Genomic DNA, 57,671 nt, shown 5'->3' on the forward strand with positions numbered 1-57,671 from the left:
GCGAAAGGGCTCCCACTTCCTCGCCTTCCTCGGCCTGGCCGCCGCCCTGACCTGCTACAAGAAACTCGCGAAACTCGCCACGTGAGACAATCTCTTAACATTCACGACCGGGCCCTCCGTACCCACCCCGGCGAAGCCGCCAGCCTCCGTGCGGTGGAGGAGCGGGCGGCGAGCGTCCGAGCCGCCGCGCCCACCTCCACGATGGGACCCCGTAAAGATCGCCTACGAGGTGGCGTGGGGCAGTGACGCGCCTCAGTCAGGCGTTTCAGCCAGCCTGTACAGGTGCGAAGCGGGTTTCCCGGATGCGCTGCAGTCACGCGCGAGGGACACTGGCAGGGCCCACGTCAGCCGTCTTCCCAAATCTCCCTCTGCCAGGATATGAATCGGGCCTCAGATCTGCACTTGCTTAATTTGTATCGCATTCTGCCGGAATCCGATTCAAGAAAGGCGAGAAAGATGGATTTGAAGCTTGAGGTAATAGTAGTGCCGGTTTCCGATGTCGACCAGGCCAAGAGTTTCTACGAGACGCTGGGATTCCGCTTGGACGTCGACAACACGTTCAGTGACGACTACCGGTTGGTGCACTTCACGCCGCCCGGCTCAGCGTGCTCCGTCATCTTCGGCAAGGGCATGACCTCCGCCGAGCCGGGCTCGGCCCAGGGCCTTTACCTCATTGTCCCGGACGTCGAGCAGGCGCGGGCGGAACTCGTCGGCCGCGGCATCAAGGTGAGCGAGGTGTTCCATGATGCCGGAGGGCTACTCCATCACGGCCATGAGGGCGGAGATGCCGTGCACAACGGCGCTGGCCAGGAGCGGCTCGCCGGCCCTAATCCCGACCGAACCTCCTATGCCTCCTACGCCACCTTCCGCGACCCGGACGGCAATGGTTGGCTGCTTCAGGAAATCACCCAACGCCAGCCAGGCCGGTGACTACGCCTTGCAACGGCTACCACAATAAGGCGCCCAGGGACCGCCCCACCGGTTACGGGACAACCTCCAGCGGTTAGGTGCCCAGGCCAGCGCCGTGCTGTGTTCCGCGCCGGGCGATCGCGAGGACGATGCCGCGAGCCCGGACCGTGTTTTCGCCGCGCCCATCCGACGCGGCCACGGACGGGGCCACGGACGGGAGGGACGGCATCGAGCAGTAGCAGTAGCAGGGGCTGGGTGACGTCGTTGCGGTTGCCGCTGATCTCCACCTCATTGTGGTAGCCGTTGTCAATTAGGCGATGACCGCTGGGCCCACTTCCGAACTGGGGACAGCCACTCAGCCGCAATGCCGCACGGTCGGCCCTGAAAGTCCCGTCGAGGCGCCGAAGAAGGGTTCGCAAGTGCGGCCTGCCAGCGCTAGCAGTTCCCCGTCAGGCAGGTCGTGGCCATATGCCCGCACCTTGATCAGCCCGCTCTCGTCCATATCATCACTCCTGACAGCCAGAATGCCCGGGAGCGGAGCCACCGCGGCGAACGTCTTCATTTCTCTGGGAGTGGATCGGGTGTGGTGCGAGGTGGGTTCGTTGAGCTCTCGGAACTCGTTCTCGGGCGGTGTGTCTCAGCGGTAGGTTGCTGTAAGGATCGTGGCAGGAATTGATGGTGCAACGCGGCGCTCGAAGCAGACAGAGAGCTACCCAGGGCGCTGAATCAAAGTGAATTCGCCCACCCACGGCCAGAGAACAAACCGGGCGTCTTGGCGTGGCGCCAGTCATTACCTCTGATGATCGCTCGACGTTGTGCCGAGCACGGCCTCCACAGCGACTTCCCCAGCCTCGGCGAGTGCCCTGACGAAGTCCTCCAGGTCGGCTCCGAGGGGCGTGTCGCAGTCCCAGACGGCCTCGTAGTCGATCTCGACGGGTATACCGGCCCGCAGGAGCGGGCGGCAACTGGCGTGCTGGTGGGCGACCTTGGAACGAGGCAGAAGCGCCGCTCCCAGGCCCATCGCCGCCCATTCGTCCACCGCTCGGAAGCTGGCGGCCTCGCCCGGGTATGTGCGCAGCGTCACGTCGTTGCTGCGGAAGAGCTCGGTGGTGAAGGTGGTCAGGCCGCAGGTGGAGGGGCCGAGGATGTAGGCGGCGTCGGCCACGGCCTCGAGTTCGACCGGGCTGTTGATCGTAGCCGCGGGGTCGATCACGACCACGGGTTCGCGGGCGATCACGCGGTGTCGCAGGGTGGGCATCCCGGGCACGGCCGGGACGAGCACGATGTCCAGTCGGCCCGCCTGCAGATCCTCGCTGAGGGGTTCGAGGTCGGCCTCGCGCAGGACGAGGTCGTGTGGACGCTTCAGGGTGCGCGCGGCATCGAAGGCGCGGGCGACGAGTTCTGCACCGATCAGGGGTGACACGCCCATGCGGATCGTGTCGGTGCCTGGACTGGCCAGCCGCTGAGCCTCGGCGGCAAGCGTGTCGAGGGAACCCAGAACGTGATCGATCAGGGGCAGGATGCGTGCGCCGTGTTCCGTGGGTTTGACCCCGCGCGGTGAGCGGTCGAAGAGCTTCACGCCGAGCTCGCCCTCCAGCCGTGCGACACCGTTCGAAAGGGCAGGCTGGGTCACCCCGTAAGCCCGTGCGGCGGCGCTGAAGGACTTCGTCCGGGAGACGGTCTGGGCGTAGCGCAACGACTCGATGTTCACGGGTCTCCTTCCCTTGCCATAATCACTGATTATATCCGCATTCCCGATGAACCTCTACCGGATCCGCTCGGGGCGGCCTACGGTCTAAGACATTCCCGGGTTGCCGGCCTGCCGGTCCGGGTTGGAACAGTCATTCATTCTTCGCGGTAGGCGCATATCGAGAACTGGGGCCTCTGTCCTATTCCCGGTAGGAGGAGACGTGTGATGCGCGCGACAATTCCGGAGCGTGTGCCTGGCCACGTTGGCAGTGTTCCGTTTCCTGCCGCCAGCTCGTGAAGAACCAAACTCAGGAGAACGTCAATGTCCAGGGACACCCTCGACTTCACCGGGCAGAAGATTGTCGTCATCGGCGGCACCAGTGGTATGGGGCTTGCTGTCGCCCGCCGTGTCCTCGAGGGCGGTGGAAGCGCCGTCGTCACCGGCCGGACCGAGCACAGCGCCGCAGAGGCGGCTGCGGACCTGGCCCAGTACGGCAAGGCCATTGGTCTGGCCGCCGACCTGTTCGACCCCTCTGCCGTGGACCGCCTGCGAGACACCCTGACCGAAGAACACGCCGACGCCACCCTCCTCGTCAACGCCGCCGGGATCTTCGAGCCGAAGTCCTTCCTGGAGCACACCGAGGGGGACTACGACCGCTACCAGGCCATCACCCGGGCCTTCTTCTTCGTGACCCAGACCGTCGCCAGCAACATCATCGCCCGCGGCAACAAGGGCGCCATCGTGAACATCGGAGGCATGCTCGCCCACCAGGCCATGGCCGCCACCCCCTCCTCCGCGTACTCCGTTGCCAAGGCCGGCCTGCACTCCCTCACCCAGCACCTGGCCATGGAGCTCGCCCCGTACGGCATCCGGGTCAATACCGTCGCCCCCGCCGTTGTCCGCACCCCGATCTACGAGGCGTTCATCCCCAAGGACGAAATCGACTCCGCACTCGACGCGCTCAACAGCTTCCACCCCCTTGGCCGCGTCGGAACCCCCGACGACGTCGCCCCCACGGTGGCGTTCCTCCTGTCCGACCAGGCCGACTGGGTCACCGGCGCCACCTGGGACGTCGACGGCGGCGTCAGGGCCGGACGCAACATCTACTGACCCGCCCTCTTCGTCCCCCCTTCCGCACAGGAGCCCGCAGCGTGTCCTACCACGAACACACCGACCACCAGTACGCCAAGCACATCCGCGCCGGCGCCCCCGAATCCTTCAAGGCGTTCATGGCCTGGGACAGCCAGGTACTTCGCGGCAGCAACAACGTCATCTCGCCCAAGCACACCGAGCTCATGGCGGTGGCCGTGGCACTGACCACCCAGTGCGCGTACTGCATCGAGGCGCACACCAAGGCCGCGCACGCCGCGGGTGCCACCCAGCAGGAACTGGCAGAGACGATCATGATCGCGGCGGCGCTACGCGCGGGCGGCAGCTACGCGCATGGCTTCATGGCCATGAAGTTCTTCGACCAGGCCGAGAACCCCACCCCTTGACCTGACGCGACGAGCCGCCGCCGGGAAGACCGTTCAGGCGTATTCGGCGGCGGCCGCCGCTCCGCAATGCACCCATTTCACATCTGCTCGCAAGGAGTTGATAGCGATGTCCGTCATCAACGAGATTGACGTCGATGCACTGCAGCGCAGCATCGACACACTGCGGAGTGATCCCCCGTCCGCCCGGGCCACTTTCGTGGTCAACGGTTCGTGGCAGGGCGGCTACCGGATCACCACGCACACGGGTGCCCTGACCCAGGGCGGCGAGCGCGACGAGACCCGTGTCGCGAAGTTCGATATGGCCACCGACGAACCTGTTGCGGCGCTGGGCACCGACACCGCGCCCTCGCCCGCCGAGTACGTGTTGCACGCACTCGCCGGCTGCTACGGCGTCACCATCACCACCCAGGCCGCCCTGCGAGGCATCAAGCTGAACGGGATCCGCCTGGAGGTCGAAGGCGACATCGACATGCGCGGGTTCTTGGGCATCGACGAGTCGGTCCGTCCAGGAATCCAGCAGATCCGCATCAATGTCCACCTTGACGCCCCCGACGCTGATCGTCAGCAGCTCGACAAGGTCATCGCTCTCGTCCAGAAGCGTTCGGCCATCCGAGACACCCTCGCCAATCCGGTCGACGTCATCACCATGCTCGCCTGAAACAGGGGCGCGCTCGCCCCATCCGACTCCGGACACGACGCTTCGCTGTATTTCGCGCTGCCCGTCGACCTGGCCGCCGACGCGATCCCGCCCAGCGGGGGCCCATCCCATAGCGGGCATCAGGCCCGCTGCGGGCGCGGTGCCGGTACGTGTGCCTGTGACCAGCACACGCGACACCGCGGGGACACGTCCTCTCCCTCGGGCCACTGGCCGAAGGATTGAGAATATGACCAGATGCCTGGACAAGTTGCGGGATGGCTTCTCCACCACAGTTGAGCTGCGTGATGACTAACCCACCGGCGGTGGGTCTCCGTATGCCGCGGTAGGAGGAGAGCCGTGCAGGCGCCAGCGCAGGGCCAGGTTCTCGGCGTACAGGTGCGCGGCGACGGTGGCCAGGGCGTCGAGCTGGCCCTGGAGTTCGCGCGCTTGGCCGCGGGCCTGGGTCAGCTGGGCGCGCAGGTTGTTGAGGGTCTCGTCACGGGCGCGTTCGCCGGGGGTGCGTCTGGTGGGGTGGGGGACGTGGGTGTTCCATTCAGCGAGAACGTCGGTGGCGCGGTGGACGGTGGCGTGGCTGACGCCGGCTTCGCGGGCGAGGTTTTCCTTGGTCAGGGCTCCGTCGGTGTGCTGGGGCTGTCCGGCCAGGAGGCGGGTCATGGCGGCGCGGAGTTTGGTTTCGGTGGTTGGGGAGACGGCCATTTACTGGTCCTGGGTGAGGGCAGTGGTGATGGTTTCGACGTCGTCGAGGCGGGCTTGGAGGGCTGCTCGACGGGCGGGTGGCAGGCGGCGGTCGCGTAGCTGCTGGGTGAGGTCGTGTTGTTCGGCCAGCCAGACGGGGGCGTGATCGGCGGTGACGGCGGAGTTGCGGCAGCGTGCGGGCTGGCATGCCCCGATGAGTGGCGCACTGCCCTCCTTCTCTGGGAGTTGCTTGGTGCATTCGGCCCATTCCGGCTGCCATAGGCAGTGGTTGAGGGTGCCGAAGTGCAGCTCGGGGAGTTCGGACCGGATGAGATCGGCAACTGTGCGCGGATCAGCGGCGAGTGCTTGGAGCCCTGCCGGTGGCTGCGGGTCTGCGGGGGCGGGGAGTTGAGCGGCGGCGCGGTCGAGGCCGGCGTGCAGGCGGGCCGCCGCGGGGCCGACGGCGATGGGGGAGCCGGTGGTGCGGGCGGTGAGCAGGCTGGTGAGTTTGGTGGCTGCGGCGGTGGCGAGTCGGTCGTCGAACTCGCGCATCCAGGCGCCGTCGGGGGCGGCGTAGGAGTGGGTGGTGGGGTTGGCCAGGATCCGGCGGGCGGCGTGTTTGAGCTGGATGCCGAGCGCGATCTCCCCGTCGGGCTCCTGAGCGCAGATGACGGACATGGTCTTGCGGAACTGGTGTGGTCGCACCCGCGCGTCGGGAATGGCGTCGAGGCCGGTGGTGTGGCGGTGGGCGTTGACGTGGGCGATGAAGGTGTCGATGACGTACGGGGCGCTGAGGCCGCGCCGGCCCGTTCCCCGGCCGCGGCCCGAGGTGCCGGGGGTGGCTAAGGTGGTGAACAGGTGGGTGGGGTGCTGTGACAGGCGTTCGAGGACGGTCAGGGCGGTGGCGACGGGCTGGATGATCCACCACTTCTCCTCGAGCGGTTCGGGCTCGTTCTTCAGCTTGTACGAGCGCAGGGCGGGGGTGCCGTAGTGGTGGGTGAGGGCTCCGCGGCGGATCTCCTGGATCTCGGAGTCGCGCATCATCGACAGCGCTGCCACGAAGCAGTACACGGCGCCTTGCAGGGCCCGTAGTTCTTCGCCGAGGTTGCGGTCGGTCAGCTGGGTGCGCCACGGGCCGTGGGTGCCGTCGGCACGTTGCACGACGGTGAAGTGCGGTGTGGGGTGGGGCAGGTCGGCGGCGCGGGCCTGTCCCGCCAGTACCTGGTACTGGCCCGCGTCAACGGCGGCCTGGGCGATTGCGCGGCGTCGGCGGGAGGCCGACGAACTCGGTGAGATGGTGCGCGGTCCGCCGGGGCCGTAGACGAGGGTGGCCAGAAGCGACCAGCGAGGGGTGCGGAGAACCCGGTCTCCTTGGGCGGTGGTGTGGATCGTCTCCTGTACGGGGATGAGGTGGCCGGGTTCGGCGAGCCATGTCTTAAGGGTGGCGTCGAGTTCGGTCTGCGTGCGCTGGGGCGTCCGGGTGGACGTGGCGTGGGGTTGACGGGTGACGGCGAGCATCTGCTCGGCCTGGCCGGGCGTGAGGGCGACGGTACGTCCGCGGGCGGCTTCGGTCAGGACGCGGCGACGGCGCGCGGTGGCGGACGGGCGCGAGGTGCCCAGAGCGTGCTCGTTGGTGCCGTGCGTGATCAGCAGGCTGATCACCGACCACATCGGGGTGCCCACCGGGCTGGTTCGGAATGCTGCGGCGTGCACGGGAATCCGGGTCGTCGGGTCGTCGAGCCAGGCGTCCAGCCGTTCGTCGATGCTCGGCCGCGCAGGTGACGGTCCGGCCGTGGCGGGGCGCGTGGGCCGGGCGAGAGCCTGGTCCCGGGCGGTGAGGATGTCGTCGGCGAAGGAGTCGATGTAGGTCCAGGCGGCCCGCAGCAGCGGCCACCATACGGCCGGTTCGACGGTCGGGGTCGGTGTGGTGCGGGCCGCGCCCACGACGACTGACCGTGCCGGGTCGACGACGAGTCCTCCACCAGTCAGCACGGGATGCAGGTCGTACAGGGCGGTGAGCATGGACCGGTAGGGGACCAGGGAGCGCTCCCGGACCACGCCGGCCTGTAGACGGGAGGCCAGGAACGCAGTGAGCGTGTCCTCGTTCCAGTGCGGGAGGAGGCTGGGCTGGTTCTGGGCGATGGCCCAGCGCCCCAGTGCTCCGAGGCGCTCGATCAGCTGTCGCACCGTGGACAAGTAGGTCGGCTGGGCGGGGCGGTAGACGCCGGCGTTCCGCAGGACAGGGTGGGTGGGGTTGAGCAGGGCAAAGGCGACCTCCCTGGCCCGCAGGTTCCATGCCGCGTCGAAGGTGGGGAATGTGATCCGCCAGTTGCCCGGGATGACGTTGCTCGGCCGGCGCAGGCAGGAGCCGCTCCAGCGTTCCCGCTCGCTGAACAGAGGCACTGGGTCTGGATGCTGTTCGAGCAGTCCGTTCGCAGCCTTGAAGACCGGCTCATCGTCGCCGAAGGCCGCCCGGGGAATCGGCAGACGTGAATCTTCGCAGGCGGGGGCGCTCACCGGTCGTACTCCGTGCGCATGCCGAGGGGGAGGTGGAGTCGGGCACGGCCTTCTTGGGCCGCGCGGCGGGCGTCCGGCATCGCCGCAGCGCATTCGTCGAACAGTTGCGCCAGTGCGGCGGCCTGGCGCCCCCACAGCGCCTGCCACTGGGGCGGGGTGAGCCGGCTACGCATCTGATCGATGTGCTCGGCGAGCAGCACCAGCCGCGGCAGGTGGGAGGGGAAGACGACCGCGTTGCGGCACAGCATGCACATCGCCGGCGCGACATGGCACACCGAGCCCGCCGGAGTGTGCGGAGAGGCGTAGGGGTCGCGGCAGTTGACCAGTCCCATGTCCAGCTGCCCGTCCCGCATCGCTCCGGCGGTGTCCTCATCCAGGCCCAGCGCGGCACTCACCTCGGGCTCCGTCAGCTCGGCCACGGCCTCCTCGTCGGCGAAGACCGGTCGGGTCAGCGACGCGAACACCTTCTGCTGAGCCGTGGTGACGGCCCTCCCGGCCAGGACGTGCGCCGTAGTGCCGTGCGCGTAGTGGCGGCGGAAGACCTCCACGTGGTGGTCATCGCCCGCCAGGTCGGCGATCGTGCCGCCCAGCGCGACCACCCGTGCGATCTTGGCCGTCTTGCGCAGTCTTCGCGCATCGTGCGGCGCCGTGATCTCCAACGCGCGACCGTCCGGCCGGCACTGCCGGGTGATCCAGTCGGTCAGCCGACGCCCCTCCAGGACGAACTCGGCCCGCCGTCCCCGTACCCGCGCCCGGCCGGCGCCGGAGGGCTCCACCGTCACCCACAGCCAGCCGACGACGTCCGGGTAGGCGTGCCGGACCGGGTCCGTGATCGCGAACAGGCGGCGCAGCAGCCCGGGCACATCCCAGCGGCCCTCCCCCTCGAATGCGGCCCCCTCCCCGGTGTCGGCCACCGGACCGGTGTGCAGACGGCGCCGGATCCGTCCGGCCCGGTGCTTGGTCTGCGCAAGACGCACCCCGCCGTCGGTGAACTCGACGTCGTCCAAGGCGAGATCGAGGAGTTCCTCCGGTGTGCACTCGTCCATGGCCAGCAGCAGCAACACCCGAAACGGCTGCAGATCCAACTCGCGCGGGAACACCATCGCTGCAAGGCCCGCTAGCAGCGCCTGCGGGGCCCATGATGGGCCTGCGTCCCCGGCGACCTGCCGGATTTCGGTGGGCCAGCGCCCAGGGGACGTCGGCAGATGGGCACGCAGCACCGTCGTCTTCAGCAGGCCCTGGTGCACCGCCCAGACCAGGTTCGCCACCTTCTCCCAGCCACCCTGCCGAGGATCACATCCTGTCTCCAGCAAGGCCCGGCCCGCGGCCAAACGGCGCTCGACGGCCCGGATATCGCGGCGGGCCGCATCCCGCAGCGCAAGGCGCTCGGCCTGGCTGAACTCCTCAAGCGGCGGCGGTTCAGCCGGCTTCCCGAACAGTGGCGGCGCCTGCGCCCGGGCGGCGAGCTTCGGTGGCAGGTCCCCTTCCCGCACGGACCGCTGCTCGAGTAGCGCCAGCAGACTCGACGCCAGTTCGTAGCCGCGTTTCGACGGAGAGGGATGGACGCGGCGCAGGTCGTGCTCCCACTCGTAGATGATCTCCGTGAGGTCCGCCGGTCCCCCGGCCAGCCGCACAGGCTGCGGACCGATCCCCCGCTCGGCCAGCCAGGCGTCGGCGAACGCGACGAAGGACCGCACCGCTCGCGCGGGCCTGTCAGGCCCCCGCAAGGCCCGCGTCCGGCAGTACAGCACCCACTCGTCGGCCAACTCCGCCGCCAGCAGGCGGCAGGCGAACCGGCCGGGATCCACCCGGCATACCGTGCCATCCCGGCGGGAAGCACGCTCCACCTCCCGCACCCCCACTCGCGCGGGCTCCGCCACCACCCCCACGGGCTCTACCCGCTGACCCGGTACCAATCGCCGTTCCCCGCGCCGCGGCATCACACACCACCACCGTCACGGCCAGCACACTGCAGGGCGTAGTCGGCGAGCGTGCGGTCCTCCCGCGTCCACTCCTCCACCGCCCGCGTCACGATCGCGCTGACGTCCTCCAGGTAGCGCAGATACTTCATCGTGGACCGCGGATCGCGATGCCCCAGCAGCCGCTGCAGGATCAACAGCGGCGACCGGGCCATGTGCTGCAGCAGCCACACCCCCGACCCACCCGCCTCCCGGCGGCGCCGCTCGTCCTCAACGACCTGCTCCGTCAACAGCCGCAGCATGAACACCGCGAACGTGTGCCGCAGATCGTGCAGCCGGACCCTGCGCGGCATCTCCACCCCGCCCGACGCCTCCGACAGTCGACGGGCACGCTCGGCCGCCGCATCGAACACCTGCTGCCAGCGCGACGCAGACAGCACCCCACCGCCCCGGCCCACGAACAACCCCAGCGACTCCAGCCCTCGCTCTCCCTCCAGCACCGCAATCCGCCGCAGCGGCGCCGGCATCGCCACCACCTCGAACGACCGCCGACGGCCATGGAGGAGCCCGGACACCCGCATCCGCCGCTCATCGACGTCGTCCACCACGAACAGTTCCGCGCGCCGCCGCCACAGCGCCCCGTGGCTGCGTGCCACCTGAGCGGCACGCTCGGTACGGCGGTACAGCTCCAACGACCGCAACACCGCCTGCTGCACCATCACCACCCGGGCAAAGCCGTACTTCGCGATCGCCCCCAACGCCACCGGAACCGCACCGGCCCCCGGGCACGGGCGCGGCACCTCCATGTCCAACAGGCAGCTGAACTCCCGCAACCGCATACCCGTCGTCACAGCCAGGTCCGCGCCCGCCATGTTCCGCAGCCGGCCCGCACGCCGGAAACCCGGATCCGCACTGCCGTCCGGGAGATCACCTCCGAGACCGACCCGGTGCAGCATCACGTACTGCGCCCGCGAAAGATGCCGCACATCCAGATCGGCAGCCGCTCCCCACGACAAGGCATCCCGCCCACTGCGGCGCCGAGCGTACGGTCTCCGCTCCAGCAGACCCGTACCGAGCGCCCACTCGTAGAACCCGTTGATCGCCGTACGGTTGCGCCGCCACGTCGCCGGCCCGACCGGAGCCGGCGCCAACTGCGTACGCCACCACCGGAAGGCGACCAGGTCCGCCTCAGTCGCCGACAACAGATCCGTCGGCGGATCCAGCACCCGGGCCAGGAAGTCCTCCAGCCCCATCAGGTCGTACGCGTAGTCACGAAGGCTCTCCGAGCCCACGTGTCGGGCGAGATCAAAGAAGTATGAGCACATCGGCTCGACCGGGTACATGTTCTCGTCCACGAAGAACGGCGTGCCCTCCGGCAATGTCGCTGGCCCGGACAGCAGCTCAGACACATCGAAGCCGAGTTCGCCCAGCGCCTTCTGGTGCCGGGTCAGATGGCTGGATGAGGTGAAGAAGTAAGGCATCGCACTCCCGCCGCTGGTCGTAACGACCGCGGAACCTAACAGCCCAGCGCCACCTCGCCGTTCACCCCGTCAACGAGCTGAGACAGGTACGGACACTGGACCTAACCGTTGTAGTCGAGGAGGAGGGCGTCGACGCGGGTCGGGGAAGCAGGGAAGGTCACGGGGTGGGGGTCTCCAGGGCTTTGCGGGACAGGGCGGCGACGACGGCCGCGAGCAGGGCGGGCAGCAGCAGGGCGGTGGGCAGGGTGGTGACGGTGGCGAGGGCGCCGATGAGGGCGGGGCCGGCGAGCAGTCCGGCGTAGCCGGTGACCGCGACGGTGGCCACGGCCCTGGGGCCCCCGACTCCGGCGGCGGTGATCAGGCAGGGGACGGTGATGGACAGGCCAAGGCCCAAGGCCGTCCAGCCGGCCAGCGCCAGCGGCACCGTGGCGGACAGGACGCCGGTGGTGAGCCCGGCCGCCGCCAGGAGCGCGCCGGCACGGACGATGGTGGGAGCGCTGAAGGCTTGGGTGAGGCGGTCGCCGGTCAGGCGTCCGGCGGCCATGGCCGTGCTGTAGAGGGCGAACGCGGCAGCGCTCACGGCCGCGGGGGCGCCCAGGCTGTGCAGGTGGACTGCGGCCCAGTCGGCTGCCGCCCCCTCCCCCAGCAGGCTCGCGGCGGCCAGCGCGCCCAGCAGCCACAACGTCCTTGCCGAGAGCGCCGGTTGCGCCACGGGCGACACCGGGACCTGATCGGTTCCGCTGAGGGAGCGGGTGACCGGAGTCGCGGCGAGGGCAAGGCCGGCGAGGAACAAGCCGGTGGTGAGGAAGAGGGTGCGGTGCGGGGTGTGGGCGGTGGCGGCGGCCAGGGCGGCGCCGCCGAGCGCACCGAGGGAGTACGCGGCGTGCAGGCCGGACATGATCGGCCGGCCGGCGGCGTTCTGGCAGCGCACCGCCGCCGAGTTGGCGGCCACGTCCGCCACCCCGTGGGCGATCCCGAAGGCCCATGCCGCCACCAGCAGCGAGAGCAGGGTGCGGCATTGGCCCAGCAGGGCCAGGCACCCGGCCAGAGCGACGGCGCCGGTGGTCAGCAGGGCAGGAAGACGGTCGGGCCGGGCCAGCCGGCCGCCGGTCTGCAGGCCGGTGACCATGCCGAGCGCGGCGGTCAGCAGCACCAGCGCCAGGTCTGCGGTGCTCAGGTGGGCGGTCTGCTGGACGGCGGGCATCCGGGCGCCCCACACCGCCATGACCACACCGAGACCGGCGAAATACCCGGTCAGCAGGCGAAGGCTGGCCCGTACGGCCGCGGGTGTCCGCCTCACGCGGCCGGACCCGCAGCGGCGGGGGTGAGCTGGACGGTGAGGGCACGGGCGGCCTGCTCGGCGCGGGCGCGTGCCAGATCGCCGGTGGGCCCGGTGGTGATCAGGTAGCCGATCCGGGCGGTGAACATATCCCCGCCGTCCGCGGGCAGGCCCGCTGGCGGACCCGCTTGGGCGTGGCCGAGTGCCCCGTGACGGAGGCCACGGTCTCAAGCCCGATGTGGTCGTTGCCGAAGAAGCGGTAGCGGACCAGGTCGATGCTGCGTCGGTGCTCGCGCACGGCGTGGGCGTCGTAGCGGGTGAAGTCGCCGGCGATGCAGATCAGCCGGGGTGCGCTCCACAGGATCTGGGACGCGGCCGGGGCCCCGAGCCGGTCGCGGACCAGGTTCCGGAAGGCGTCCTTGTGGGCCGTGAGCCACGCCATGTAGTACAGGCCCTGGTTGATCACGCCCGCATCAGTCGAACGCTTGTATTCGACATTACCGACCGCAGAAGCCCGGATACCGGCTCTGAACTGCGACGATTCATAGACTACATGTCCGTGACGCTGACTGAACCGGTCGGTGTCGTTGATCCGGGTGGATAGTGGGGTCGGGCACTGAAAATCTCTGAATGCCTCCGGGGCGAGAGGCCCGTGGGGGCTATCCGGCCCGCTCGTGGGTGGGCTGTGGTAGGCAGGAGTGGTGATCAGCCGACTCCCTCTTGACCAGCAACTCGACTCCTTGCGTGCAGCGTTGTCCAGAAACGAGGTGTTGATGGAGGTGCTGGAGCGGGCCGCGACCTTCGATCTCCCCGGGTGGTATGTGGCGGCAGGGTGTCTGTTCCAGACCGTGTGGAACGTGGTCACGGACAGGCCGCCGACCAACGGCATCAAGGACTACGACATCATCTACTTCGACAGCGGTGATCTGTCCTGGGAGGCCGAAGACGCGGTGATCAAGGCTGGTCGGGAGATCTTCGCTGGCCTGCCCGCGGAGGTGGAAATCCGCAACGAGGCACGGGTTCACCTCTGGTATGAGGACAAGTTCGGAGTCATGTGCCCGCCGTATGAGTCCACGGAGGCGGCGATCGACAGCTTCGCTGCGACGACGTGCTGCCTGGGAGTTCGTCTGGAGGCCGAGGGAAGGTGGCGCGTTTATGCGCCGCATGGACTTTCCGACCTGTTCAACCTCGTCCTCCGCCCGAACCCGGTGCTTGCCCCGCGGTCGGTCTATGAGACGAAGTCAGCGCGATGGCGCGAGGAATGGCCCGAGCTCACCGTGTTGGACTGGCCTTCGAGCGTCACGACAACCTCGTCCGGCGTCTGACCGCCGCTGCGTAGGCGGCCCAGTCTGCGGCGGACAGCAGGTTGTCGATAGGCCAAGTCGTCAAGGGGTTGCTTTGGATATCGGCGCGTGGAACCTGTTGCTTCGCGTCTGAGCATGCTCGTCTACGCCAACGAGGACTGGCGGGCCGCGATCGTCCACCTGGAGGAGACCAGGCGCCTGATGGCCGCGAAGCTGCGCGCCGCCATGGCCGGTCACCTCGGCGAGCCCGCCTGGAAGATGCTGCTCAAGCGGCTGGAGTGTGCGTCACCTGAGTTCCGCGAGAACTGGGACCGGTACGAGGTCGTCACCAACCGCACCAAGACCAAGCAGTTCCTGAACCCGTACGTCGGCCTGCTCACCCTGGACCGCACGGACCTGTGGCTGAACCCGGAGCTGGGGGCGCGGATGGTCACGTACGTGCCCACCGACGAGGAGAGCCGGCAGCGGGTGAAGAAGCTGTACGCGTTCGCCCTCGAGCAGGAGGCCCAGCCGACGCCCGCGGCTCCCTCGACTCTGTGAAGGGGTTGCCGTTCGGTTCCGGCGCTGTCCACTTCCAGCCAAATGGGTCCCGAAGTGTGCATTCCCTCTTGCGACGCAAGTTCCTACTGTGAGCATAGTGACGTCTCTCGACCGGCAACGCTGAGGCGATCCACGTGTGGCCGGTCGGGCAGTGCGACAAGGCAGGGGGAGCCCACGCACTGCATCGCGCTCATGTGCTCCATTGTTCGCGGGATCCGTTTCCGGTAGACCTCCGCGCGCTGACCACGCGGGGAGTGGAAGAGGGGGGCCTCATCAGTGGTATGCGTCAACGCGCCATACCCGACAGTCGACTTGTGTCAGTGGTGCTCCGCCCGTCCTGCTGAGAGCCCGTGAACCGAGTCACCTCCACGATGTCGACTGTCCGCCGCTGAGTGAATAGCTGCCGAATCCGGAGCATCACGCGCCCTTGCTTTCCATCCGCCGGTGAGCCGGTCCAGGAATGCGATCGCGTAACGCCATGTGCACACCAGCCACCTCGGGACCATCGGTCAGAGGTGACGAGGAGGAATCTTGCAGAGAAGACCGGTCCTCTATGCACGGCTACTTCTGACCCTTGCGCTTGCGCTTGCGTGGAGTCTGACGCTCAGCAGCGTCGGGCAGGCCATCCCCACGCATCTGGAAAGCCCTCAGAGACATACCCAGGACAAGGGAGTCCGAGGGCCCAGACCGGCCAAACCTCAGTCGCCGATGACGCTGAAGCAGCGACGCGCTCAAGTTGCCAGCGACGAAAGACGCGGCAGGATGACCTTCCGTCCCGAGTCGCAGCGTGAGCGGTTGAAAAAGAAAGAAGTTCGCGCCTCACCCAAAGCGTCTGCGGCAGCAGACGGCACCTTCCATGCGGGGGTGTGGGACTCCTCAACCATGTACCAGAACGGCTCCTACGTTGGGGAATACCAGGTCTTCAAGTCGCCGTACACCATCCCGCCTGCCGTCGTCCCCGTCGACGGAGACAAGTTCACCATAAAGGCCAAGATCTATTACGCAACCCATGGTAACCCCCCGGTCGACGAGGGGCCGCAGAGCGTCACGGTGCGTCTGATCGCCAGGTGCGGCGGCATACACGCCGGCCCCGATACGTCGGTATGGAGATCCGAGCCCTTGACGGTGCAAGCTCCAGCAGACCTGCATGGCCCTGCCGACAACAATGTCGGGGGTGCTGCGGGGAGCGGAGTCCCGGTCTCCTTTGATTTCACATACACGGACAAATTCTGCGACAATGCGCTGGCCGAATATGTCAAATACTGGAGCGGCTCGCCCCCTGGGGGCGATATCCCCTTCTTCGAAGTAGGGATCGCATCCCAGATGCCTGACGGCAGTTGGGGGCAGAGCGGGGACTTCAACTTGGAAGGGCGGGTGGCCTTCCCCGTTCCGGCAGAGCAGACTTATGGGACATCGTGTCACTCCAACTCTGCAGCTGCAGCCAACTGCCAGAACCACGTCGGGGGCGTGAATACTGCGACTGGCGCATACTCGACGTCGGCCGTTGATGCGCAGCTTGCGGCAGACGTTCCATACGATTTCAGTCGTAGCTACTCGTCGAACAATGGATCCTCGGGTCCGTACGGGCGAGGATGGTCGGCTCCGTGGGATGCCTCGCTGTCCATGGCCGACAATGGGGACGTCACCTTCCACGCTGAAGACGGGTCGCAATACGCCTTCGTCAAACAGCCATCCGGAGCGTTCAAGGCGCCACTTGCTGCCCATTCGAAGATGAGCGCAACTGCTGACGGCTATGCGTTGACATCTCCTGGCGGAAAGCAGCTGTCTTTTGATTCTTCCGGGCGCCTCACGGTGGCCAGGGACGCCCAGGGGCGACAGCAGACTTTCCAACACGACGATACCGGCCGAGTTACGTCGATCACCAATCCGATGGGCCGCTCTGCCACCTTCACATACGACAACGGCGGTCTGGTGTCGAGGATTTCTCTCTCGGACGGCCGGAGTGTCAGCTATCAATACAGTGGTGACCGTCTTACCCGGGTCACGGGGCTGGACGGTCGTCCGGTCTCGTACGCGTACGATGCGAACGGCCTGCTCGATAAGGTTACGGGGCCGAACGATGTCGTAGCCCTGGACAACACGTACGACAGTCAGGGGCGGGTCACTGCCCAGACTGATGCGCGTGGGGGTACGCGAAAATTCGCCTACACGGGCAGAGAGACCGATATCACTGAACCTGACGGAGGGATCTGGACAGACGTCTACGCGCGAAACGTACTACTGGCCCAGTACGATCCTTTCGGTAACCGAACCTCTTTTGGTTACGACTTCTCGCTCGACCCGGTGGTCGTCACCGATCCGCTCGGCAACCAGATCGTCACCACGGTCGACGGAGACGGCCGGCCCAGGGAAGTACGTGGCCCGTTGACCACACACAGCTGGGAGTATGCGGAAACTGGCGACGTCGCTTCCTACCTGGATGGAAATTCGCAGCGCAGCAGCTACGGATATGACTCTGCGCGCCGGCTGACTTCATCGAAGGATCCACTCGGGAAAGTCACCAGTTACACCTACACGGTGACGAGCCAGATGGAGACCGTCACCGACCCGCGCGGCAAGACAACCAGGTTCGGCTACGACAACGCGGGCAACCAGACCTCGGCAACACTGCCTGACGGTTCCCGGCGGACCTGGGGCTTCGACGACGCGGGGCGCGTCACCAGCGCGACCGATCCGCGCGGCAATGCACCGGGAGCGGACCCGACCAAGTTCACGACGAAGTACAGCTACGACGATGCAGGCCGGCTGACATCGACAACCGATGCCAAGGACAACACCACCCGCAACACGTACGACGAGGCGGGCAACCTGTCCACGGTCACCGACGCCGCGGGGAAGACCACAGCCTTCACCTACGATGCCGCGAACCAGCTCACTGACCTGAAGGACCCCACGGGCCACTCGGTGCACATGACGTACGACGTCATGGGGAACGTGGCCTCGCGCACGGACGCGACGGGCGCGAAGACGGCCTACACCTATGACAAGGCCGGCCGCCTGCTGACGATGACCACGCCTCTGGGCAATGTGTCGGGCGCCGATGCCTCCAAGTACACGTGGAAGTACGGCTACGACAATGTCGGCAACCAGGTCACCGTCACCGACCCCGCGGGCAACACGACCAAGACCGACTACGACGCCGAATACCGGCCGATCGCCGTTACGGACCCGCTCGGACACGTCCGGAAAACCGCATACGACGGCGAGGGCAACGTCACCAAGACCACCGACGCCCTCAGCAAGACCACCGTCAACACCTACGACAGCGACAACCGGCTCCTCACCACGACGGACCGTGGTGGCAAAACCGTCACCTACACCTACGACGACGCCGGCAACCTCGCCTCCGAGACGTCACCACGCGGCAGCAGGACCACCTACGGTTACGACGACAACGGCCGCCTGACCACCACGGTGGAACCGCGCGGCAACGCATCCGGCGCCGACCCGAACCAGTACACCTGGACCACCGGCTACGACGCCGCAGGCAACATCGCCAGCCAGACAGACCCCTACGGCGTCAAGACCGTCTCCAACACCTACGACGGCGACGGCCGCCTCACCGGACGCACCGACGCCCTGGGCAAGAAGACGACCTACGACTACGACAAGCTGGGCCGACTCACGACCGTCACGACTCCGGACGGCGGCACCACCGCTCTCGGCTACGACGATGCAGGCAACCTGACCTCCCGCAAGGACGCCAACGGCCACACCACCAGCTACGGCTACGACAACGCCGGCCGTCTGAACAAGGTCACCGACCCCCTGGGCCGCGCCACCGCCTTCTCGTACGACGCCGACGGCAACCGGACCAAGACCACCAACGCCCGCGGCCAGAACATCACCAACACCTACGACGTGCGCGACCTGCTCACCAAGACCACCTACTCCGACGGCACCCCGACCGTCTCCTACACCTACGACACGGCCGGCCACCCCAAGACGATCACGGACGGCACCGGCACCCGCACCCTCACCTACGACAACGAAGACCGGCCGCTGACCGTCACCTCACCCGGGGCCACCAACCCCTTCAAGTACACGTACAACCCGAACGGGACCCTCAGCAGCCGGACCTATCCCGACGGGCGGGCCATCACCTACGCCTACGACGACGACGGCCACATCAGCGGCCAGACCGCAGGCGGCAAAACCACCACCTACACCTACGACCCCGCTGGAAACCCGACCGCCGCCAAGCTGCCCACGACGACGGCCGTCACCGAGGCACGCACCTACGACCGGGCCGGGCGGCTCGCCTCCGTCTCCCAGGACACCGGCGCCCGCTACTTCCAACGCGACGACGACGGACGCGTCACCGCGGACTACTTCAAGGACGCAACCACCACCGGCCTCGCCAACCGCTACGCCTACGACGAGGCGGGCCGCATGACCCGCGCCTGCACCGACGCCTCCGCCACCGCCTCATGCCTGACCAGCGACAGTGGCAGCACCTACAAGTACGACAAGGTCGGCAACCTCACCACCTCGTCCACCGCCACCAGCACCCGCACCAACACCTACGACGACGCCGACCAGCTCACCAAACGCGTCGAAGGCGCCACCACCGTCGACTACACCTACGACGCCGACGGCAACCTCACCAAAGACTCCGGCGGCAGCTACGTCTCCGATCCCCTCGGCCACCTCAAGTCCGCCACCCTCGGCACCGACACGTACACCTTCGTCAACGACGCCGACGGCAACCGCACCACCACCAACAAGAACAATGCTTTGTGGCGGACGGCTCGGTGGGACCCCGTCGGCCGCTTGGCGCAGATCGCCACCGAGACCAACAGCAGCGGCGCCCTGATCGCCGACTACCAGTACAACCCCGACGGCGTCACGGAAGCCGAGAACCACTCCGCCGGCACCTTCTACCTGCGCCACGACCGCCAGAACTCCGTCACCGCGGTCTACGACGCGGCCGGCAAGGAGAACTACACCTACACCTACAGCGCCTGGGGCGTCACCACCGGCAAGGCCAGCATCACCGGCGGCCAGACCAGCGTCTTCGGCTACACCGGCCAGTACAAGGACCCGGCCCTCACCAGCCGCCTGTACCTGCGCGACCGCAGTTACGACCCCGGTAACCAGCGCTTCACGGCCACAGATCCGCAACCCGCTCCGAACGACAGCCCCAATCTCACGCCCTACGCGTACGCCAACAACGACCCCGTCAACCAGGACGACCCCTCCGGTCGCTGCGGCATCTGCGTCAGCGCCGGCATCGGCGCCGTCATAGGCGCCGCCGTCGAAGGCGGCATCTACGGCTGGCAGCACCGCAACGGCGGGTTCACCTGGGGCGGCTTCGCCGGCGCCGCCGGAGAAGGCGCCGTCACCGGCGCCATCGCAGGCGCGCTCATGCCCGGCGCAGGAAACGCCGCGGCCCGAGCCCTCGGCCTGAGCGGCGTACGTGCCCTCGCCACCTCCAGCGCCGTCAACGCTGCCGTGGGCGCTGGCTTCTCCTGGGCAGTGAACGGTGTCCACTGCCAGCCCACCACCCCGTGGGACCTGCTGTTCGGCGCCGCGGGGGGCGCGAGCAGCAGCCTCGCCGGCCCGGCCTTCGACTGGCTCAGGGGGAAGTTCACCCCCAGGACGACACCTCTGCGGTTCGGCCCCGGGGCAGCCCACGCCGATGACCCCGCTGTTGCACCGGTCAAGGAGCCGGGCCCGCATCTGGCGCTCGGTCTCCGTGACATCCGTGGTGGTGAGCGAGGCATCCTGCAGAAGTTCGCCAAGGAAAAGGGAGCAGTGCTCTACACCGATCCCATCTTCAATCTTCCAGGCGGTGGGGCCACTATGACGCCGAAGATGGTGCAGGACATGATCGACCTGGTGGTCACCAAGAACGGGCAGATCTCGTTCAACATGCAGGGCATCCAGGGAGTCGACCAAATGCTGTCCGATGCACCCACATACATCGGCCAGTCGGTGACAGCTCATGAACTCCGGTACGTGTGCGGGAACAAGGCGGCGCGCGCCATCACCACGTTTTACAACGGCGATGCGCCCTGCTGAACCAAAGAGTGCCGCCCTCTGAGGCTATCGGAGGGCGGCACCGTCCCTTGACTTGACGTGACTTGGCAATACCAAGGATCATCAAGTCATGAGAAGTCGTGAGGAAGAGTGGAAGGTCCTGCTGGAAGAATTCAGGCCGCCGCAGCCGCCCGGCAGTTTGGCCACCGAAGAGATGTGGGAGTTGATCTCGGCGGCATCCGAGAACCCTGCGTTGAGAGCGCTCTACCCTGCCGTGTCAATGTGGTCGCTGACATTTTCAGAGGCCGATTCGCTCCGAGATATCGAGGATGCGTTGCCGGCAATCTCTGCCGCTGGCGGAGAATACCGGGTCCTTGCATGGCCGTACCCGGAGGATATATGCCTGTTCCTCACGAGCGACCCGGCTGAGGCCGTAGAATTCACAGCCGAATGGATAGCCAATCGGGAGTCCGCCGGACCCCTTGGGGACTGAAAACATTTACACTGCCACGGCTGGGAAGATGTGGGTGAAATTGCCAAAGCGCGCGCCGTGCGCCACGGCGAGGGAGAACTGATCGTCGCGCCGACCGGTGGGTCCGAACACGATCCGCTTCGGCACTACGTCGCGGCCCGTGGCGGGGTGGGTGGCTGGTTTTCGGCAACGGCGAACAGGTCCCCGTGTCCGGCTGCAGGAGTCTCAGCGACCAGTCGACGCGTTGGGCGGGCTGGAGTACGAGCCCGATCCGCCGATCTTCACGCCCCGTATCACCGTGGTGGCGGACGTCCGCTCGGGACAGGGGGCGTGGTTCGGTGCTGCGCAGCGGAGCCGCGGCGGTCGGACGGCGGCTGACGTGCTTACGCTCGCGGTCAGGGATCTGGAGCCGGGGGACGCTGTGCTGATGACGACGTACCACTCCGTTGGTGACTCGGTCGCGACCGGCGAGCCGTTCCTCGAAGCCCGGACCGAGAAGGCCGACCAGGACGAACTCCTGGAAGAGCTCTGGGGCGCCCTCACCCCCGAGCTCCGCGTGGCGGTGGCGGTCTTCGAACCGGGACGGCTGGCCGATGCCGCCATCCGCCACAAGGCGTCTGCTCGGGTGTGATCACCCGTCGGGACAGGCGAGTTGGGCTTCGAGGTCTGCGACGCGGCGGTCCTGGAAGCGCAGGTTGGAGCGGGCGGCCTTGAGCCGTTCGTCGAGGGTGCGATTGTCGGCTGTCAGCTGGCGGACCCGCTGCTTGAGGGCGGTGTTCTCGGTGGTGATCCGCTGGGTATTCGCCTCGGTCCACTCTGCTTCCAAGTCCCGGACCTGTCCGAGGAGTTCGCCGATGCGGGTGCGCTGGGTGCAGATCTCGGCGTGGGCGGCCTTGAGGGCCTCTTCGGCGTTCAGCGCGCGTTCACGCCAGGTCGTCTCGCGTTCGTCTTCCTGCTCGACGAGCTTCCCCGACCGTCGTTCTCCGGCCTCCGTCATCGCCGAAGCAATGGCGGCCCGGGCATCGGGGTGGTCATAGAGGAAGGTGCGGGAGACGTCCGCGCGGCGGGCGACGGCGGCGACGCTGACCTGTGCCTTCTCGCGCCGCAGCCGGGCGATGGCCACGTGGACGCGCTGGAGGGCGGCTTCGGTCCGCTGGCGGCGGGCTGCCAGGGCCGCGGTCGTGCGTGGTGCGGAGACAGCGGAGCTGTTCATGCAACGTCCTGTTCGGGGTCGGTGTCCTCTGCTGTGCACGTATGGCTGTACTTGCCCTCCTCGTCGTTGCCGGCGTCGGCGAGGTCGGTGGCGCGGAAGGCGGTGGACCATAGGCGATGGAAGTAGTCCTGGGGTTTGCGCAGGTCCAGGGCGAGGGCGTCGTCGAGGAGGCCGAGACCGGCCAGCGCCTTTTCCAGGCCGTCGATGGCGCGGGCGGTGGGCTCGAAGTAGCGGTTGAGGTAGTCGTCGGGGGCGCCTTCGGCCAGCAGTTGCCACTGCTCGCGCTTGCGCCGCCAGTAGAGCAGGTCGGCACCGGACAAGACGAACTTGTCGCAGTTGTGGCAGTCGAGGTTCCAGGGGCAGGCGCCGCCGTTCACGACAGGCTGGAAGGTGCAGAACCCGCCCTCGGCGGGAGTGCTGCGGCGAGAGAGATCGATGGCCAGGGCCTGGGCCTGCTTGCGGGTGAGCGGGGCGGTGTCGCTGGTGAGGAGTTCGCCGGGGTGGGCGGTGCCGGGGCCGGCGACCCACACGTGCTGGAGGACGTTCTCCAGGTCCGACTGGGTCAGGTGGACGTAGTGCTCGGCCATGCGGTCGGAGACCTGGCCGAGGTAGCGGCGGATGTGGGTCAGGGTCGCGCCGTGCCGCAGCAGCCGGGTGGCCAGCGTGTGCCGGGCCTGGTGGGCGACGTAGTGACCGCCGAGGTCAAGCTCGGCGAGCCAGCTGCGGAAGCCAGTGTGGAACCAGGTGTAGGACAAAGCGCGGCGGCCGTCGGGGTTGAGGATGTCGGTGGGGAACAGGGCCAGGTGAGCGCGCTCAGCAGCAGTGGGCGGGCGGCCGGCGTGCCGGTCGGCGTAGTGGGCCAGGGTCTTTTGGCGGCGTTCTTCGAGCCGGTCCAGGAGGTGGTCGGGGATGCGGACGGCCGCGTTCAGGTTGCCGACCTTGGTCTGGTCGTGCCAGAGCAGGGGCAGCCCGCCGTAGCGGCCGATGCAGTCCAGGCGGAGCTGGATGACCTCGCTGGCGCGCCGGCCGGTGACGATGATGGTCTCCCACATGTCCCTCAGGCCCCGGTCGTGCGGGTCGTAGCCGTCGGCGAGCTGCTGCAGGTTGGCCTCCTCCGCAAGCGCCCGGGCGACTTCGTCGGGGAAGGGGTTGCGGCTGCGGGGCGTGCCCGGGCCGCCGACCGGCATGGCGGCGATGAAGGCGCGGTCCAGGCCGATCTGCTCGGCGCTGCCGCGGTCCAGCGCGCCGCGCAGAAGAGACCGGCCGTAGTTGAACACCATCCGGCGCGAGTTCTCGGTGACCTTCGCCCTTTTGCCGTCCAGGCGGGCCTGTCCGCGGAAGGCCAGGCCGAGTCGTTCGGCACGGCACCAGGCGGCATACTGGCGTCGACCGACGATCTTCCACAGCAGGCGGCCGACAAACGGGGGAGGACCTCGAAGAGGCCGCCCGCGCCTGCCCCGCACAGGCCATCGCGCTCACCTCGGGACCCAAGCCGTGACCGGCGGCTTTGAGCGCGTCGTCGTGGTGGGAGCCTCCGCCGCCGGCCTCAGCGCCGCCGACGGCCTCCGGGAGGCCGGATTCACCGGCTCCATCACCGTCGTCGGCGCCGAACTGCACCAGCCGTACGACCGGCCCACGATGTCGAAGGCCCTGCTTGTCGCCGAGGAGGACCCTCAACTCCTCGAACTCCGCTCTCCCGAACGCATCGAGGCGAACCGCATCGACCTGCGTCTCGGGCACGCCGCGGCGGGGCTCGACGTCGACCGCCGCTATGTGGTGACCACGTACGGCGAGGCGCTTCCCTGGGACGCTGTGGTCATCGCCTGCGGCAGCCGCCCCCGCGAGATGAGGACCCTCGCGGGCGAGGTACTGCCCGCCCTGCGCACCCCCGAGGACCTGCGGGTGCTGCGCGAGGCCGCGGCGCGATACGGCGAGATGACCCTGATCGGCTCCGGCTTCATCGGACTGGAGGTCGCGGCCGCTCTCGTCGCGCGGGGCGTGACGGTCACGGTCCTCGACGCGCTCCCGCTGCCGCTGGAGCCCGTACTGGGGCCCGAGCTGGCCACCCATCTCCGCGACCTGCACACCGCACGCGGGGTCCGCTTCCGCAGTGCCGTCGCGGTGGCGTCCGTCACGGGACAACCCGGGGCGTACGAGGTCCGACTCACGGACGGAAGTGTGCACCGGACCCCGTTCGTGCTCACGGGTATCGGCGCCGAACCCGCCGTCGACTGGCTGGCGGGCTCCGGGATCGAGGTGGCCGGCGGGATCGTCACCGACGCCGCCGGCCGGACCAACGTACCCGGCGTGTGGGCCGCCGGTGACGTGGCCGCGTTCCACCACCCGCTGCTGGGACAGCGCGTACGCGTGGAGCACTGGACCCATGCGGTCGAGCAAGGCCGGCACATCGGCTTGAACATCGCCCGCGGCGACACCACGCCCTACCAGGGAGTGCCGTACTTCTGGACCGACCAGTACGGCATACGGTTCCAGTGCTACGGCCGCCGCCGCGCGGGCGACCACAGCCTCTTCGTCGAGGGTTCACTCGACACGGGCGAGTTTCTCGTCCTGTTCGGCCACGCCGGCGAGTTCCACGCCGCGTTCGCCCGCGGGCGTGTCCGCTCGCTGCGCGACTATCGCAAGCTGCTCGCCCGCGGCGGCACCTGGGACGAGGCACTCACCCTCGCCCGCACGAACAATCCCGACCTCGACACCACCCTGTCGTGCACCAACCGGAAGGAACGCACCACCCATGAAGCTGCTTGACGACCACGTCGTACTCATCACCGGCGGCGGCTCGGGCCTCGGTCTCGGAGTCGCCCGCCACTGTCTCGAACAGGGCGCGCAGCTCGCGATCCTCGAATACGACCAGGCCAAGGTGCTCGGGCTGAAGCAGGAGTTCGGCGACGACGTCCTCGTCGTGCACGGCGACGTGCGCAGCATCGACGATCTTCGTGCCTGCCGGTCTCAGATCGAGGACCGCTACGGCCGGCTCACCTCCCTCATCGGCGCGCAGGGCATCTTCGACGGTAACGTCCGGCTGGCCGACATCCCCGTCGAGCGCGTCGGCGACCTGTTCGACGAGGTCTTCTCGATCAACGTCAAGGGCTACGCGCTGACCGCGCGGATCAGGCACGACCTGCTGCAGGCCGAGGAAGGGGCGATCGTGCTCACCGCGTCCCAAGCGGCGTTCGCAGCCGACGGCGGCGGCGCGGCCTACACGGCCAGCAAGGGGGCGGTGCGCAGCCTGGTGAACCAGCTGTCGTTCGAGTTCGCCCCGCGGGTACGGGTCAACGCCGTCGCCCCTACGGGCATCGCGGGCAGTCAGCTCCGCGGGCCGGGCGCTCTCGACCTGCAAGAGTCCAAGCAGTCGGACATTCCTGCGGACGCCTTCCGCGCGGAGTTCGAATGGGGCACGCCCCTTCAGCATCTGCCCACCCCGGAGGAGTACGGGCCCTTCTACGCACTCCTCGCATCCCGGCACAACAAGGTGATGACAGGCCAGACCGTGATCGCCGACTCGGGCACCCTGAACCGGGCCCTCATGAGCATGAGCCAGCTCATCAGCAGCTTCCCGTCGGCCTGAGTGCCGCGCCTCTGCGCACCACACCGGGTCGCAGAGGCGCGCATGCCGTCTTCCTGCTGGACGTGCATCAACCGTACGACCGTTGACGTACGTGCTGATGCCGCTCAGCCGGCCTGCCAGGGCCAGCCGGGCGGCTTCGACATGGTCGGCGGCGGTGTTGCTGCCCGCGTTCCCCAGACGCAGTAGGCCGGCCACGGGTTCGCCGGACCTGCCCTGGCCGTGGTCGACGTACCCCATCCACGGATGGTGCCCGAAGGTCTTCTTCCAGGCAGCGGCCGCGTCCTGCTTCTCGGAGTGCGCGACGACCAGCACCCCCTCCAGGTCCACGACCACCTGCCCGCCGGCGTCCGGAGCTCTTTCACCGACCAACGTCCAGACGTGTTCACGTACTTCGGCCCCGGCAGTTCGGATCGCGTCCAGGGCCCGCTTTTCCACCCGCAATCAGGAGGACATGTCCGTGAAACCCGAACCCGCATCCGCTCAGTTCGCGGGCCCTTTCGCCCTCGCCACTCTCTCGGCCCCGGGCAAGCCGCGCTTTCCCGCCCTGGTCACGGCCGACAGTCAGGTGGTCGACCTCCCCGCGGCCCTGCGGGACGACGCTCTGACGATGCGCGGTCTGCTCGAGCAGTGGGCGGTCGCCCTCCCCCGGTTGCGCCCGCTCGCCGCCGCCCCCGGGACCGAACGGCGGCCCCTGGCGGACTTCCAGGTGCATGCTCCCATCGAGCCGCGCCAGGTGCTGCAGTCGGGAGCCAACTACCGGCAGCACGTGATCGACCTGCACGTGGCCCACCGGGACCCCGCCGACGACCGATCCGAGGAGGATCGGCGCGCCGAGGCCGCGGAGATCATGGACCGGCGGGCGGCCGAGGACCTGCCGTACATGTTCATCGGCCTGCCGAGCGCGATCACCGGCCCGTACGACGATGTCGTACTGCCCTCCTGGGCTGAAAAGCCGGACTGGGAGCTGGAGTTGGCGGTTGTCATCGGCCGGCCGGCCCACCGGGTGTCCGTCGAGAGTGCCCTCGGCCATGTCGCCGGTTACACGATCGCCAACGACCTCACCGACCGTGCCACCGTCTTCCGCCGGGACATGCCGCAGATCGGCACCGACTGGCTGCGCAGCAAGAACGCACCCGGCTTCACCCCGCTGGGACCCTGGATCGTGCCCGCCGAGTCGATCGCCGACCCGGACGACTTGCGCGTCACGCTCAGGCTCAACGGCGAGACCATGCAGGACGAGTCCACGAAGGACATGATCTTCGGCGTGGCCCGGCTGGTGTCGTACATCTCGCAGACCTCCCGACTCCTGCCCGGCGATCTGGTGTTGACAGGCAGCCCGGCCGGGAACGGCCTGCACTGGGGGCGGTTGCTGCGGGACGGGGACGTCATGGAGGGGTCCATCACCGGTCTGGGCGTGCAGCGCACCCGCTGTGTCGCGGAGGGAACGACATGAGCCTGGACCGCCGCGATCCGGAGGGCGCGATCGCCGAGGCCGCCAAGGAGTACTCGAACTGGGGGCGTTGGGGCGCGGACGACGTCCTGGGCACCCTCAACTTCCTCGACGAGGCAAAGCGGCGTGAGGGCGCCGCCCTGGTCCGCCGGGGTGTCAGCTTCTCTCTCTCGCAGCGCTTCGACATGAACGGCCCGCAGAAGGGCTGGCGCCGGCGGACCAACCCGGTGCACACGATGCTCGACACGGGCACCGACGCCGTCCGCGGCCACCAGGGCTTCCCGCACGGCATCGGCGGCGCCGACGACGTGATCGCGATGCCGTTGCAGTGCTCGACCCAGTGGGACGGGCTCGGCCACATCTTCGACCACGGATTCGCCTGGAACGGACGGCGCGCCGACAAGGTGGTCACCTCCGAAGGCGACCTCGTCACCGGCATCGAGCACATGGCACCGCACGTCGCCGGACGCGGCGTGCTCCTCGACGTCGGCCAGGTCGTCGGCGTGGACGGCGAACTGCCCGACGGGTTCGCCATCACCGAGGAGCACCTCACCCGGGCCGCCGAGGCCCACGGGGTGACCATCGGCCGCGGCGACATCGTGCTCGTCCGCACAGGACACCTCGCCCGCGCAAGGCGGGACGGCTGGGGAGACTACGCGGGCGGACCCGCGCCCGGCCTGTCGTTCACCACCGCCGGCTGGCTGCACCGCACCGAGATCGCCGCCATCGCCACCGACACCTGGGGCTTCGAAGTCCGCCCCAACGAATTCGACAACGCCTTCCAGCCGCTGCACCAGGTCGTCATCCCCAACATGGGCCTGCTGATCGGCGAGATGTGGGACCTCGATGCACTCGCGGCGGACTGCGCGGCCGACGGCGTGTACGAGTTCTGGCTCACCGCCGCTCCCCTCCCCATCACCGGCGCCGTGGGCTCCCCGGTCAACCCGATCGCCGTCAAGTAGCAGCGGAACGAAGGAGTTCCCCATGAGCAACACCAGCAGAGTCCTCGTCGATGGCGGCGCCGCCGGCAACGCAGTGACGGTCCTGCCGCGCCGCGCCGGCGTCGAAGTAGACCTGATCGAGGCCAGGGACGACTGGAACGCCACCGCTGGCTCCGGCATCACACTGCAGGGCAACGTGCTGCGCGAACTCGACGTGTGGGAACAGGTCGAGGCCTCCGTGGAGGGCTCCTGGCATCGCGGCCGGGGCGTCCTCATCGGCGACGCGGCGCACTGCTGCCCGCCCGCCCTGGCCCAGGGGGCGGCCCTGTCCCCGGAGGACGCCTCCGTGCTGGCTGAGCTGCTGACCGGCGGGCGGGACTGGGACGACGCACTGCTCCAGGAGTTCTACGAGCGCCGCATCCAACGGGTCCGGCCGGTCGTCGAGGCGTCGGTCCAGGTCGGACAGTGGCAGCTGGACGGCGTGCGCGACGCCGACGTACCCGGTCTGATCGCCCGTACCCTCACCCCGCTCAGGGAGCTGCCGTGACCACACCGACAGTCGACGTCCACGCCCACCTCCTGGTCCCCGAGGTGGAGGCGGCCGTCGCCGATCACCCCGGCCTCGCGGCGGCCCGGGCGCTGGACGCCCGCCGCAACGGCCCGGCCGCGCTCGCCGTCAACGGGCCGATGGTGCGCGAGCGCATCCCGCGCCTCACCGACGTCGCCGTGCGCCTCGCCGCGATGGACGCGCAGGGCGTGGATGTGCAGTTGGTCAGCCCGTCGCCTTCCCACTACCACTACTGGGCGGACCAGGAGACGGCCGAGAAGGTGTACCGGCTCGCCAACGAGGCGACCGCCGCGCACTGCGCCCAGGCGCCGGACCGGCTGCACGGCCTCGGGCTGGTCCCGCTGCAACACCCGGACCAGGCTGTACTCGCCCTCGAACACGCCCTGGACCAGGGCCTGTCGGGCGTGGAGATCTCCTCGCACGCCCCGGGCCGCGAGCTGTCCGATCCGGCCTACGAGCCCTTCTGGGCACGGGCCGAGGAGACGGGCGCGCTCCTGTTCCTGCACCCCTTCGGCTGCACGCTCGACGAGCGCCTGGACCAGTGGTACCTGTCCAACAGCGTCGGCCAGCCCACGGAGAACGCGGTCGCGCTGTCCCATCTCATCTTCTCCGGCGTACTGGACCGCCATCCCGGGCTGAAGGTGATCGCCGCACACGGCGGCGGCTACCTGCCCACCCACATCGGCCGCTCCGACCACGCCTGGTCGACCCGCTCCGACGCGGGCGCGAGCTGCGCCCACCTGCCCAGCAGCTATCTCCGGCGCCTGTACTTCGACTCCCTGGTCCACGACCCGCACGTCCTGCGGGAGCTGATCCGCGTCGTCGGCGCCGACCGGGTACTACTCGGCTCCGACTTCCCCTTCGACATGGGCACCGAGGACCCGGTCGGCGCGCTGCGCGCGGCCCGTCTGCCCGACCCCGACTTCCACGCCGTACGAGGCGGCAACGCCGCCGAACTCCTCCGGAAGGACTGAAACCATGACCGCACGTCTGCTCACCCACCTGCGGCACGTCGACCTGGCCGTGCCCGACTACGACAAGCAGCTCGACTTCTACTCCGGTGTCTGGGGCCTGACCAAGGTCGCCGAGGACTCCGGGATCTCCTTCCTCGCCGCCGAGGGCAGCCCCGAACAGTACGTCGTACGGCTGCGCAAGGCCGAGGAGAAGCGCCTCGACCTCGTCTCGTACGGCGCTGCGAGCGAGGCGGACGTGGACACCCTCGCCGAACAACTCCTCGCCGGTGGCGTGCAGTTGATCTCCCAGCCCGGCAAGGTCGAAACGCCCGGCGGCGGTTACGGCTTCCGCTTCTTCGACGTCGACGGCCGCACCATCGAGGTCTCCGCCGACGTAGAGGTGCGGCAGCACCGCAAGATCGAGGAGAGGGAAGCAATCCCGGTCAAGCTGTCCCACGTCGTCCTCAACTCCCCCGACCTGAACCGCACCCGGGAGTGGTACGAGCGCCACCTCGGCTTCCGCCTCACCGACTCCCTCATGCACCCCAGGATGGGTGAGGCGATGCACTTCATGCGCATCAGCAACCAGCATCACTCCATGGCCATCGCGAAGGGCCCGCACACCTCCGTGCACCACATCTCCTTCGAGATGCGCGGCGTGGAGGAGTACATGCGTGGCTCCGGCCGGGTGCTGCGGGCCGGCTTCAAGAAGATCTGGGGCCCGGGCCGGCACGTCGCCGGCGACAACACCTTCACCTACTTCCTCGACCCGCACGGCAACACCGTCGAGTACACGACGGAGTTGGAGCTCCTCGACGAGGACACCTGGCACCCGCACGTCTACGACTTCTCCCAGCCCGAGGTCGCTGACCAGTGGGGCACCGCCAACCCTATGAACGAGATGGTCGCCAAGGAGTCCTTCAACGACCCCGACCGCGGCTGCTTCGTCGCCCCTCCGATCTGACCTCTCACCTGTCCAACCGTTAGCCCCCGGCCACCCGGAGCGCAGCGACGGTCGGCTTTGTCCGCCCATAGCGCCTCCGGGCCCGCGCGCCCGCACTCCCTCCGACAGGAGCCCCCATGCGCCTCGCCACATACGAGTACCGCAGCCGCCGCCATGTGGCCGTCCTCGACCAGGACGGCACGCTCCACCCCCTGCCCGATGTCAGCTCACTCACCGACCTGCTCGCCGAGGGAGGCAGCCTACGCAACCTGCTGGCTGCAGGCTCCGTGACGCAGGACGTCCCGGCCGGCCCGCACGTCTCCGAGGTGCGGCTGCTCGCGCCGCTCCAGCCGCCCACCGTGCGGGACTTCGTCACCTTCGAGGAGCACGTCGAGGGTGTACGGCGGGCCATCGACGGCGCCACCGGGGTGCCCGAGCAGTGGTACGCCGCCCCCACCTTCTACTTCACCAATCCCTACGCGGTCTTCGGCCCGTACGACGACATCCCCGTACCCCCGGGATCGAGCGTTCTGGACTTCGAACTCGAGGTCGCCGCAGTCATCGGGGTCGAAGGCCACGACCTCACCCCCGAACAGGCCCGCGACCACATCGTCGGCTACACGATCTTCAACGACTGGTCCGCCCGCGACCTGCAGTCCGCCGAGATGAAGATCGGCCTCGGCCCCTGCAAGGGGAAGGACACCGCCACCACGCTCGGACCGTACCTGGTCACCGCCGACGAGCTGGAACCCTTCCGCGACCCGGACGGCTTCCTGCGTCTGGCCCTGACCGCCGAGGTCAACGGCGAGGTCGTCGGCAAGGACCTACTGTCGAACATGAGCTGGACCTTCGAGGAGATGGTCGCCTACGCCTCCCGTGGCACCCGCGTCGTTCCCGGTGACGTCCTCGGCTCCGGCACCTGCGGCAACGGTGGCTGCCTGGCAGAGCTGTGGGGCTTGCGTGGCGAGCAGACGCCGCCCCCGCTGAAACCGGGCGACGTCGTCACCCTCACGGTGGAGGGCATCGGCACCGTCTCCAACACCGTCGTGCCCGGACCCGAACCCGTCGCCCTGCCGGTCGGCAGGCGCCGCTCGCGAGAGCGGCCGTGAGCGAACTCCACAGCAAGCGGCTGCTCGGCAAGGTCGTCGTCATCACCGGAGCAGCCCGCGGCCAGGGGGCGGCCGAGGCCGATGCCCTCACGAGGGAAGGCGCGCGTGTCATCGCCACCGATGTGACAGGAGCCCCCGGCTGCCGCCGGCTCGACGTCACCAGCGACAAGGAATGGGCCGAACTCGCCGCCGAACTGAAGGAGGCGTACGGCCAGGTTCACGGCCTGGTCAACAACGCGGGCATCACCTGGCGCGCCCGCATCGGCGACGTGCGCACCGAAGACTTCCACCGCGTCCACGCCGTCAACGTCACCGGCCCGCTGCTCGGCATCCAGCACCTCGCCCCGCTGATGCCACTCGGCTCCTCCATCGTCAACGTCGGTTCCTCCGCCGCTCTCACCGGCCACTATCCGGTCGCCTACACGGCCAGCAAGTGGGCCTTGCGGGGCCTGTCGAAGACCGCGGCGCTCGAACTCGGGCCCCGGGGCATCCGGGTCAACATCATCCACCCCGGATACATCGAGACCGAGATGACCGCCTCCGCCGCACCCGCCTTCCGTGAGGCGAACATCCGCGAGACGCCCCTGGGGCGGACCGGCACGGTCGACGAGGTCACTCCCCTGGTCGTCTTCCTGCTGTCCGACGACTCGTCCTTCATCACCGGCGCCGAGATCGCCGTCGACGGTGGGCTCACCGCGCACGGCGGCGTCAAGTCCGTCTCGGACGCGCTGCAAGCGGAGGGCCCGTGAAACGGCCGGACCGGAAAGCAACTCCGGCTCCCGACTCGTCGTCAGCGACAGCTGGTCGACCGCTCGGCCGGCCCTTCCCACTGAAAGGAACAGGCAACACCGTGGACAAGGTCATCGCCAGCGCCGCCGAGGCGGTCGGCGACATTCCCGACGGCGCTTCGCTCGCCGTCGGGGGATTCGGCCTCTCCGGCATCCCCGGCGCCCTCATCGAGGCCCTCCATGCGCAGGGCACGTCGGGCCTGCGGGTCGTCTCCAACAACTGCGGTGTCGATGGGCGGGGCTTGGGCGTGCTGCTCGCTTCCGGTCGCATCAGCCGGGTCACCAGCTCGTACGTGGGTGAGAACAAGGAGTTCGCCCGCCAGTACCTGAGCGGGGAACTGGAGGTGGAGCTGACGCCCCAGGGCACCCTCGCCGAACGCCTGCGAGCCGGCGGGGCCGGAATTCCCGCCTTCTACACCCCGGCAGGCGTGGGAACCCAGGTCGCACGCGGCGGACTGCCCTGGCGGTACGCCCCCGACGGCTCCGTCGCCGTCGCCTCCCCGCCCAAGGAGATCCGCGAGTTCGGCGGCCGCGCGTACGTGCTGGAGCACGGCATCACCACCGACTTCGCCCTCGTACGTGCTTGGCGTGGCGACCACCACGGAAACCTGGTCTTCCGCCGCGCCGCCGCCAACTTCAACCCGCTCGCCGCCATGGCCGGCCGCGTCACCGTCGCCGAGGTCGAGGAACTGGTCGAACCCGGCGAACTCGCCCCCGACATGGTCCACCTGCCCGGTGTCTTCGTACAGCGGATCGTGGAGTTGACGTCGGCGCAAGCAGCCGACAAGCACATCGAGAAGAGGACGGTACGTTCCTGATGCCCTGGACCCGCGACCAGATGGCCGCCCGCGCCGCCGCCGAACTCACCGCCGGCTCCTACGTCAACCTCGGCATCGGCCTGCCCACCCTCATCCCCGACCACCTCCCACCCGGCGTGCACGTCGTCCTGCACTCCGAGAACGGCATCCTCGGCACCGGCCCCTACCCGTACGACGACGAGGTCGACCCCGACCTGATCAACGCCGGCAAGGAAACCGTCACCGTGCTGCCGGGAGCCTCCTTCTTCGACTCCGCGCTGTCCTTCGGCATGATCCGCGGCGGCCACATCGGCACCGCCGTACTCGGCGCCATGCAAGTCTCGGAACACGGCGACCTCGCCAACTGGATGATCCCCGGCAAGATGGTCAAGGGCATGGGCGGCGCCATGGACCTCGTCCACGGCGCCCGACGCGTCATCGTCCTCATGGAACACACCGCCAAGGACGGCACCCCGAAGATCCTCAAGGAGTGCACCCTCCCCCTCACCGGCGAGGCCTGCGTCCACCGCGTCATCACCGACCTCGGCGTCCTCGACATCACCGACACCGGCCTCGCCCTCGTCGAAACCGCGCCGGGCGTCACCGTGGACCACGTCGCAGCGCACACCGGTGCCCCCTTGCGCCTCGACAGCCTGTCGGCTGCTTGATGACGACGAACGAGCCGCCGAATCCGGTGAACTCCCGCCCCACCAGACCCGCGCGGGACTGGCCTGCCTGCGCGACATCATCGCTGACCGCAGCCGGCCACCACTGATCTGGACCCGCCCGGACGGCTACACGTTCGGCTCGGACCCGGCCGATCCAGGCATACGAGGTCGCGATCAATCCGGGAGAAGCTCACCGGGATCCGCCGGTTCATCACCGGCGTCGTCTCCCCACACGCCGTCCTGCAACCCGAAGGACGGCGGGTCAAACACCTGAACACCCAGCTCAGTTCCGTCGAGTCCACCCTCGACGTGATCGCCACTGCATCGAAGCCACGGGCGGCCGTCCTGTAGCAGCGCCCTTCGCGTTTGGTGCGCGCCTCCTGATCCTCCCCACCGCCCCAGTGACCCATCAGCTCGCCGGGTCGGGGGTCCCAGGCGCGAAGCGTCCGCCTCCGGTAGGCGCTCTCCTTGAGTTCGCCAATGTCTTCGTCAGGAGTTCCACATCCCCGCCGTGGAGCTCGGCAGGGCCGCGGTACGGTCCGACTCGGAGGCCGTGCGCATGGGGACCATGCACCGTTTCAAGGGTCTTGAATTCCAGCGGGTGTTTGACCTCCGTGGGCGAAGGGCAGGTGCCGCACCAGCGCATCGAGCGGCACAGGATGACGAATCCCGACCGGTACAAGCAGGAAGAGCAAAAAGGCCCCTTCCCTCGTGTTCGTGGCTGCCACGCGCGCCCGCGACGAGCTCGTCGTCACGTGGAGCGGCAGAGCCAACCGGTTCCTTCCGACCGACGCGGACAGGACGGCTTACCGAGCCGCGGATCTGCTCAGAAACGATGGCCCGCCGTCCGGATCGGCCGCTGCTTAATCGCGGATGTGCTGTATCAGGTTGCTGCTTACCCCTCAGGGTCAGGTGGTCAGGGACGGCATGACCACCGAGTCCAGATAGTGGAGCAGGAACGCCCGGTCCGGTGGCCGGTTGGCCACCAGTGGCCGGGCCACCAAGGCACCAATCAATACGTACGGCACGTACTGCAGTGCCGGGCAGTCCGCTCGTACCTCACCCCGGGCCACCGCTCGTCGGAGGATCGCCGCGAGGCCGGCGGGGTCGGGGTCGACGATCAGGTTCTGCAGGGCCCGCAAGAGGTCGGGGTGGGCGTGGACGGCGTGGATCAGGCCGCGGACCAGGGCGGCTTCTCTGTGGAGTTGCTCGTCGTCGAGCTGTTCGATCACCGCGCGCAGGTCGCCTCGGAGGGAACCTGTGTTGATGTCGCCGACGACTTTGCCCTTGGTCCGGCGCAGTGCCTCGGCCACCAGTTCCGGCTTGCTCGACCATTGGCGGTAGAGCGTGGCCTTGCTGCAGCGGGTGCGGGTCGCCACCGCGTCCATGGTCAGGGCCTCGTAGCCGACCTCGCGGAGGAGGTCGAGGACGGTGGCGAAGAGCTCCTCCTCGCGTTCCGGGCTGATGCGGCTGCGGCGCGTGCGTGGCGCGGTGGCCTGGTCCGTCGCTGTCATCCGCGGCACCTCGTTCGAGCTTCGAGCGAAACGGTTTCGCACGCGCATACGGTAACCTAGGCTACGGTGAATACGAAACCGTTTCGGTCGCATAATAGGGCATGGATCCTGAGTCGTGGGCCGTCTCGGGGATGAGGGGAGAGCCAGTCATGGCAGCCATCGCGTCGCCGGTCCCGGCGGAACCCGGCCCCGCCAAACCGGGCCGCCCCCGCGACACCACCGCCGACGACCGCATCCTCCGTGCCGTCGTCGACGAACTCTCCGACCATGGTGTCGCCGGCTTCCGGATCAACAACGTCGCCGCCCGCGCCAAGGTCGCCAAGCGCACCCTCTACAGCCGTTGGACCGAGCGGGACGAGCTCATCATCGCGGGGCTCAACACCCTCGCCCTCGACCTCGTCCCGCCCCGCACCGGCAGTCTCGTCGGCGACCTCAACGCCCTCTACGACGACATCGCCGACGCCCTCGACAGCCCACGCTGGCTCATCGCCGCCCGCTGTTCCTTCGAGCTGCCCGACCATCCCGAGCTGTACGCGAGGTTCCAGCGCGACTGCATCGACAAGCCCCTCGCCGTCGTCGAGGACGTCCTGCGGGACGCACAACTCCGCGGTGAACTGCGCGCCAGCATCGACCGTTCCGTGGCCGCCGAGACCTTCACCGGTTCCATCGCGGGGTACAGCTCGCACATTGCCCGGCTCCGCGGGGTCAGCGCGTACGGTGTCCGCGCGCAGTTCCTCGACATGTTCCTGCACGGGCTGCGCGCCCACGACCCTCGCGAATGAGCCTCCGGACCGCCGTGGAGGCCGAACTTGACACCCCACACCGACAGCCACGCGCCGGACGTGTCACACCACTCCTCCATCAGGTCGAGCCGGGGAGGTGTTCCGTGAGGAGCTCTGCTCCGTCCACCGAGGGCCTCCGACTTGCCCGTCGACAGGGCAGGTCCGCTTCGACTCTCCGACGGACTCGGTGTAAGCGTCTCCGAGGTCCTCCTGTGGCTCCTCGGAAGTTGGGCCCCCTCCCCGATCCCAAACAGGCGGTACGAGATAAGGCCTTGTGAATGTGATCGCGTTCACAAGCGTGATGGTTCCTCCTGAAATCGGTGGGATCAACGGGGCAATCCTCTGCTGCGACTACGGCAATGTAAGGAGAAGATGCAGTGGATCTGGCTTTGGCGCCGGAGACCTTGGCGCGATGGCAGTTCGGTATCACCACCGTCTACCACTATCTTTTCGTCCCCTTGACGATATCTTTGGCCGCCCTCACCGCCGGCCTGGAGACCGCCTGGGTGCGCACGGGTAAAGAAAAGTACTTCCACGCCACGAAGTTCTGGGGGAAGCTCTTTCTGATCAATATCGCGATCGGTGTCGCCACGGGCATCGTGCAGGAGTTCCAGTTCGGCATGAACTGGTCGGACTACTCAAAGTTCGTCGGCGACGTCTTCGGCGCTCCGCTCGCGATGGAGTCGCTGATCGCCTTCTTCTTCGAGTCCACCTTCATCGGCCTGTGGATCTTCGGCTGGGACAAGCTGCCCAAGAAGATCCACCTGGCCTGTATCTGGATGGTCTCGCTCGGCACGATCCTGTCCGCGTACTTCATCCTCGCGGCCAACTCCTGGATGCAGCACCCCCTCGGTTACCACATCGACAAGACCACGGGGGTGGCCCACCTCAACAGCATCTGGCAGGTCCTCTTCCAGGACACGGCGGTGTTCCAGTTCGCGCACACCCTCTCCTCCGCCTTCCTGACCGGCGGCGCCTTCATGATCGGCATCGCCAGCTACCACCTCTGGAAGATCAAGAAGAAGAAGGCCGCAGGGGAGGACGTCGACCGCAAGAAGACGGTCACCCTGCGCACCTCGCTGCGGCTGGGCCTTGTCGTCACCATGATCGCGGGCGTGCTGGTCGCCCTGTCCGGCGACTCCCTGGCCAAGGTGATGTTCAAGCAGCAACCGATGAAGATGGCCGCGGCCGAGGCGCTGTGGGAGACCCAATGTCCGGCCCCGTTCTCCATCTTCTCGGTCGGCGATGTGACCAAGGGCCACAACTCCGTCGAGATAGAACTTCCCGGTCTGCTGTCCTTCCTGTCCGACCGCAACTTCAGCAGCTGTGTCCCCGGCATCAACGAGACCGCCACGGCCGAGGCCGAGAAGTACGGTGGTGCCCCCGAGGACTACATCCCCAACCTCTTCATCACCTATTGGGGCTTCCGCCTGATGATCGGCATCGGGCTCACCGCGGCCGTCGCCGCGGGTGCCGGATTCTGGCTGACCCGGAAGAAGAAGTGGCTGCTGCCGGAGCATCAGGCCGCCGAGGACGACGTGCCCAAGCTGATGCTCACCAACAAGAGAGAGTTGGGGCCGACCCTCACGCAGTGGGGCTGGCGCTTCGGCATGGCGTCGCTGATCTTCCCCTTCGTCGCCAACTCCATCGGCTGGGTCTTCACCGAGATGGGCCGTCAGCCCTGGGCTGTCTACGGTCTGTTCAAGACCGCGGACTCGGTCTCCCCCGGTGTCAGCCAGACCGAGATGGCAATCTCGCTCGGGGCCCTCACCCTGCTGTACGCCGTGCTGTTCTGGATCAACGTACGGCTGATGAAGAGGTACGCCGTCAAGGGCCCCGACACCAACGAGCAGCCGCCTGCCAAGGATCCGACGCTGCGCGGGCCTCGGGGAGACGACGCCGACGACGGCTCCCACGACGACTCCGACAAACCCTTGAGCTTCGCGTACTGAGAGGAGATGCGCCATGGGCCTCAACGACTTCTGGTTCCTTCTGATCGCCGTCCTGTGGACCGGCTACTTCTTCCTGGAAGGGTTCGACTTCGGGGTCGGCATCCTGACCAGGTTGCTCGCGCGCGACCGGACTGAGCGCCGCGTACTGATCAACATCATCGGACCGGTGTGGGACGGCAACGAGGTCTGGCTGATCACCGCGGCCGGCGCGATGTTCGCCGCGTTCCCGGCCTGGTACGCGACGTTCTTCAGCAGTTTCTACCTGTTGCTGGTCCTCGCTCTGCTGCTGCTGATCGTGCGGGTGTTGGCCTTCGAATACCGGCACAAGCGGCCGGAAGAGAGCTGGCAGCGCAACTGGGAGCTGGCGCTGTTCGCCAGCTCGCTGCTGCTGCCGTTCCTGTGGGGAACGATGTTCGCCAACATGGTGCGGGGCGTACCGATCAACTCCCAGCAGGATTTCGCCGGTTCGTTCGCTGACCTGCTGAACTGGCCTGCATTGCTCGGTGGTCTCGCCTTCGTCGCGCTGTGCACCGTGCACGGGGCGGTGTTCACCGCGCTGAAGACGGTGGGCGACATCCGGGTACGGGCGCGTACGTTTGCCACCAAAGCCACCGTGGTCACTCTGCTTCTGGGAGGCGGGTTGCTGACCTGGATCCAGGCGGAGCGCGGGACGGCGTGGACCGCGGTGGCCCTTGCCGTGGCAGTCGTCGGGCTTCTTGGCACGCTCGCGATGAACGCCAAGGCGCGGGAAGGATGGGCGTTCAGCTTCACCGGGGTCGCCATCGCGTCCGTGGTGGCGGCGATCTTCCTGGCCCTTGCGCCGGACCTCATGCCCTCCTCACTCAACGACGCGTGGAACCTGACGATCGACAACTCGGCCTCGGGTCCGTACACACTGAAGGTGATGACCTGGGTCGCCGTCATCATGCTGCCGCTGGTGCTGCTCTACCAGGGGTGGACCTACTGGGTGTTCCGCAAGCGGATCGGTCCCCAACACATTCCCGCCGACGCCCACTGAGCCCGAGAATGCCGCACGCATAGTCCGTTGCCGCAGGTCAGGCCGTCTCGACTGGCTATAGAGCCCCTTGATGACCGAGTTGGCCCAACTGGCTCACCAGCTGGCAGGGCTGCCGGGCCTGCCCCGCGCAAAGGAGGAACTAGTCTTCTGAGTCAGGAATTCTGTTCAGATGTGTCGGCTTGCCGGGTAACACGGGCTGGGCGGCCGATGGCCGAGTTGACGCCGTCGGATGAAGAACGGTCTGCGCTGGAAGGGTGGGTGCGGCGTCGTTCGACGCCGCAGGCGTGGGCCTTGCGGTGCCGGATCATCCTGGCCTCAGCAACCGGCGCGTCGAGGCGCGTGTAGTAGGCCACGGACACGCCGGCCAGCTGGGCCAGCTCCTCACGGCGCAGGCCGGGCACCCGCCGATAGCGGCCGTGGTCGACAAGCCCCACGTCACTGGGTTTGAGTCGGGCGCGGCGGCCGCGCAGGAATTCGCTCAGCTCGGCACCGCGCTCCAGGCCCACCCGACGTCCACAGCGGGATCGGGCTCTTGGATTATGGGTTTCAGTATGAGCTGGCCTGGTAAGCGATTCCTGTCCCTGCCAGTGCCAGGAAACGCTTACTCGTACGGTCCGGAGGCGGACCTGGCAGCTCTTACTCCCATGCAAGCTCACGCGCGCCCAGTGCCTGTTCGGCCCAAATGATCTTGCCCGTCGGCGTGTACCGCGTGCCCCATCGCTCGGTCAGCCGGGCGACCAGGAACAGTCCGCGGCCGCCCTCGTCGTGCAGCCGGGCGCGGCGCAGGTGCGGGGCCGTGGTGCTACCGTCCGAGACCTCGCAGATCAGCGAACGGTCCTTGATCAAGCGCAGTCGGATCGGGCCGGAGCCGTAGCGGATCGCGTTCGTGACCAGTTCGCTCACGACCAGCTCTGTTGTGAACGTGGCCTCCTCCAGCCCCCACGCACTGAGCTGGTCATCAACCTGGCGCCGCGTGCCTGCCACGACAGCGGGGTCGCTGTTGAGCTCCCATTCGGCGACTTGGCCGTTGTCCAAGCCTCTGGTGCGCGCCATGAGGAGAGCGACGTCATCGCTGGTGGGGCGGGAGTGAAGCGTGTCCAGCACGGCGTCACACATGCTCTCGAGCGAAGCACTGGGGCGCCCCAGCACCGCTTTGAGCTCATCGAGACGCGCATCCACGTCCTGGTCGCGGGATTCGATCAGCCCGTCGGTGAAGAGCGCGAGGACGCTCCCATCAGGGACGGCGACTTCGGTCGCCTCGAACGGCAGGCTTCCCAGGCCGAGGGGTGGGCCGACAGCGAGGTCGACCACTTCGGCCTTGCCGCCGGGGCGCACGAGGATCGGAAGCGGGTGTCCGGCGGCGGCCATCGAGCACACGCGGGCGGCCGGGTCGTACACGACATAAAGGCACGTGGCTCCGACGGCGCCCGGCAGCGCATCGGTGCAGGTCTCATTCGTCGCGTGGGTCACCACGTCGTCGAGGTGGGTGAGCAGCTCATCCGGCGGGAGGTCGATGTCGGCGAGGGTGCGTACGGCCGTACGCAACTGCCCCATGGCGGCGGAGGCGGTGAGGCCGTGGCCCACCACGTCGCCGACGACCAGTCCGACCCGGGCACCCGGAAGGGGGATCACGTCGAACCAATCCCCTCCTACTTCCGCTCCGGCCCCGGCGGGCAGATAACGCGCCGTGGTCTCCACGGCCGAATGCGAGGTTGAACCATGCGGCAAAAGGGTGCGCTGCAGCGCCTCTGCTATGCCGTGCTCACGGGTGAACTGGCGGGCGTTGTCCAGACAGATCGCCGCACGGGCGATCAGGTCCTCGGTGACCGTGAGATCGTCGGCGGAGAAGGGCTCGTGCGCCGGTGCGTAGCGGAGGAACAGGGCCAGGCCCAGAGTGAGACCGCGCGCACGGATCGGTACAGCGATCAGCGAGTGGGGCTCGCCCCGGGGCAGGTCGGCCGTCGGTCCAGAGCCGTCACCGAACCAGCGGTCAATCTCCGAGGCTCCGACACGGAGGAGTTCGGCGCGGTCAGCGGTCAGACACCGGGCGATGCGTGAGGACTCGGGATGCACCGTCTCGACGGGTGCGGCCGGTTTCCCGCCGGCCTGCTCCGGAGGAGGGTCAGCACGGCGCAGCGCCACGGGGCCGGACAGGATGGGAGCGGGCAGATCTCCGTGAAATATGACCTCGCACAGATGGATGCTGACGGCGTCCGCGAAGCGTGGTACGGCAACCTTGATCACTTCCTGAGCGGTTCCCGTGACGTCCAGGCTCTCACCGATCCGCGTTCGCGCCTCGCTCATCAGCGCCAGGCGCTCCCTCGAACCGTATTGCTGCGAGTAGTCGTATGCCGCACAGCCCACCGCGCGCACTCGGCCGGCGGAGTCCCGCAGCGGGAAGAAGTCCGTGGCCCATGCATGGGCCTTCGTCTCACCCGGGACTTTCACAAACCTCTCTGTGGTCACTGGTTCGCCCGTCGCGACGACGCGGCGCACACGCCGGACATCTTCGGCGGTAGCAACCCCTGGCCCCGCCTCGGTCATGAGCCGTGCACGGACGTCCTCCTCGCTCAGCCCCATGAGCTGGCACATCGCTTCGTTGCTCCTCAGAACACGGGACTCACCGTCAGTGATCGAAAGCGCGAGCGGGAACTGATCGAACAGCCAGGACGTCAGCGCGTTGTCTGGCGCCTGCTCCTCCGCCCCGAGATCTGCCGTCACCAGGAACCCAACGCGCTGATCCTCTACCGTCAGCGCAGTGATCTGCGTCGGCGCGTCGAAGGTGTGGCCGTCCTTGTGCCGAGGTACTCCGTCAGCCGTGTACAGATCCGCCAGTTCCAGACCAAGGGCTTCCTGCCGGGACCATCCCCACAGCGCCTGAGCACCGGCGCTCCATTGAGTCACCGCACCTCTGCCGTCCGTGGCGAGGACAGCATCCACTGAACGTGCTGCCGCCAGCACTGTCGGAGAGAGCCGACCGGATGCCGTGGTGTCTTCCGTCATAGCGCCTTGCCTGCGTCGGGGCCGCCGGGAGCGGCCACCCCCATCGTCATCCAGGGCGCTGACCCTGGCAAGGCAAGCTGCCAGGGCCAGTCGCCGGCTCGCGACCAGGCCCACGGGTGTGGAAGAGACCCTTCCCGACCGTTCAGCCCGTGGTCGTCACTGCCTTGGGCAGGCAATCTCGACTCGGCCGACCCCGACTTCGAGCAGAAGGTTCTCGCCGCCACCGCGGGCGAGGGCCTGGAGGTTGCCTTTGACTTCGCCGGAGCCACCCCGGTACGGAGCCAGGCACTGAGCGTCCTGGCCCAGGGAGGCAAATTGGTTCTGGTGGGCCTGAGCGGTCGTCCCTTCACGGTCGAGGACAGCACCGCCTTCCAGCAGAAGCAGCTACAGATCGTGGGGCACTTCGGTGCGCAGGACGGTGCGATCGCCGACCTGATCCGGCTGGAGGCGAACGGGCGCATCGAATTCTCCCGCTCGGTCTCCGACGTCCTGCCGTTGGAGGAGGCGGCCGACGCGGTCGAGCGTCTGCTGAGCAAGAAAGGCGACCCCATCCGCCTGCTGCTGCGTCCCTGAAACACGGTCAGGAGACCACGAGTGCTTCCGCGTCCCCGCCCGACAGCCACATGGCCGACGGGCGGGGACACGAAGCGTTCACATCGATGCTTGCGTCGGGCGTCGCCGTGCGGCTGGCTCACGGCCTGAGGATCAGACGCAACGGAGCACCCTCCTTGGTGTGCAGACGTTCCACTGCGGTGGCCGCCTCCTCCAACGGCAGGACGTCGGTGATGGACCGGGAGAAGTCGAGCCGTCCTGCGCCGACGAGATCGACGAGCTGTGGCACGGCGTCGAGTGCGGTGCCGAAGTGTCCGCGGATCTCGTGCTTCATGTAACTGAAGGCAGTGCTGTCGTTCACGATGATCGGCCGGCCGGAGAGCCCCACCAGGATGAGACGGCCCCCGGCCGCCAGGACGCTCAGCGCCTGCTCGTGCACGGGGGTGACACCGGCGAAGTCGAAGGCCGCGTTCAGCGCCCGGCCTCCTGTGCGGGCCAGCAGCTTCTCCTTGAACTGCGGGTCGCCGGGGTCGAGGGCCAGATCCGCACCCAGGTCGAGTGCCCGCTGGCGAGCGGCAGCGACAGGATCGACCGCGACGATGGGCAGGGCACCGACAGCCCGCAGCAACTGCACAGCATGGGCTCCCAGGCCTCCCACGCCCCACACACCGATGGCTTCCCCAGGCCGGACAGCAGCGGTTCGGACAACGGCGTCCCACGGTGTCGACACCGCATCGGGGATGATGGCCGCCTGCTCGAACGGAATGGAGTCCGGAAGTACGAACACGGACTCCACGGTCGCAAGAGCGTATTCAGCCCAGCCTCCGTCGTAGTCCACTCCGCGGGTGTGCATCTGTCCGTCCTTGACGTCCCCCGCTTGAAGAACAACCCGCTGGCCCACGACGAGGGGGCCGGTGCCGGTACCGAGTTCGACGATCGTGCCGGAGACCTCGTGCCCGATGGTGACCGTATCGCCCTGAAGGTGGGGCGGGCGGCCGAGCGTACCGTCGATGAAGTGCACGTCAGACATGCACACGCCGGCCGCGGCGACCTTGATGAGGACTTGCCCGGCGCCGGGCGTCGGCCTGGGAACCTCCTCGATCGTGAGCGTGTGCGTGGGGAGATGCAGGCGTGCGGCTCGCATGAGATCCATTGACGTGCTCTTCCTTCTGAACAGCCTCTTCGCCGGCATGATCGAGCCGGGCACCGATCAGATCTACAGCGCGCCGACAGGACTGTGCGTACGTGTGTGCCATCAGGCGGCACAGTGTTCACAGATCGTCCCGGGCACCCTCTCTGTCGCCCTGGGTGAGACATCCCGATTTATCGGGTTAGCCTTGAGAGGGCACGACAGGAGAAGCCACCAGTTCGACCACCGGCGGGACGCTCTCGCTGTCCCGCCGAGAGTCTCCTTCGTTCGCTGCCGTCCCTGCACTGGCTCGACGCGAAGGGTGTCTGCGTGTGGTGACTGTCCACGAGAGTGGACGCCAACCAGCCCACGTGATATTCGGAATGGTCGCCCTGAGCGAGGTGGCGCCACGGAGCGGCCCCCCGAGTCGGTGGGAGGATCAGCGCAATCCTGCTACCCACTGGGCTCGCCTCGGCAGGGCGGTGTGCCTCGGAATCAGCCGTTGTCCGTGCCGGTCCAGCTGTGCTGGCCCCGGAGCAAGACGCTGCTGGGTGTCACGCCGAATGCCTGCTTGAAGGCTGTGCTGAAGTGGCCCATGTTGCTGAAGCCCCAGCGGAAGGCAACGTCGGTGACCGTCGTGCCGCCATGCGCACGTGAGAGGTCCCGGTAGCAGGCCTTCAGGCGACGCTCCCGGATCCAGCGACCTACTGTTACGCCCGTACCGGCATGGGCGAGATGCAGCGTGCGGACGGAGATGTCGAACGCCTCGGCGATGGAGGAAGCGCAAAGGTCCGGATCATCCAGGTGATCCTCGATGTACCGGCGGGTCCGTCTGACCAGCGCCTCGCGGGCGCTGCTGGAAACAGGCTGTTCCGGAGCAGGAACGAGGGCCGTTTCGAGGGTGTCGAAGAAGGTCTGGGAGGCGATGGCCAGATCCGTGTCGGACAGGTGGTCGAACTCGCGCGTGATGGCCTGTAGCTGAGCGGCAGCGATCGAGGCGAGCCCTGACCCTGGCCGCACGGACACGACACCGCCGGTGCGGGAGGCACTTCCGGCAATCGCCTGGGGCAGCCGCTCGCGGGGCAGGAGCAGGTACAGCTCACGGTGGTCCCCCACGGCCTCGAAGTCGTGGGCCAGTTCACTGTCCCAAACCAGCAGGTCGCCGGGACCGAGTTCGACCTCGCTGCCGCCGACGTACCGGCACATCAGCCGTCCGGAGAGGTTCACGAGGACACCCACGAGCGGGCCCTCGCTCGCGGCGGCCTGTCGGCCGGCGATTCGGCCGCTGCGGAGCTCTCCGACGGTCAGCTGGTCCAGCCTCCGGTACCGCACCGACACGCCGAAGGGTTCGGTCTCTGAGAACGACAGTGCCCAGCCCAGGTGCAGCTGGGACATCTTGCTGCTCCAGGCGTCCAGGACGTGATCTTGTGCGGACCCGTGGGTTGACCAGGTCAGGGCTGCTGTCATACGCCATCACCTTCGCCGGCGGATGAATCGAGTGAAACCCGTTCCGCCGGGTCTTGACAAGCGCCCGTGCCGTCTGACGGACCAGCCGTCGGGCGTGGGATGCACGAATGCGGAACCCGGAGTGCGCTCTCACGGAAGCACGGTGGCCGGATGTTGCCCAGAGTTTGCCGCAACGTAAAAAGCGTAGAGCCGCGGCGCCACGGCGCCTCGACTCGTCACGGAAGGGAAGCAGCCGTGAGCGATCGCCGACCGGTTGTCATCTATGGAGCCAGCGGCTACACCGGCCGCCTGGTGGCCGAATACCTGCGCGAGTACAGCATTCCGTTCGTGGCAGCCGGCCGGAACAAGGCCAGGCTGCAGGAAATCATGAACGCCGTCCCGGGCATCGAGACGGCCGACTACGAAATCGCCGAGGTCGACGGCTCCGTCGAGTCCCTGGCCGCGCTCTTCGAAGGCAGGAAAGTCGTCTGCAACACGGTCGGCCCCTTCCTGCGGCACGCGCCCGCAGTACTCGAGGCCGCGCTGCGCGCCGGCTGTCACTATCTCGACACCGCCGGTGAGCAGTCCCACCAGCTCGCGGTCCTGGACGAGTGGGGCCCGAAGTACGCAGCAGCCGGACTTGCCGTGTCCACCGCCGTCTCCATGCAGTACGCGGTTCCCGACATCGTCGCCCGCATCGTCCTGGAGACCCCCGGCATCGACACGCTTGAGATCGGCCAGTACACCCGGAACATCCCGACGGTCGGATCGACGCAGTCGATGTTCGACGTGATCCGCAAGGACGCCTACTACCTGGAAGACAACGTCCTCAAGAAGTACGACGGCATCGTCCAGCAGGACATGGTCGTGCCCGGCACCACCCTGGTGGTCCCCGGCCTGAACTGGGGCGGCACCGCCATGCCGGTGTTCTTCCGGGACGACCGCCGCGTACGCAACTGCCGCATGTTCGTGGCGATGCAAAACGAGAAGGGTGACATCCCCCAGCGGGTACGCGAAGCGGAGCGCATGTTCAAGGTCCTCTTCCAGTGGCTGCCCGAGGAGAAGCTCTACCCGGCGCTCGACAAGGTGGCTGCCACCATGACGCCGAATACACCGGCCCGTGAGAACCGGCAGGTGAATCGTTCGGTCGACTGGTGCACGGGCCGCGGCAACAACGTCACGGCACGGGCGGTCATCCACGGCACGTCCGGCTACCAGATCACCGGCCTGATCCAGGCCTACGCCGCGATGCGGCTGCTGGGCAACACCTTCAACGGGGTCGGGTTCCGCTCGCCCGCGCAGTTGGTGGGACACCGTGAGCTCATGGGGGCTCTGGAGGCGTACGGGCTGGCGCGTGTGACCGAGGAGAGCGCGGCGTGACCAGCAGCTCACAGGTGTGGGTCGCCGGGGTCGGTATGACCCGGTTCGGGGTCCGGCCGGAGGTCTCGGTCAAGGATCTGACCCGGGAGGCGGTGACCGAGGCGCTGGCCGACGCCGGTGCCGCACTGGGCGCCGTGGAGGCCGCGTACTTCGGCAACACCTGCCAGGGCGTGCTCGAGGGGCAGGTCGTGGTCGGCGGCCAGATGGCGCTGCGCTCGATGGGCTTCGAGCGCATCCCGGTGATCAATGTCGAGAACGCGTGTGCCACCGGTGCCACCGCGTTGCACCAGGCGATCATGCATGTGCGCTCCGGCGCGGCCGATGTCGTGCTCGCGGTCGGCGCCGAGAAGCTGAGCATCGGCGACAAGCGCAAGGCACTCGGGGTGTTCGACGGCGGCATGGACGTCTCGGACCCCGAGGGGGTACGCGCCCTCCTGACCGAACTCGGCGGCGAGCTTCCGGACGACGGCAAGCCGCGCAGCGTGTTCATGGACTACTACGCGGCACTCGCCCGGGCGCACATGGACGCCTTCGGCACGACCCAGAAGCAGCTCGCGGTCATCTCCGAGAAGAACCACGCGCACGCGGTGCACAACCCGCTCGCGCACTTCCGCGAGGAGATGTCGGCGGCGGACATCCTCGCGGCCCGGCCCGTCGTGGGGCCGCTCACGGTTCCGATGTGTGCACCGCTCACCGACGGAGCGGCGGCGGCCATCGTCTGCAACGCCGCAGGCCTGCGACGGCTGGCCGCCCGGCAGCCGATCCGGGTGCTGGCCGCGGTACTGGGCACGGGAACGGTGCGTCCTCTCTCGGCCTGGGACCGCTCGGCCACCCGGCTCGCCGCCGGGCGGGCCTACGAGCAGGCAGGCGTCGGGCCGCAGGACGTGTCGGTGGCTGAGGTCCACGACGCGTCGGCGTTCGGCGAACTGCTGCAGACCGAGCTGATGGGGTTCTGCGAGATCGGCGCCGGCGGCGAGTTCGCGGAGTCCGGCGCCACCCGGCTCGGCGGCCGCCTGCCCGTCAACCCGTCCGGAGGCCTGGAGTCCAAGGGCCACCCCATGGGCGCCTCCGGGCTCGCGCAGATCCACGAACTCGTCCACCAGCTCCGCGGCACATGCGGAGCCCGCCAGGTGCCTGGCGCCCGTATCGCCCTCGCCGAAAACGGCGGCGGCCTCTACGCCGGCGAGGAAGCCGCCGCCGCGATCACCATCCTCGGCATCTGACCGTCCACCCGCACCAACCCAGGAGTCAGCGATGACCTATCAGACCCTCGACGTCCGGCGTGACGGCCGGATCCTCTACGTCGACTTCAACCAACCGCCCGTGAACCTGATGAACTTCCAGATGGTCGGCGAGCTGTTCGATCTCGGTGGGTCCCTCGCCTTCGACCGGGAGACGGCGGTGGTGGTCTTCGGCAGTGCCGACCCGGAGTTCTTCATCGCCCACTTCGACCTGGGCGACATTCTGCGGATGGACAGCGACCCATCGGTTCCGCAGAGCCGCTACGACGACATCAACGCCCTGCAGGCTCTGACGACCATGTGGCAGAACCTGCCGCAGGTGACCATCTGTGTGGTCGACGGGATCTGCCGCGGCGCCGGACTGGAGTTCCTGCTCGCGACGGATCTGCGGTTCGCCACACCGGAGAGCCGGTTCTGCCTGCCCGAGACGAGCGGCGGCATCCTCCCGGCCGGCGGCGGTACGACACGGCTGGCCATGCAGATCGGCCCGGCCCGCGCCCGTGAGGTGATCCTCCAGGCCCGTGATTTCACCGGGGAGGAGGCCGCAGCCTACGGAATCGTCAGCCGCGCGCTGCCGCGCGAGGAGTTGAACGCCTACACCGACACCCTGGCACGCGACATCGCCAAGCGCCCGGCGAGCACGATCGCCGCGGTGAACGAGGTGTTCAAGAACGTCTACGGCGCCCTGGCCGACGCCCAGTTCGCCGGCTTCGCGGCGGAGAACACCGCGCTGAGGGAACTCCTCCAGGTCCCCGGCACCAAGGAGGGGCTCCAGACGATGGCGGGCCTGCAGGACGCCGAGCACGAACGGAATCTTCCCGCTGCGATCACCTCCGCGCAGTGACACCAGCCGCAGGAAACACTCGGATCAAGGACGACGAAGTCATGACACAACGCAAGGACGCCGCGACATCTTCGGTTCGGCCGGGGCTGCCGTACGTGGAACAGAGTGGTTTCGAGATCCTCGGCGACGAGGAGCGCGCCATCCAGCAGGCGATGCACAAGTTCGCGCGGGAGGTGATGCGCCCGGCGGGCATCGCCATCGACAGGCTGAGCGCCGAGGAAGCGATCGCGCAGGGCTCCCCGTACTGGGAGTTCATGGCGACAGCCGCCTCGTCGGGAATCGAGTTCGACGCGACCTCCGACGACGTGCCGCCACGCGAGCTGGCCCGGATCCAGGCGATCGTCGTCGAGGAGTTCGGCTGGGGTGACGCGGGCCTCGCGGTCTCGCTGGCAGCCGCCGCCTTCCCGAACATGATGGCCAAGCGAGCCGGCAACCAGGAACTGGTCGAACTGACGGCGGGCAAGATCGGCGCCTGGGTCGCCTCCCAGCCGGACCGCGGTTCGGACGGCACGATGCTCTACCCCGCCGAGCGCCACGCCCTCGCCCCGCAGGGCAACAAGGGCAACCTCACCGCGAAGATCAGCGGTGGCGACATCGTGATCAACGGGCAGAGCTCCGCCTGGGTGTCCAACGGCCCGGTCGCCCAGGTCGCGATCCTGTCCATCGTCGCCGACTACGGCGACGGGTACTTCGACGGCGAGGGGCATCCGCACGGCGTCGAGGTCGTCGTTCCCCTCGACCTGCCCGGAGTGAGCCACGGCAAGCCGCTGGAGAAGCTGGGCAAGCGGGCCCTGCCCCAGGGTGAGCTGTACTTCGACGACGTCAGAGTCCCCGTGCGCTACGCCGTCTCGCTCGGCGAGGACTACTGGCACGGCCACGCGTCCACCTGGTCCACGGCGGGTGTGGCGATGGGCGAACTCATGACAGGGCTGGCCCGGGGGGCCTTCGAGTACGCGCTGGAGTATGTCCACGAGCGCCGCCAGGGCGGCGCGCTGCTGGCCGAGCACCAGATGGTGCAGAGCCGCCTGGGGGCCATGGCCCGCAAGGTGGAGACGATGCGCGCGGTGGCCCGCAGGGCCGCCGAGTACACGGCGCTCTCGCCGGCCAAACACCCCTACTACACCGGCGGCTCCAAGGTCACCTGCACCGATCTCGCCTTCGAGGTGGCCGATGAGGCCCTCCAGCTGTTCGGCGGTTACGGACTGACGCGCGAGTACCCGATGGAGAAGCTCTTCCGGGACGCCAGGGCCGCCCGTATCGAGGACGCCGAGAACCACCTGCTGAACATGAAGTTCGGCTACCTCAACACGCTGCTGTACCAGGGCGGACGGGTCGGGGCCTGACCCCTCCGCACCGGCACGCCCGCTTAGCGGACTCCCGCTGCCGCGGGCTGTCGACGAGACCGACGAACCAGTACGACCGACCGATCCCCTGGCTGGGAGATCGACTTCGCAGACAAGGAATGACCAGCATGGCTGTGACCGACTTCTTCGACCGGGGCTGGCGCGCCTACCCGGACCGGGTGGCCTTCATCTCGGGGGAGCAGACGTTCACCTACACCGAGATCGGTGAGCTTTCGTGCCGCGTGGGGAACGCCTTGCTCGCCCATGGCATCGAGCCCGAGACCAAGGGCGCGGTTCTCGCCGCCAACGATCCCCTCGCGTGGGCCTGTGTTCTCGGCATGTGGCGGGCGGGGATGGCCTGGGTCCCGGTCAACCCCGCATACCCCAAGGAGGAGATCCAGCGGATGCTGGACAGCTTCGACTGCGAGGTGCTGTTCTGCCACGAGCGGTTCCTTCCGGTCGTGGAGCAGCTCCGCCCCGAACTGAAGCGACTGAAGACCGTGATCGCGCTGAGCGGGGACGCGCAAGCCCTGTCGGCGGCGGACGCGGTCCTGCTGGAGTCGTTCACCGAGGGAGCGTCCAGCGAGCTTCCCGACTACATCCCGGATGCGGATGTGGTGGCCGGGATCATGCCGACCGGCGGGACCACCGGGGCGCCGAAGGGCGCGATGAACACGCACCGCAGCCTCACCGTCGCCGCACTGCAGCACATGTTCGCCGCGCCGTACTCCTCGGACGAGCCGATCGTGAACCTGGTCGCCGCGCCGATGACCCACGCCGCCGGCACCCTCACGCTGCCGGTCACGGCCCGCGGCGGCACGATCGTGGTGATGCACCGCCCCGACCCGCTCGAACTGCTCGACCTACTGGAGAAGCACCGCGTCACGGAGCTTTACCTGCCGCCCACCGTCATCTACCGGATACTGGAGATACCGGGCATCGAGCAGCGGGACTTCTCCTCGCTGAAGTACTTCACCTACGGTGCGGCCCCCATGTCCACCGAGAAGCTGCGTCGCGCGATCGACGTCTTCGGCCCGGTGATGTTCCAGGGGTACGGTCAGGCGGAGGCCCCCACCGCGATCGCCTTCCTGCGCCCCGAGGAACACTTCCGCAACGGTGAGATCGCCGACGACGCCAGGCTGTCGGCGACGGGGCGGCCCGCACCGCTGGTGCGCGTCGAGATCCTCGACGAGAACGGCACCATCCTGCCCACCGGGGAGACCGGCGAAATCTGCGTGCGGGGCGACCTGCTGATGAAGGGGTACTACAACGCCCCGGAGAAGACCGCGGAGACCATCGTCGACGGATGGCTGCACACCGGCGACCTCGGCTACCTCGACCACGAGGGCTTCCTGCACATCACCGACCGCAAGAAGGACATGATCATCTCGGGTGGCTTCAACGTCTACCCGAGCGATGTGGAGCAGGTCATCTGGACGCATCCGGCGGTGCAGGACTGCGCTGTGATCGGCACACCGCACCCTGACTGGGGCGAGGCCGTCACCGCCGTCGTCGAGCTGAACGCCGGCGCACAGCTGGCGGAAGAGGAACTGGTGGCCTACTGCCGCCCCAAGCTCGGTGGCATCAAAACCCCGAAGAAGATCGTGTTCGTCGACGCCCTGCCCCGCAGCGCCAACGGGAAGGTGCTCAAGAAGGACATCCGTGAGCCCTTCTGGCGCGGGCACGAGCGCAGGATCTGACCGGCCACGGCGGACCCGACAGGCAAGGATCAACGGAGGGCCCGGCCGGTGGCAATGATCACGGGCGCGGCCGGCGGAATCGGTCTCGCTGTGACGCGGCGGTTGGCGCGCACGCACCGGGTCGCGCTGCTGGACATCGACGGTGACGCGGTGCGGCAGGCCGCAAAGGACCTGGGAGGCACGGCTCTCGCGCTCCGGTGCGACATCACCGACGGGGAGTCGGTCAAGGCCGCAGTCCAAGCCGTGGCCGAGGAGTTCGGCGCCATCGATGTCGCCGTGTCCAATGCGGGAATCGGTCCCGTGGGCACGGTGCGGCACCTCGATCCGTCGGTGCTCGCCACGGTGCTCGACGTCAACGTGACCGGCAACTGGCGGTTCATCCGAGCATGCCTGCCCCATCTCATCGCCAGCCGAGGGTACGTACTCGGCGTGGCCTCGGCGGCAGCGATCTTCGCCCCGCCCGGCGAGGGCATGTACGCGGCGAGCAAGGCCGGACTGGAGGCTCTGCTGGACGTGTTCCGGGTCGAGGTTGCTCACCTCGGTGTGGGCGTAGGTGTCGCCTACCCGATGTTCATCGACACGCCGATGGTGCGCGACGCCGACCGCGAGCACGCGGACTTTGCCCGGACGCGGGCGCGGCTGCCCGGGGCTGCCGGCAAGACCTTCCCGGTGTCGCTGGCCGCCGACCGCATCGTGCGGGGCATCCAGCGAAGGCAGCGCCGGGTGTTCATCCCGGGCTCACTGCGTCTGCAATACCTGCTGCGCGGCTTCCTTCCCGCTTTGCTGGACCGGAAACTGCGGCCGATCGCCGTCGAGGTGGATCAGCTCACCGAACAGAAGGTTGCCGGTAGAGGTGCTGCCGCGGGCGGCTGGAGCGCGGCCGTGCTGAGATCACAGAAATCTCAGCCGGGAGGAGACTGAACCGGCCTGAACTCAGGGGATGGACTGTTCGGCCCAGATCGTCTTGCCGGTGAGGGTGTGACGGGTGCCCCATCGTCGCGTGAGCTCGGCGACAAGGAAAAGGCCGCGACCGCCCTCGTCGAAGACGCGTGCGCGGCGCAGGTGGGGGCTGGTGTTGCTGGCGTCGGAGACCTCGCAGATCAGGGTCTGCTCCTTGATGAGGCGAAGCCTGATCGGCTCCGTGGCATACCGGATCGCGTTGGTGACCAATTCGCTGATCACCAACTCGGTGACGAAGGCGGCTTCATCCAGCCCCCATGCGCTCAACGTGTCGGCGGCGCGGCGGCGCACGTCGGCCACCGCCGCAGGATCACGGGGGACGTCCCAGGTGGCAACGTGGTCCTCGCCGAAGAGCCGGGGACGGGCCAGGAGGAGAGTGACATCGTCGGCCGCTGGTTCAGGACACAGGGTCTCCAAGACGGAGTCGCACAGTTCTTCCAGCGAGGGTCTGGGCTGGGCGAGGGCTCGACGAAGGTCGGAGAGCGCCTTGTCGGGGTCGCGATCCCGGGTTGCGAAGAGGCCGTCGGTGAACAACGCAAGCAGGCTTCCTTCGGGCAGGGAGATCTCCCTCGCCTCGAAGGGCAGACTGCCAAGGCCCAGCGGTGGTCCGGCAGGTAGGTCGACGCTGCTGCTGGTCCCGTCCGGGTGGATCAGGAGGGGAGCCGGGTGGCCTGCCCGGGCGAGAGAACAGGTCCCGGCGACCGGGTCGGATACGGCGTACAGGCAGGTGGCGCCTATGTCACCCGGTATGTCGCCGAGGTCACCTGCGGCTTCGTCGATCTGTTCGCCCGCAGTATGGGTCACGATGTCGTCCAGGTGGGTGAGGAGTTCGTCGGGCGGTAGCTCGATGTCGGCGAGAGTACGCACGGCGGTTCGGAGCCTCCCCATGGTCGCCGAGGCGTTGACCCGTGGCCAACAACGTCGCCGACCACGAGGCCCACCCTGGCCCCGGGGAGCGGTATCACGTCGAACCAGTCGCCGCCCGCCTGAGCGCCGCCGCCCGCGGGCACATAGCGCGCAGCCGACTCGATTGCCGAGTGCACGACCGGACGTGCGGCAGCAGGGCCTGCTGCAGGGTGAGGGCGACGTCGCGTTCCCGAGTGAACTTTCTCGCCCGGCGCCCTGGACACGGCGGTCAACACATACAGAACCCAGTACCGGCCGTCAAAGGCACACCCGGAGCTCTACCTGATCATCTCGGCGAACCTCATCGCGGCCGACACGGAGGAAGAGGCTCACGAGCAGACCCGAGGCGCGCATCGGGACCGGGCCCGGATGCTGCTCGCCCGCGACGCCGACCTGTCCGACGCTGAAGTGGACCGGCTGCTGGAAACACCCGCCGGCCGCCAGATCGAGGCGATGACGGTGCACATCGCGGTCGGGACCCCGCCGCAGGTGCACGACACGCTGGCCCAGCGCACCGGCGCCGACGGGTGATGCTGGTCCCCTGGGCAGCCGAGCGCCGGGACCGGATCCGGGCCGTCGAACTGGTCACCGCCCCGGCGGGGGTTCGCTAGGCCCTATCGCCTGCCTGGCCCGTCTCGCCGGAACGGGCTGACGAATGGGTCGTCGACCGGACCTCATAGAGTGGGTTCGTGTCACAAGGAAACGCCGTCGTCGCGCGCAACCTACGCCTTCTGAGGGAGCAGCGCGGATTCTCCATCGCCGAGCTGGCCCGACGGGCAGGGCTGGCCAAGCAAACGCTGTCGAATCTGGAACAGGGGACGGGCAACCCCACGGTCGACACCCTGTTCTCCATCGCAGGGGCACTAGGCGTTCCGGTGACCCGGCTGGTGGCCGAGCGGGAGCAGGTGATCACCGTGCAGCGGGGCGACGACGTCGTGTGGCAGAAGCACGGCGGATACGAAGCCCGGTCACTCGACCACATCTATGGTTCGGGCGTCATCGAGAACTATGTGGTCCGTATCGCCCCCCACCCCGATGGCGTGGGCAAGCCCTCCGAGCCGCACCCAGTGGGCACTCTGGAGCACCTGTACGTAATCAGCGGCAGGGTGCGCGTGGGACCTTCCGACAACCCACTGGAGCTGTCGGAAGGGGACTTCGCGCGCTACCCGGGCGATCGGCCCCATGTGTACGAGTCGCTGGCGGGCGAGAGCCTGGTGCACATCGTGGTGAGTGTGCCCCGCGTTCAGCCTGGCACGGGCGCTGCGAACCTCACACGAACCCACGGCAACGGAACGCGCTGAGCACTGCCGCGGCCGTCGTGCCATGCAGCGGCACGACTGCTTGGACCGACTGCGGCCAGGCACGAACCTGGCCTCAGCCGATCGCCCATGCGGTCCAGGATCTCGTACGCGGAGCGGGTTCGGGGACTTCGTGGTGCCCTCCCGGATCACCCGACTCGCCGGTTCCGGGCCGACCGCGACGGCCACGTGGGCGGACCGGCCGGGTCGGTGAAGCCGGTCCGCCCACCGGAAACACAGCGCCGCCTCCTTCACGAGCCACCCGGTGAGGTGTCCGTCCGAGCCGTCTTCGAGTTCAGACTCGGCTCCACGCGTGCCTGCGGCAGCGGCGCGCCCACAAGGGCGAAGCGAGCTGCGCGGCCCTCAGCAGAACTCGGTGTCTGTGGCAGCCAAAGATTCCCCTCATCGAGGACGGCACCGTTCACGCCTATGCCCCGCCACCACCCGGGTGCGCTCCGGCATGCCTCCCTCAGAGTCCCCTCTGCGGCATCGAACTCCGCTCACCTGCGTGCTGCACTGTGGCACACCGGCTGGAGCTCTGCCGCGCATCCGGGTGAACGTGACCTCGTGCTTGCTGCAACCGCCATTTCCCAGAGCGCCTCCGACCCCCTGTCGGGGCTGGTACTGCGCGACGTCCCGGAGCCCGAGCCGAGGCCCGGCTGGTCCCGGGTCCGTGTCGTCGCCTCCTCTCTCAACATGCACGACCTGTGGACCCTGCGCGGTGTGGGACATCCGCCGGAGCGTCTGCCGATCGTGCTCGGCTGCGACGCAGCCGGATACGACGACGACGGCAACGAGGTCATCGTCCACCCGGTGATCGGCGACCCGGACGCCGGACGCGGCGACGAGACCCTCGACCCGAACCGCGCGCTGCTGTCCGAACAGCACGACGGGGCCTTCGCCGAGTACCTGACCGTGCCCACCCGCAACCTGGTCCCGAAGCCCGCCTGGCTGTCCTTCGACGAGGCCGCCTGCCTGCCGGTCGCCTGGACCACGGCCTACCGCATGCTGTACACGCAGGCTCAGATCACCGCAGGCGACCGTGTCCTCGTGCAGGGCGCGGGTGGCGGGGTCGCCTCCGCCGCGATCAAGCTCGCGGTGGCGGCCGGTGCCGTCGTCTACACCACCAGCCGCAGCGAGGCCAAGCGCGCCGAGGCCCTCACCTGGGGTGTCCGGGCAGCGCTCCCCACCGGAGAACGGCTGCCCGAGCGCGTCGACGTCGTCATCGAGACGGTCGGCGAGGCGACCTGGTCGCACTCGCTGAAGTCCCTGCGGCCCGGCGGCACCGTCGTCGTCGCCGGAGCCACGAGCGGCGCCAATCCGCCCGCCGATCTGGGCCGCGTGTTCTACCTCCAGCAGCGCATCCTCGGCTCCACCGGCGGTACGCGCGCCGAACTGGTCGCGATGCTCCGCATGCTCGAAGCCACCGGTGCGCGACCGGTGATCGACAGGACCCTGCCGCTCACGGACATCCACAAGGGCTTCCAGCTCATGATCGACGGCGGGCTGACCGGCAAGCTCGTCATCCACCCGCCCACGCAGTAAGGACCCCGCCATGACCGCAGCCGCCGTCGGACTCTCCCACTCGCCCCTCATCGGCAAGAACGACCCTGCTCCGGACGTCCTGGCCCGCGTGAACCAGGCCATCGACAAGGCCAGGGCCTTCGTCCGCGCCTTCGACCCGGAACTCGTGGTGCTCTACGCGCCCGACCACTACAACGGCTTCTTCTACAAGGAGATGCCCCCGTTCTGCCTGGCCACCGAGGCCCACGCCGTGGGCGACTTCGGCTCCCGGGCCGGAACGCTGTCGGTCGACACCGCCGCGGCGAAGGCACTGGCCCAAGGGGTGCTCGACGCCGGCGTCGACCTGACCATCTCGTCCCGGATGACCGTGGACCACGGGTTCGCGCAGCCGCTCGAAGTGCTGTTCGGCGGCATCGACCAGGTGCCGGTCGTTCCGGTGTTCATCAATGGTGTCGCCACCCCGCTGGGCCCGGTCAGCCGCGTCCGGGCGCTGGGCACGGCGCTGGGGCGGGCCGCCGCCGGACTCGACAAGCGGGTGCTCTTCCTCGCCTCCGGCGGCTTGTCCCACGACCCGCCTGTTCCGGTCCTGGACGGCGCACCGCCCCGCGTCGCCGACGCGCTCATCGAGGGACACCCTCCGACGCCGGAGCAGCGCGCCAAGGGCGAGGAGCGTGTGGTCCAGGCCGGACGGGACTACGCCGCCGGATCGACGGCGATGATCCCGATCAACCCCGTCTGGGACAACCGGCTTCTCGACCACCTGGAGCGCGGCGAACTCACGGAGTTCGACTCCTGGACGGTCGAGGACATGGCCAAGGAAGGCGGAGGCTCCGCCCACGAGGTCCGCACCTGGATCGCGGCGTATGCCTCTCTCGCGGCGGCTTCGGGTTCGTACGAGATGACCTCCCGCTTCTACGAGGCGATCCCCGCGTGGATCGCCGGATTCGCGGTCACCACGGCGAAGGGACGGTGAACGGCCATGACCCGTACGGCAGTTGACGAGGCGGCCCACAGACTCGCCACCGCACTGGACGAAGGCCGGCCCGTGGCTCCGGTCCGTGACCTGCTCGGCGAGCACGACATCGCAGCCGCCTACGCCGTGCAGCAGGCGCTCACCCGG

The 57,671-nt window shown here is 68.3% G+C and carries 48 protein-coding genes and 5 pseudogenes (1 of these 53 running past the window's edge); 35 read left to right on the top strand and 18 right to left on the bottom strand.

Annotated elements, in window-relative coordinates:
* Window positions 1-456 precede the first annotated feature (456 nt).
* The gene (locus tag ACWC2T_RS19790; protein ID WP_450671636.1) at window positions 457-930 is read left to right on the top strand and encodes a VOC family protein; all 474 of its coding nucleotides are present in this window, start codon (window positions 457-459) and stop codon (window positions 928-930) included.
* A 76-nt stretch (window positions 931-1,006) separates the two neighbouring features.
* Here the strand turns inward: ACWC2T_RS19790 and ACWC2T_RS19795 are convergent.
* Together ACWC2T_RS19795 and ACWC2T_RS19800 are read right to left on the bottom strand one after the other, a co-directional pair.
* Window positions 1,007-1,247, bottom strand: a pseudogene (locus ACWC2T_RS19795) (IS5/IS1182 family transposase); the annotation flags it as partial.
* Window positions 1,248-1,699: 452 nt separating this feature from the next.
* Window positions 1,700-2,620, bottom strand: a complete 921-nt coding sequence (locus ACWC2T_RS19800) for a LysR family transcriptional regulator (protein ID WP_450671637.1) — start codon at window positions 2,618-2,620, stop codon at window positions 1,700-1,702.
* 300 nt (window positions 2,621-2,920) lie between these two features.
* On the opposite strand from ACWC2T_RS19800, the gene ACWC2T_RS19805 reads away from it, so the two are divergent.
* The 3 genes from ACWC2T_RS19805 to ACWC2T_RS19815 all read left to right on the top strand — a co-directional run bounded on the left by ACWC2T_RS19805 (window position 2,921) and on the right by ACWC2T_RS19815 (window position 4,753).
* Window positions 2,921-3,709, top strand: coding sequence for an SDR family NAD(P)-dependent oxidoreductase (locus ACWC2T_RS19805; protein ID WP_450671638.1), 789 nt, complete (start codon window positions 2,921-2,923; stop codon window positions 3,707-3,709).
* Window positions 3,710-3,750: 41 nt separating this feature from the next.
* On the top strand, window positions 3,751-4,095 hold the full coding sequence (locus ACWC2T_RS19810) for a carboxymuconolactone decarboxylase family protein (RefSeq protein WP_450671639.1): 345 nt from the start codon (window positions 3,751-3,753) through the stop codon (window positions 4,093-4,095).
* Between the two features lie 106 nt (window positions 4,096-4,201).
* A complete protein-coding gene (locus tag ACWC2T_RS19815) occupies window positions 4,202-4,753 on the top strand; it encodes an OsmC family protein (protein ID WP_450671640.1) in 552 nt (183 codons plus the stop codon).
* Between the two features lie 288 nt (window positions 4,754-5,041).
* On the opposite strand, the gene ACWC2T_RS19820 is transcribed toward ACWC2T_RS19815, so the two are convergent.
* The 7 genes and pseudogenes from ACWC2T_RS19820 to ACWC2T_RS19850 all read right to left on the bottom strand — a co-directional run.
* Window positions 5,042-5,449 (bottom strand): hypothetical protein, encoded by a 408-nt coding sequence (locus tag ACWC2T_RS19820; RefSeq protein WP_450671641.1) that lies wholly within the window; start codon window positions 5,447-5,449, stop codon window positions 5,042-5,044.
* Window positions 5,450-7,831 carry a hypothetical protein gene (locus ACWC2T_RS19825; protein ID WP_450671642.1) on the bottom strand — a complete coding sequence of 794 codons (2,382 nt, stop codon included), beginning with the start codon at window positions 7,829-7,831 and terminating at the stop codon, window positions 5,450-5,452.
* A 110-nt stretch (window positions 7,832-7,941) separates the two neighbouring features.
* Complete coding sequence (locus ACWC2T_RS19830; RefSeq protein WP_450671643.1) at window positions 7,942-9,753, bottom strand: hypothetical protein; 1,812 nt, start codon at window positions 9,751-9,753, stop codon at window positions 7,942-7,944.
* A gap of 131 nt (window positions 9,754-9,884) precedes the next feature.
* Window positions 9,885-11,345: a tyrosine-type recombinase/integrase gene (locus tag ACWC2T_RS19835; RefSeq protein WP_450671644.1), complete on the bottom strand. Its 1,461-nt coding sequence runs from the start codon at window positions 11,343-11,345 to the stop codon at window positions 9,885-9,887.
* Between the two features lie 157 nt (window positions 11,346-11,502).
* A complete protein-coding gene (locus ACWC2T_RS19840; protein WP_450671761.1) occupies window positions 11,503-12,570 on the bottom strand; it encodes an MFS transporter in 1,068 nt (355 codons plus the stop codon).
* Between the two features lie 71 nt (window positions 12,571-12,641).
* Complete coding sequence (locus ACWC2T_RS19845; protein ID WP_450671645.1) at window positions 12,642-12,773, bottom strand: hypothetical protein; 132 nt, start codon at window positions 12,771-12,773, stop codon at window positions 12,642-12,644.
* A gap of 5 nt (window positions 12,774-12,778) precedes the next feature.
* Window positions 12,779-13,120 (bottom strand): annotated as a pseudogene (locus ACWC2T_RS19850) (transporter); the annotation flags it as partial.
* Window positions 13,121-13,325: 205 nt separating this feature from the next.
* Here ACWC2T_RS19850 and ACWC2T_RS19855 point away from each other — a divergent pair.
* The 5 genes from ACWC2T_RS19855 to ACWC2T_RS19875 all read left to right on the top strand — a co-directional run bounded on the left by ACWC2T_RS19855 (window position 13,326) and on the right by ACWC2T_RS19875 (window position 21,574).
* Complete coding sequence (locus ACWC2T_RS19855; protein WP_450671646.1) at window positions 13,326-13,949, top strand: nucleotidyltransferase family protein; 624 nt, start codon at window positions 13,326-13,328, stop codon at window positions 13,947-13,949.
* Between the two features lie 114 nt (window positions 13,950-14,063).
* Complete coding sequence (locus tag ACWC2T_RS19860) at window positions 14,064-14,468, top strand: MmyB family transcriptional regulator (RefSeq protein ID WP_450671647.1); 405 nt, start codon at window positions 14,064-14,066, stop codon at window positions 14,466-14,468.
* Between the two features lie 708 nt (window positions 14,469-15,176).
* A complete protein-coding gene (locus ACWC2T_RS19865) occupies window positions 15,177-20,513 on the top strand; it encodes a DUF6531 domain-containing protein (RefSeq protein ID WP_450671648.1) in 5,337 nt (1,778 codons plus the stop codon).
* Between the two features lie 88 nt (window positions 20,514-20,601).
* Window positions 20,602-20,964 carry a DUF6193 family natural product biosynthesis protein gene (locus ACWC2T_RS19870; RefSeq protein WP_450671649.1) on the top strand — a complete coding sequence of 121 codons (363 nt, stop codon included), beginning with the start codon at window positions 20,602-20,604 and terminating at the stop codon, window positions 20,962-20,964.
* A gap of 406 nt (window positions 20,965-21,370) precedes the next feature.
* Window positions 21,371-21,574: a hypothetical protein gene (locus ACWC2T_RS19875; RefSeq protein WP_450671650.1), complete on the top strand. Its 204-nt coding sequence runs from the start codon at window positions 21,371-21,373 to the stop codon at window positions 21,572-21,574.
* Here the strand turns inward: ACWC2T_RS19875 and ACWC2T_RS19880 are convergent, their stop codons facing one another.
* Window positions 21,575-22,156, bottom strand: a complete 582-nt coding sequence (locus ACWC2T_RS19880; protein WP_450671651.1) for a DUF6262 family protein — start codon at window positions 22,154-22,156, stop codon at window positions 21,575-21,577. It lies immediately after the preceding gene.
* Window positions 22,153-23,436: a tyrosine-type recombinase/integrase gene (locus ACWC2T_RS19885; protein WP_450671652.1), complete on the bottom strand. Its 1,284-nt coding sequence runs from the start codon at window positions 23,434-23,436 to the stop codon at window positions 22,153-22,155. The genes ACWC2T_RS19880 and ACWC2T_RS19885 overlap by 4 nt, the downstream gene beginning before the upstream one ends.
* A gap of 214 nt (window positions 23,437-23,650) precedes the next feature.
* On the opposite strand from ACWC2T_RS19885, the gene ACWC2T_RS19890 reads away from it, so the two are divergent.
* Together ACWC2T_RS19890 and ACWC2T_RS19895 are read left to right on the top strand one after the other, a co-directional pair.
* On the top strand, window positions 23,651-24,922 hold the full coding sequence (locus ACWC2T_RS19890; RefSeq protein ID WP_450671653.1) for an NAD(P)/FAD-dependent oxidoreductase: 1,272 nt from the start codon (window positions 23,651-23,653) through the stop codon (window positions 24,920-24,922).
* Window positions 24,909-25,742, top strand: coding sequence for an SDR family oxidoreductase (locus ACWC2T_RS19895; RefSeq protein WP_450671654.1), 834 nt, complete (start codon window positions 24,909-24,911; stop codon window positions 25,740-25,742). The genes ACWC2T_RS19890 and ACWC2T_RS19895 overlap by 14 nt, the downstream gene beginning before the upstream one ends.
* Window positions 25,743-25,856: 114 nt before the next feature.
* Here the strand turns inward: ACWC2T_RS19895 and ACWC2T_RS19900 are convergent.
* Window positions 25,857-26,171: pseudogene (locus ACWC2T_RS19900) on the bottom strand (transposase); the annotation flags it as partial.
* A 22-nt stretch (window positions 26,172-26,193) separates the two neighbouring features.
* Here ACWC2T_RS19900 and ACWC2T_RS19905 point away from each other — a divergent pair.
* From ACWC2T_RS19905 to ACWC2T_RS19945, 9 genes are all read left to right on the top strand, one after another.
* The gene (locus tag ACWC2T_RS19905; RefSeq protein ID WP_450671655.1) at window positions 26,194-27,195 is read left to right on the top strand and encodes a fumarylacetoacetate hydrolase family protein; all 1,002 of its coding nucleotides are present in this window, start codon (window positions 26,194-26,196) and stop codon (window positions 27,193-27,195) included.
* Window positions 27,192-28,154: a cyclase family protein gene (locus ACWC2T_RS19910; RefSeq protein ID WP_450671656.1), complete on the top strand. Its 963-nt coding sequence runs from the start codon at window positions 27,192-27,194 to the stop codon at window positions 28,152-28,154. Before ACWC2T_RS19905 ends, ACWC2T_RS19910 begins: the two co-directional genes overlap by 4 nt.
* 22 nt (window positions 28,155-28,176) lie before the next feature.
* Window positions 28,177-28,680: an FAD-dependent monooxygenase gene (locus ACWC2T_RS19915; protein ID WP_450671657.1), complete on the top strand. Its 504-nt coding sequence runs from the start codon at window positions 28,177-28,179 to the stop codon at window positions 28,678-28,680.
* Window positions 28,677-29,675, top strand: a complete 999-nt coding sequence (locus ACWC2T_RS19920) for an amidohydrolase family protein (RefSeq protein ID WP_450671658.1) — start codon at window positions 28,677-28,679, stop codon at window positions 29,673-29,675. Before ACWC2T_RS19915 ends, ACWC2T_RS19920 begins: the two co-directional genes overlap by 4 nt.
* 4 nt (window positions 29,676-29,679) lie before the next feature.
* Window positions 29,680-30,618, top strand: a complete 939-nt coding sequence (locus tag ACWC2T_RS19925) for a VOC family protein (RefSeq protein ID WP_450671659.1) — start codon at window positions 29,680-29,682, stop codon at window positions 30,616-30,618.
* A gap of 116 nt (window positions 30,619-30,734) precedes the next feature.
* Complete coding sequence (locus ACWC2T_RS19930; RefSeq protein ID WP_450671660.1) at window positions 30,735-31,706, top strand: fumarylacetoacetate hydrolase family protein; 972 nt, start codon at window positions 30,735-30,737, stop codon at window positions 31,704-31,706.
* Window positions 31,703-32,455 carry an SDR family NAD(P)-dependent oxidoreductase gene (locus tag ACWC2T_RS19935; RefSeq protein WP_450671661.1) on the top strand — a complete coding sequence of 251 codons (753 nt, stop codon included), beginning with the start codon at window positions 31,703-31,705 and terminating at the stop codon, window positions 32,453-32,455. Before ACWC2T_RS19930 ends, ACWC2T_RS19935 begins: the two co-directional genes overlap by 4 nt.
* 101 nt (window positions 32,456-32,556) lie before the next feature.
* A complete protein-coding gene (locus ACWC2T_RS19940; protein ID WP_450671662.1) occupies window positions 32,557-33,312 on the top strand; it encodes a CoA transferase subunit A in 756 nt (251 codons plus the stop codon).
* Window positions 33,312-33,959 carry a CoA transferase subunit B gene (locus tag ACWC2T_RS19945; RefSeq protein ID WP_450671663.1) on the top strand — a complete coding sequence of 216 codons (648 nt, stop codon included), beginning with the start codon at window positions 33,312-33,314 and terminating at the stop codon, window positions 33,957-33,959. Before ACWC2T_RS19940 ends, ACWC2T_RS19945 begins: the two co-directional genes overlap by 1 nt.
* A gap of 908 nt (window positions 33,960-34,867) precedes the next feature.
* Here ACWC2T_RS19945 and ACWC2T_RS19950 read toward each other — a convergent pair.
* The gene (locus ACWC2T_RS19950) at window positions 34,868-35,473 is read right to left on the bottom strand and encodes a TetR/AcrR family transcriptional regulator (protein WP_450671664.1); all 606 of its coding nucleotides are present in this window, start codon (window positions 35,471-35,473) and stop codon (window positions 34,868-34,870) included.
* A gap of 149 nt (window positions 35,474-35,622) precedes the next feature.
* Here ACWC2T_RS19950 and ACWC2T_RS19955 point away from each other — a divergent pair, with 149 nt between their 5' ends.
* The 3 genes from ACWC2T_RS19955 (at window position 35,623) to cydB (ending at window position 39,225) form a co-directional block, all read left to right on the top strand.
* On the top strand, window positions 35,623-36,255 hold the full coding sequence (locus ACWC2T_RS19955; protein ID WP_450671665.1) for a TetR-like C-terminal domain-containing protein: 633 nt from the start codon (window positions 35,623-35,625) through the stop codon (window positions 36,253-36,255).
* 377 nt (window positions 36,256-36,632) lie between these two features.
* Window positions 36,633-38,207: a cytochrome ubiquinol oxidase subunit I gene (locus ACWC2T_RS19960; RefSeq protein ID WP_450671666.1), complete on the top strand. Its 1,575-nt coding sequence runs from the start codon at window positions 36,633-36,635 to the stop codon at window positions 38,205-38,207.
* Between the two features lie 13 nt (window positions 38,208-38,220).
* A complete protein-coding gene (gene cydB / locus ACWC2T_RS19965) occupies window positions 38,221-39,225 on the top strand; it encodes a cytochrome d ubiquinol oxidase subunit II (protein ID WP_450671667.1) in 1,005 nt (334 codons plus the stop codon).
* A 329-nt stretch (window positions 39,226-39,554) separates the two neighbouring features.
* Here cydB and ACWC2T_RS19970 read toward each other — a convergent pair.
* A pseudogene (locus ACWC2T_RS19970) lies at window positions 39,555-39,731 on the bottom strand (transcriptional regulator); the annotation flags it as partial.
* 130 nt (window positions 39,732-39,861) lie between these two features.
* A complete protein-coding gene (locus ACWC2T_RS19975; protein WP_450671668.1) occupies window positions 39,862-42,228 on the bottom strand; it encodes a SpoIIE family protein phosphatase in 2,367 nt (788 codons plus the stop codon).
* A 6-nt stretch (window positions 42,229-42,234) separates the two neighbouring features.
* On the opposite strand from ACWC2T_RS19975, the gene ACWC2T_RS19980 reads away from it, so the two are divergent.
* Window positions 42,235-42,801 (top strand): zinc-binding dehydrogenase, encoded by a 567-nt coding sequence (locus ACWC2T_RS19980; RefSeq protein WP_450671669.1) that lies wholly within the window; start codon window positions 42,235-42,237, stop codon window positions 42,799-42,801.
* A 118-nt stretch (window positions 42,802-42,919) separates the two neighbouring features.
* Here the strand turns inward: ACWC2T_RS19980 and ACWC2T_RS19985 are convergent, their stop codons facing one another.
* Entirely contained in the window at window positions 42,920-43,933 is a 1,014-nt protein-coding gene (locus ACWC2T_RS19985) for a zinc-binding dehydrogenase (protein WP_450671670.1), read from the bottom strand.
* A gap of 471 nt (window positions 43,934-44,404) precedes the next feature.
* Window positions 44,405-45,376: a helix-turn-helix domain-containing protein gene (locus ACWC2T_RS19990; protein ID WP_450671671.1), complete on the bottom strand. Its 972-nt coding sequence runs from the start codon at window positions 45,374-45,376 to the stop codon at window positions 44,405-44,407.
* 234 nt (window positions 45,377-45,610) lie between these two features.
* Here ACWC2T_RS19990 and ACWC2T_RS19995 point away from each other — a divergent pair, with 234 nt between their 5' ends.
* From ACWC2T_RS19995 to ACWC2T_RS20020, 6 genes are all read left to right on the top strand, one after another.
* Window positions 45,611-46,735: a saccharopine dehydrogenase family protein gene (locus ACWC2T_RS19995; protein ID WP_450671672.1), complete on the top strand. Its 1,125-nt coding sequence runs from the start codon at window positions 45,611-45,613 to the stop codon at window positions 46,733-46,735.
* Complete coding sequence (locus ACWC2T_RS20000; RefSeq protein WP_450671673.1) at window positions 46,732-47,958, top strand: thiolase family protein; 1,227 nt, start codon at window positions 46,732-46,734, stop codon at window positions 47,956-47,958. Before ACWC2T_RS19995 ends, ACWC2T_RS20000 begins: the two co-directional genes overlap by 4 nt.
* 31 nt (window positions 47,959-47,989) lie before the next feature.
* Complete coding sequence (locus ACWC2T_RS20005; protein WP_450671674.1) at window positions 47,990-48,820, top strand: enoyl-CoA hydratase/isomerase family protein; 831 nt, start codon at window positions 47,990-47,992, stop codon at window positions 48,818-48,820.
* A gap of 41 nt (window positions 48,821-48,861) precedes the next feature.
* The gene (locus ACWC2T_RS20010; protein ID WP_450671675.1) at window positions 48,862-50,163 is read left to right on the top strand and encodes an acyl-CoA dehydrogenase family protein; all 1,302 of its coding nucleotides are present in this window, start codon (window positions 48,862-48,864) and stop codon (window positions 50,161-50,163) included.
* Between the two features lie 128 nt (window positions 50,164-50,291).
* A complete protein-coding gene (locus tag ACWC2T_RS20015) occupies window positions 50,292-51,863 on the top strand; it encodes a class I adenylate-forming enzyme family protein (protein ID WP_450671676.1) in 1,572 nt (523 codons plus the stop codon).
* 54 nt (window positions 51,864-51,917) lie between these two features.
* A complete protein-coding gene (locus tag ACWC2T_RS20020; protein WP_450671677.1) occupies window positions 51,918-52,784 on the top strand; it encodes an SDR family NAD(P)-dependent oxidoreductase in 867 nt (288 codons plus the stop codon).
* A gap of 12 nt (window positions 52,785-52,796) precedes the next feature.
* On the opposite strand, the pseudogene ACWC2T_RS20025 reads toward ACWC2T_RS20020, so the two are convergent.
* Window positions 52,797-53,937, bottom strand: a pseudogene (locus ACWC2T_RS20025) (SpoIIE family protein phosphatase); the annotation flags it as partial.
* Window positions 53,938-54,098: 161 nt separating this feature from the next.
* On the opposite strand from ACWC2T_RS20025, the gene ACWC2T_RS20030 reads away from it, so the two are divergent.
* The 5 genes from ACWC2T_RS20030 to ACWC2T_RS20050 form a co-directional block, all read left to right on the top strand.
* Window positions 54,099-54,260 carry a hypothetical protein gene (locus ACWC2T_RS20030; RefSeq protein WP_450671678.1) on the top strand — a complete coding sequence of 54 codons (162 nt, stop codon included), beginning with the start codon at window positions 54,099-54,101 and terminating at the stop codon, window positions 54,258-54,260.
* Between the two features lie 158 nt (window positions 54,261-54,418).
* Window positions 54,419-55,030 carry a helix-turn-helix domain-containing protein gene (locus ACWC2T_RS20035; protein ID WP_450671679.1) on the top strand — a complete coding sequence of 204 codons (612 nt, stop codon included), beginning with the start codon at window positions 54,419-54,421 and terminating at the stop codon, window positions 55,028-55,030.
* A 564-nt stretch (window positions 55,031-55,594) separates the two neighbouring features.
* Complete coding sequence (locus tag ACWC2T_RS20040) at window positions 55,595-56,572, top strand: zinc-binding dehydrogenase (RefSeq protein WP_450671680.1); 978 nt, start codon at window positions 55,595-55,597, stop codon at window positions 56,570-56,572.
* A gap of 10 nt (window positions 56,573-56,582) precedes the next feature.
* Window positions 56,583-57,524, top strand: coding sequence for a 3-carboxyethylcatechol 2,3-dioxygenase (locus tag ACWC2T_RS20045; RefSeq protein WP_450671681.1), 942 nt, complete (start codon window positions 56,583-56,585; stop codon window positions 57,522-57,524).
* Window positions 57,525-57,530: 6 nt separating this feature from the next.
* Window positions 57,531-57,671, top strand: the start of a protein-coding gene (locus tag ACWC2T_RS20050) for a 2-keto-4-pentenoate hydratase (RefSeq protein ID WP_450671682.1). Its footprint extends 657 nt past the window's final position; only the first 141 of its 798 coding nucleotides appear in the window; its start codon is at window positions 57,531-57,533; the stop codon falls past the right edge of the window.

It is taken from the genome of Streptomyces sp. NPDC001393 (assembly GCF_053597455.1).

What these genes read in the sequence shown, in the direction of transcription:
- ACWC2T_RS19790 (WP_450671636.1), top strand. Translation starts at nt 457, where the DNA reads ATGGATTTGAAGCTTGAGGTAATAGTAGTGCCGGTTTCCGATGTCGAC.
- ACWC2T_RS19805 (WP_450671638.1), top strand. Translation starts at nt 2,921, where the DNA reads ATGTCCAGGGACACCCTCGACTTCACCGGGCAGAAGATTGTCGTCATC.
- ACWC2T_RS19815 (WP_450671640.1), top strand. Translation starts at nt 4,202, where the DNA reads ATGTCCGTCATCAACGAGATTGACGTCGATGCACTGCAGCGCAGCATC.
- ACWC2T_RS19820 (WP_450671641.1), bottom strand. Translation starts at nt 5,449, where the DNA reads ATGGCCGTCTCCCCAACCACCGAAACCAAACTCCGCGCCGCCATGACC.
- ACWC2T_RS19835 (WP_450671644.1), bottom strand. Translation starts at nt 11,345, where the DNA reads ATGCCTTACTTCTTCACCTCATCCAGCCATCTGACCCGGCACCAGAAG.
- ACWC2T_RS19840 (WP_450671761.1), bottom strand. Translation starts at nt 12,570, where the DNA reads ATGGCGGTGTGGGGCGCCCGGATGCCCGCCGTCCAGCAGACCGCCCAC.
- ACWC2T_RS19845 (WP_450671645.1), bottom strand. Translation starts at nt 12,773, where the DNA reads ATGTTCACCGCCCGGATCGGCTACCTGATCACCACCGGGCCCACCGGC.
- ACWC2T_RS19860 (WP_450671647.1), top strand. Translation starts at nt 14,064, where the DNA reads ATGCTCGTCTACGCCAACGAGGACTGGCGGGCCGCGATCGTCCACCTG.
- ACWC2T_RS19865 (WP_450671648.1), top strand. Translation starts at nt 15,177, where the DNA reads ATGACGCTGAAGCAGCGACGCGCTCAAGTTGCCAGCGACGAAAGACGC.
- ACWC2T_RS19870 (WP_450671649.1), top strand. Translation starts at nt 20,602, where the DNA reads ATGAGAAGTCGTGAGGAAGAGTGGAAGGTCCTGCTGGAAGAATTCAGG.
- ACWC2T_RS19875 (WP_450671650.1), top strand. Translation starts at nt 21,371, where the DNA reads ATGACGACGTACCACTCCGTTGGTGACTCGGTCGCGACCGGCGAGCCG.
- ACWC2T_RS19880 (WP_450671651.1), bottom strand. Translation starts at nt 22,156, where the DNA reads ATGAACAGCTCCGCTGTCTCCGCACCACGCACGACCGCGGCCCTGGCA.
- ACWC2T_RS19885 (WP_450671652.1), bottom strand. Translation starts at nt 23,436, where the DNA reads ATGGTGTTCAACTACGGCCGGTCTCTTCTGCGCGGCGCGCTGGACCGC.
- ACWC2T_RS19895 (WP_450671654.1), top strand. Translation starts at nt 24,909, where the DNA reads ATGAAGCTGCTTGACGACCACGTCGTACTCATCACCGGCGGCGGCTCG.
- ACWC2T_RS19905 (WP_450671655.1), top strand. Translation starts at nt 26,194, where the DNA reads ATGTCCGTGAAACCCGAACCCGCATCCGCTCAGTTCGCGGGCCCTTTC.
- ACWC2T_RS19910 (WP_450671656.1), top strand. Translation starts at nt 27,192, where the DNA reads ATGAGCCTGGACCGCCGCGATCCGGAGGGCGCGATCGCCGAGGCCGCC.
- ACWC2T_RS19915 (WP_450671657.1), top strand. Translation starts at nt 28,177, where the DNA reads ATGAGCAACACCAGCAGAGTCCTCGTCGATGGCGGCGCCGCCGGCAAC.
- ACWC2T_RS19925 (WP_450671659.1), top strand. Translation starts at nt 29,680, where the DNA reads ATGACCGCACGTCTGCTCACCCACCTGCGGCACGTCGACCTGGCCGTG.
- ACWC2T_RS19930 (WP_450671660.1), top strand. Translation starts at nt 30,735, where the DNA reads ATGCGCCTCGCCACATACGAGTACCGCAGCCGCCGCCATGTGGCCGTC.
- ACWC2T_RS19945 (WP_450671663.1), top strand. Translation starts at nt 33,312, where the DNA reads ATGCCCTGGACCCGCGACCAGATGGCCGCCCGCGCCGCCGCCGAACTC.
- ACWC2T_RS19950 (WP_450671664.1), bottom strand. Translation starts at nt 35,473, where the DNA reads ATGACAGCGACGGACCAGGCCACCGCGCCACGCACGCGCCGCAGCCGC.
- ACWC2T_RS19955 (WP_450671665.1), top strand. Translation starts at nt 35,623, where the DNA reads ATGGCAGCCATCGCGTCGCCGGTCCCGGCGGAACCCGGCCCCGCCAAA.
- cydB (WP_450671667.1), top strand. Translation starts at nt 38,221, where the DNA reads ATGGGCCTCAACGACTTCTGGTTCCTTCTGATCGCCGTCCTGTGGACC.
- ACWC2T_RS19975 (WP_450671668.1), bottom strand. Translation starts at nt 42,228, where the DNA reads ATGACGGAAGACACCACGGCATCCGGTCGGCTCTCTCCGACAGTGCTG.
- ACWC2T_RS19985 (WP_450671670.1), bottom strand. Translation starts at nt 43,933, where the DNA reads ATGGATCTCATGCGAGCCGCACGCCTGCATCTCCCCACGCACACGCTC.
- ACWC2T_RS19990 (WP_450671671.1), bottom strand. Translation starts at nt 45,376, where the DNA reads ATGACAGCAGCCCTGACCTGGTCAACCCACGGGTCCGCACAAGATCAC.
- ACWC2T_RS20005 (WP_450671674.1), top strand. Translation starts at nt 47,990, where the DNA reads ATGACCTATCAGACCCTCGACGTCCGGCGTGACGGCCGGATCCTCTAC.
- ACWC2T_RS20010 (WP_450671675.1), top strand. Translation starts at nt 48,862, where the DNA reads ATGACACAACGCAAGGACGCCGCGACATCTTCGGTTCGGCCGGGGCTG.
- ACWC2T_RS20015 (WP_450671676.1), top strand. Translation starts at nt 50,292, where the DNA reads ATGGCTGTGACCGACTTCTTCGACCGGGGCTGGCGCGCCTACCCGGAC.
- ACWC2T_RS20020 (WP_450671677.1), top strand. Translation starts at nt 51,918, where the DNA reads ATGATCACGGGCGCGGCCGGCGGAATCGGTCTCGCTGTGACGCGGCGG.
- ACWC2T_RS20030 (WP_450671678.1), top strand. Translation starts at nt 54,099, where the DNA reads ATGCTGCTCGCCCGCGACGCCGACCTGTCCGACGCTGAAGTGGACCGG.
- ACWC2T_RS20045 (WP_450671681.1), top strand. Translation starts at nt 56,583, where the DNA reads ATGACCGCAGCCGCCGTCGGACTCTCCCACTCGCCCCTCATCGGCAAG.